Source organism: Roseateles sp. P5_E4 (assembly GCF_054049255.1).
Genome location: NZ_JBFUMS010000015.1, coordinates 114,418 through 156,629 on the forward strand (window position 1 = coordinate 114,418; position 42,212 = coordinate 156,629).

The 42,212-nt window shown below is 67.8% G+C and carries 42 protein-coding genes (1 of these 42 running past the window's edge); 29 read left to right on the top strand and 13 right to left on the bottom strand.

Annotated features, from left to right (window positions below; genetic code table 11):
- The 10 genes in view from ACXJLH_RS25130 to dut are tightly spaced (at most 9 nt apart) and all read left to right on the top strand, a layout consistent with a single transcriptional unit that may run on beyond the window.
- Nucleotides 1-706, top strand: partial view of an ABC transporter ATP-binding protein gene (locus ACXJLH_RS25130; RefSeq protein WP_457447023.1) — the end only. It extends 827 nt beyond the left edge of the window; only the last 706 of its 1,533 coding nucleotides appear in the window; the start codon falls outside the window, past its left edge; it ends in the stop codon at nt 704-706.
- Entirely contained in the window at nt 703-1,806 is a 1,104-nt protein-coding gene (locus ACXJLH_RS25135; RefSeq protein ID WP_457447025.1) for an ABC transporter permease, read from the top strand. Before ACXJLH_RS25130 ends, ACXJLH_RS25135 begins: the two co-directional genes overlap by 4 nt.
- Nucleotides 1,806-2,771, top strand: coding sequence for an ABC transporter permease (locus ACXJLH_RS25140; RefSeq protein ID WP_457447027.1), 966 nt, complete (start codon nt 1,806-1,808; stop codon nt 2,769-2,771). The genes ACXJLH_RS25135 and ACXJLH_RS25140 overlap by 1 nt, the downstream gene beginning before the upstream one ends.
- A gap of 1 nt (nt 2,772) precedes the next feature.
- Complete coding sequence (gene cdd, locus ACXJLH_RS25145; protein ID WP_157281421.1) at nt 2,773-3,189, top strand: cytidine deaminase; 417 nt, start codon at nt 2,773-2,775, stop codon at nt 3,187-3,189.
- Nucleotides 3,190-3,198: 9 nt separating this feature from the next.
- Nucleotides 3,199-4,035, top strand: coding sequence for a purine-nucleoside phosphorylase (locus ACXJLH_RS25150; RefSeq protein WP_457447029.1), 837 nt, complete (start codon nt 3,199-3,201; stop codon nt 4,033-4,035).
- Nucleotides 4,032-4,796, top strand: coding sequence for a deoxyribose-phosphate aldolase (gene deoC, locus ACXJLH_RS25155; RefSeq protein ID WP_056196095.1), 765 nt, complete (start codon nt 4,032-4,034; stop codon nt 4,794-4,796). Before ACXJLH_RS25150 ends, deoC begins: the two co-directional genes overlap by 4 nt.
- A 2-nt stretch (nt 4,797-4,798) precedes the next feature.
- Nucleotides 4,799-6,109 (top strand): thymidine phosphorylase, encoded by a 1,311-nt coding sequence (gene deoA / locus ACXJLH_RS25160; protein WP_457447031.1) that lies wholly within the window; start codon nt 4,799-4,801, stop codon nt 6,107-6,109.
- On the top strand, nt 6,109-6,795 hold the full coding sequence (gene trmB / locus ACXJLH_RS25165; RefSeq protein WP_457447033.1) for a tRNA (guanosine(46)-N7)-methyltransferase TrmB: 687 nt from the start codon (nt 6,109-6,111) through the stop codon (nt 6,793-6,795). The genes deoA and trmB overlap by 1 nt, the downstream gene beginning before the upstream one ends.
- A complete protein-coding gene (coaBC, locus tag ACXJLH_RS25170) occupies nt 6,795-7,997 on the top strand; it encodes a bifunctional phosphopantothenoylcysteine decarboxylase/phosphopantothenate--cysteine ligase CoaBC (RefSeq protein WP_457447035.1) in 1,203 nt (400 codons plus the stop codon). Before trmB ends, coaBC begins: the two co-directional genes overlap by 1 nt.
- On the top strand, nt 7,997-8,446 hold the full coding sequence (gene dut / locus ACXJLH_RS25175) for a dUTP diphosphatase (RefSeq protein ID WP_056196106.1): 450 nt from the start codon (nt 7,997-7,999) through the stop codon (nt 8,444-8,446). Before coaBC ends, dut begins: the two co-directional genes overlap by 1 nt.
- A gap of 172 nt (nt 8,447-8,618) precedes the next feature.
- Here the strand turns inward: dut and ACXJLH_RS25180 are convergent, their stop codons facing one another.
- Nucleotides 8,619-9,140 (bottom strand): FKBP-type peptidyl-prolyl cis-trans isomerase, encoded by a 522-nt coding sequence (locus ACXJLH_RS25180; RefSeq protein ID WP_457447037.1) that lies wholly within the window; start codon nt 9,138-9,140, stop codon nt 8,619-8,621.
- A gap of 39 nt (nt 9,141-9,179) precedes the next feature.
- On the opposite strand from ACXJLH_RS25180, the gene ACXJLH_RS25185 reads away from it, so the two are divergent.
- The 3 genes from ACXJLH_RS25185 (at nt 9,180) to ACXJLH_RS25195 (ending at nt 11,154) form a co-directional block, all read left to right on the top strand.
- Nucleotides 9,180-10,295, top strand: coding sequence for a JmjC domain-containing protein (locus tag ACXJLH_RS25185; RefSeq protein WP_457325208.1), 1,116 nt, complete (start codon nt 9,180-9,182; stop codon nt 10,293-10,295).
- A complete protein-coding gene (locus ACXJLH_RS25190) occupies nt 10,292-10,786 on the top strand; it encodes a hypothetical protein (protein WP_457447039.1) in 495 nt (164 codons plus the stop codon). Before ACXJLH_RS25185 ends, ACXJLH_RS25190 begins: the two co-directional genes overlap by 4 nt.
- Nucleotides 10,787-10,950: 164 nt before the next feature.
- Nucleotides 10,951-11,154: a hypothetical protein gene (locus tag ACXJLH_RS25195; RefSeq protein WP_082532587.1), complete on the top strand. Its 204-nt coding sequence runs from the start codon at nt 10,951-10,953 to the stop codon at nt 11,152-11,154.
- Between the two features lie 128 nt (nt 11,155-11,282).
- Here ACXJLH_RS25195 and ACXJLH_RS25200 read toward each other — a convergent pair whose 3' ends face one another.
- The 7 genes from ACXJLH_RS25200 to ACXJLH_RS25230 form a co-directional block, all read right to left on the bottom strand.
- On the bottom strand, nt 11,283-12,062 hold the full coding sequence (locus tag ACXJLH_RS25200; protein WP_457354916.1) for an MBL fold metallo-hydrolase: 780 nt from the start codon (nt 12,060-12,062) through the stop codon (nt 11,283-11,285).
- Nucleotides 12,063-12,210: 148 nt separating this feature from the next.
- Nucleotides 12,211-13,398 carry an outer membrane protein assembly factor BamC gene (bamC, locus tag ACXJLH_RS25205; protein WP_235531938.1) on the bottom strand — a complete coding sequence of 396 codons (1,188 nt, stop codon included), beginning with the start codon at nt 13,396-13,398 and terminating at the stop codon, nt 12,211-12,213.
- Nucleotides 13,399-13,463: 65 nt separating this feature from the next.
- Nucleotides 13,464-14,345 carry a 4-hydroxy-tetrahydrodipicolinate synthase gene (gene dapA / locus ACXJLH_RS25210; protein WP_457447041.1) on the bottom strand — a complete coding sequence of 294 codons (882 nt, stop codon included), beginning with the start codon at nt 14,343-14,345 and terminating at the stop codon, nt 13,464-13,466.
- Between the two features lie 30 nt (nt 14,346-14,375).
- Complete coding sequence (locus tag ACXJLH_RS25215) at nt 14,376-14,894, bottom strand: class I SAM-dependent methyltransferase (protein ID WP_457447043.1); 519 nt, start codon at nt 14,892-14,894, stop codon at nt 14,376-14,378.
- Complete coding sequence (locus ACXJLH_RS25220) at nt 14,891-15,016, bottom strand: hypothetical protein (protein WP_268795250.1); 126 nt, start codon at nt 15,014-15,016, stop codon at nt 14,891-14,893. Before ACXJLH_RS25220 ends, ACXJLH_RS25215 begins: the two co-directional genes overlap by 4 nt.
- Nucleotides 15,013-16,227: an MFS transporter gene (locus ACXJLH_RS25225; protein ID WP_056196125.1), complete on the bottom strand. Its 1,215-nt coding sequence runs from the start codon at nt 16,225-16,227 to the stop codon at nt 15,013-15,015. Before ACXJLH_RS25225 ends, ACXJLH_RS25220 begins: the two co-directional genes overlap by 4 nt.
- Nucleotides 16,228-16,240: 13 nt before the next feature.
- The gene (locus ACXJLH_RS25230; protein ID WP_457356595.1) at nt 16,241-17,608 is read right to left on the bottom strand and encodes an amidohydrolase family protein; all 1,368 of its coding nucleotides are present in this window, start codon (nt 17,606-17,608) and stop codon (nt 16,241-16,243) included.
- A gap of 66 nt (nt 17,609-17,674) precedes the next feature.
- Here ACXJLH_RS25230 and ACXJLH_RS25235 point away from each other — a divergent pair, with 66 nt between their 5' ends.
- The 7 genes from ACXJLH_RS25235 (at nt 17,675) to ACXJLH_RS25265 (ending at nt 26,755) form a co-directional block, all read left to right on the top strand.
- A complete protein-coding gene (locus tag ACXJLH_RS25235; RefSeq protein ID WP_457393989.1) occupies nt 17,675-19,669 on the top strand; it encodes a DNA topoisomerase IV subunit B in 1,995 nt (664 codons plus the stop codon).
- 89 nt (nt 19,670-19,758) lie between these two features.
- Nucleotides 19,759-21,309, top strand: a complete 1,551-nt coding sequence (locus ACXJLH_RS25240; RefSeq protein WP_457447045.1) for a S8 family serine peptidase — start codon at nt 19,759-19,761, stop codon at nt 21,307-21,309.
- Between the two features lie 150 nt (nt 21,310-21,459).
- Nucleotides 21,460-22,491, top strand: a complete 1,032-nt coding sequence (locus ACXJLH_RS25245) for a histone deacetylase family protein (protein WP_457447078.1) — start codon at nt 21,460-21,462, stop codon at nt 22,489-22,491.
- Between the two features lie 76 nt (nt 22,492-22,567).
- Nucleotides 22,568-23,092: a GNAT family N-acetyltransferase gene (locus ACXJLH_RS25250; RefSeq protein ID WP_457356593.1), complete on the top strand. Its 525-nt coding sequence runs from the start codon at nt 22,568-22,570 to the stop codon at nt 23,090-23,092.
- Complete coding sequence (locus ACXJLH_RS25255; RefSeq protein WP_457356592.1) at nt 23,089-23,745, top strand: lytic transglycosylase domain-containing protein; 657 nt, start codon at nt 23,089-23,091, stop codon at nt 23,743-23,745. The genes ACXJLH_RS25250 and ACXJLH_RS25255 overlap by 4 nt, the downstream gene beginning before the upstream one ends.
- Nucleotides 23,742-26,069, top strand: coding sequence for a DNA topoisomerase IV subunit A (gene parC, locus ACXJLH_RS25260; RefSeq protein ID WP_457447047.1), 2,328 nt, complete (start codon nt 23,742-23,744; stop codon nt 26,067-26,069). The genes ACXJLH_RS25255 and parC overlap by 4 nt, the downstream gene beginning before the upstream one ends.
- Nucleotides 26,070-26,272: 203 nt before the next feature.
- Complete coding sequence (locus ACXJLH_RS25265) at nt 26,273-26,755, top strand: FxDxF family PEP-CTERM protein (RefSeq protein ID WP_056196142.1); 483 nt, start codon at nt 26,273-26,275, stop codon at nt 26,753-26,755.
- Nucleotides 26,756-26,866: 111 nt separating this feature from the next.
- On the opposite strand, the gene ACXJLH_RS25270 is transcribed toward ACXJLH_RS25265, so the two are convergent.
- The 4 genes from ACXJLH_RS25270 to ACXJLH_RS25285 all read right to left on the bottom strand — a co-directional run bounded on the left by ACXJLH_RS25270 (nt 26,867) and on the right by ACXJLH_RS25285 (nt 31,456).
- Entirely contained in the window at nt 26,867-28,888 is a 2,022-nt protein-coding gene (locus ACXJLH_RS25270) for an alpha/beta hydrolase family protein (RefSeq protein WP_457447049.1), read from the bottom strand.
- Between the two features lie 65 nt (nt 28,889-28,953).
- Entirely contained in the window at nt 28,954-29,451 is a 498-nt protein-coding gene (locus ACXJLH_RS25275) for a hypothetical protein (RefSeq protein ID WP_056196146.1), read from the bottom strand.
- A gap of 8 nt (nt 29,452-29,459) precedes the next feature.
- The gene (locus tag ACXJLH_RS25280; protein WP_457447051.1) at nt 29,460-30,500 is read right to left on the bottom strand and encodes a quinone-dependent dihydroorotate dehydrogenase; all 1,041 of its coding nucleotides are present in this window, start codon (nt 30,498-30,500) and stop codon (nt 29,460-29,462) included.
- A gap of 14 nt (nt 30,501-30,514) precedes the next feature.
- Nucleotides 30,515-31,456, bottom strand: coding sequence for a LysR family transcriptional regulator (locus ACXJLH_RS25285; protein WP_457447053.1), 942 nt, complete (start codon nt 31,454-31,456; stop codon nt 30,515-30,517).
- Nucleotides 31,457-31,556: 100 nt separating this feature from the next.
- On the opposite strand from ACXJLH_RS25285, the gene ACXJLH_RS25290 reads away from it, so the two are divergent.
- From ACXJLH_RS25290 to ACXJLH_RS25330, 9 genes are all read left to right on the top strand, one after another.
- The gene (locus tag ACXJLH_RS25290; protein ID WP_457447055.1) at nt 31,557-32,483 is read left to right on the top strand and encodes a DMT family transporter; all 927 of its coding nucleotides are present in this window, start codon (nt 31,557-31,559) and stop codon (nt 32,481-32,483) included.
- Between the two features lie 28 nt (nt 32,484-32,511).
- Complete coding sequence (locus ACXJLH_RS25295; RefSeq protein ID WP_457447057.1) at nt 32,512-33,633, top strand: 3-deoxy-7-phosphoheptulonate synthase; 1,122 nt, start codon at nt 32,512-32,514, stop codon at nt 33,631-33,633.
- A 103-nt stretch (nt 33,634-33,736) separates the two neighbouring features.
- Nucleotides 33,737-34,168, top strand: coding sequence for a DUF2141 domain-containing protein (locus ACXJLH_RS25300; protein WP_457447058.1), 432 nt, complete (start codon nt 33,737-33,739; stop codon nt 34,166-34,168).
- A 12-nt stretch (nt 34,169-34,180) separates the two neighbouring features.
- Nucleotides 34,181-35,659 (top strand): carotenoid oxygenase family protein, encoded by a 1,479-nt coding sequence (locus tag ACXJLH_RS25305; RefSeq protein WP_457447060.1) that lies wholly within the window; start codon nt 34,181-34,183, stop codon nt 35,657-35,659.
- 192 nt (nt 35,660-35,851) lie between these two features.
- Nucleotides 35,852-36,523, top strand: coding sequence for a PEP-CTERM sorting domain-containing protein (locus tag ACXJLH_RS25310; protein ID WP_457447062.1), 672 nt, complete (start codon nt 35,852-35,854; stop codon nt 36,521-36,523).
- Nucleotides 36,524-36,540: 17 nt separating this feature from the next.
- Nucleotides 36,541-37,155 (top strand): PEP-CTERM sorting domain-containing protein, encoded by a 615-nt coding sequence (locus ACXJLH_RS25315; protein ID WP_457447064.1) that lies wholly within the window; start codon nt 36,541-36,543, stop codon nt 37,153-37,155.
- Nucleotides 37,156-37,160: 5 nt separating this feature from the next.
- Nucleotides 37,161-38,921 (top strand): glycoside hydrolase family 16 protein, encoded by a 1,761-nt coding sequence (locus tag ACXJLH_RS25320; RefSeq protein WP_457447066.1) that lies wholly within the window; start codon nt 37,161-37,163, stop codon nt 38,919-38,921.
- A 53-nt stretch (nt 38,922-38,974) separates the two neighbouring features.
- Entirely contained in the window at nt 38,975-39,634 is a 660-nt protein-coding gene (gene rpiA, locus ACXJLH_RS25325) for a ribose-5-phosphate isomerase RpiA (protein ID WP_457447068.1), read from the top strand.
- A gap of 4 nt (nt 39,635-39,638) precedes the next feature.
- Nucleotides 39,639-40,211, top strand: coding sequence for a hypothetical protein (locus ACXJLH_RS25330; protein WP_457394310.1), 573 nt, complete (start codon nt 39,639-39,641; stop codon nt 40,209-40,211).
- Nucleotides 40,212-40,222: 11 nt separating this feature from the next.
- Here the strand turns inward: ACXJLH_RS25330 and ACXJLH_RS25335 are convergent, their stop codons facing one another.
- Nucleotides 40,223-41,779, bottom strand: a complete 1,557-nt coding sequence (locus tag ACXJLH_RS25335) for a M4 family metallopeptidase (RefSeq protein ID WP_457447070.1) — start codon at nt 41,777-41,779, stop codon at nt 40,223-40,225.
- Nucleotides 41,780-42,212: the final 433 nt, after the last annotated feature.

Genomic DNA, 42,212 nt, shown 5'->3' on the forward strand with positions numbered 1-42,212 from the left:
CGTCAGCCTGACGCTGAAGGCCGGCGAGATCGTCGGCGTGGCTGGCGTGTCGGGCAATGGCCAGAGCGAGCTGCTGGAAGTTCTGTCCGGCCTGCGGTCGCCCGAGGGTGGTCGCCTGGAGCTCGGCGGCGCGAGCTTCACGCCCGAGGCCTGGTTGGACACGGCCCGCGCCCGTCCGCTGCGCCTGGCGCATGTGCCGGAGGATCGCCACGCCGTCGGCCTCGTCATGAGCTTCCCAGCCTGGGAGTCGGCCGTGCTGGGCTACCAGAACCTGCCCAAATACCGCAAGGGCGCGGCGATGAACCACGCTGCGATGCGCGACGCAACGCGCGTGATGCAGGAGCGCTTCGACGTGCGCCCGCGTGATGAGAACCTGGGCTCCAGCAAGTTCTCCGGCGGCAACCAGCAGAAGCTCATCCTGGCGCGTGAGATCGGCGAGCAGCCGACCGTGCTGCTCGTGGGCCAGCCCACGCGCGGAGTCGACATCGGTGCCATCGAATTCATCCACGGCCAGCTGCGCGCGCTGCGTGACGCCGGCTGCGCGGTGCTGCTGGTCAGCAGCGAGCTGGACGAGATCCTGGCGCTGGCGGACCGCGTCGTCGTCATGAACTGCGGCCGCATCACCGGTGAACTCGCCATTGAAGATTGCGACGAGAAGCGACTTGGTCTGCTGATGGCTGCACAAGAAGAACGAGTGGCTGCATGAGCCAACCCCTGACTCTCCCCCGCTGGATCGACATCGGCCTGCTGCCGCTGTGGAACCTGGCCATCGCCCTGGTCGTGGCCGGCCTCGTGGTCATGGTCATCGGCCACAGCCCCTGGCAGGCGCTGACCGTGCTGCTCAACGGCGCCCTGGGCAGCGTGCGCGGCCTGGGCTACTCGCTCTACTACGCGACGACATTCATCTTCACGGGCCTGGCGGTCGCCGTGGCCATCCATGCCGGCCTGTTCAACATCGGTGGCGAAGGCCAGGCGACGCTGGGCGGCGTGGGCGTGGCCCTGGTTGCGCTGTGGCTGGGTGCCAAGCTGCCGGCCGTCGTCATGCTGCCGCTGCTTGTCATCGCAGCGGCCTTCTTCGGCATGCTGTGGGCGGCGCTGCCGGCTTATCTGCAGGCCTGGCGCGGCAGCCATATCGTCATCACGACGATCATGTTCAACTTCCTCGCCGCGGCGCTGAACGGTTATCTGCTGGTGAACTGGTTGCGTCCGGCCGGCAGCATGTCCGTCGAGTCGGCCGAGTTCAGCGAATCCGCCCGCATGCCGGCTCTGCACCAGATGGCTGCCGCGCTGGGCTATGAGTTGCCGTCGTCGCCGCTCAACCTCAGCCTTGTCATCGCGCTGATCGCCTGCGTCTTCGTCGGCTGGTTCCTGTGGAAGAGCGCCGCCGGCTACGCGGTCCGCTCAGTCGGCAGCGCACCGCGCGCGGCCCACTACGCTGGCATCCGCCCGCGCGCCCAGGTGCTGATCGCGATGGCGATTTCCGGTGCGCTGGCCGGCATGGTTGGCATCAACGAGATTTCGGGCGTGCAAGGCAAGCTGACGCTGGACTTCGTCGCCGGCGCCGGCTTCACCGGCATCGCCGTGTCGCTGATGGGCCGCAACCATCCGGTCGGCATCGTGCTGGCCTCGCTGCTGTTCGGCGTGCTCTACCAGGGCGGCGTCGAGGTCTCGTTCGAGCTGCAAGGCTTCAGCCGCGAGATGGTGGTCACGGCCCAGGGCCTGATCGTGCTGTTCTCGGGCGCGATGGCCACGGTCAGCGCGCCGCTGTTTGCGCGCGTCTACGGCATGGTGAAGGGAGGCCACTGATGGATGAAGTCCTGATTGCCTCGGTGCTGGCGTCCACGCTACGCGTCAGCGCGCCGCTGCTGCTGTGCGCGATGGCGGGCGTGCTGTCCGAGCGCGCCGGCGTCGTCGACCTGGGCCTGGAAGGCAAGATGCTGTTCGCCGCCTTCGCGGCCGCGGCCGCCGCCTCGGTCACGCATTCGACGGCCTATGGCGTGATGGCCGCCATTGCCGTCGCCTGCGTGGCTTCGTTGCTGCATGGCTTTGCCTGCGTGACCAACCGCGGCGACCAGGTCGTCTCCGGCGTCGCGCTGAACATGATCGCCGCGGGCCTCACGGTCGTGCTCGGCATCGCCTGGTTCCAGCAGGGCGGGCAGACGCCGCCCATCGACCCCGACGTGCGCCTGACAGCCCTCGCCAAGGGCTTTGCCGAGCCGCAGCCGGGCAACTGGTTTGCCTCCGTCTTCGGCCACGGCCTGCTGAGCCACAACGTGCTGGTCTACGTCGCCTTCCTGATGGTGGCTGCCGTCTGGTTCTTCTTGGAGCGCACGCGCCCGGGCCTGCGCCTGCGCGCTGTCGGCGAGAACCCGGCCATGGTGGAGGCCGCTGGCATGTCCGTGCAGAGCCTGCGTTACCAGGCCCTGTTGATGAACGGCGTGCTCTGCGGCCTGGCGGGTTCCTACCTGACGCTGGCGCAGAACGCGTCCTTCTCGCCCAACATGACCGCCGGCCGCGGCTTCATCGCGCTGGCCGCGATGATCTTTGGCAAGTGGAAGCCGCTGCCGACCATGGCTGCCTGCCTGCTGTTCGGCTTCCTGGACGCGGTCGCCATTCGCATGCAGGGCGTGCAAATCCCTGGTGTCGGCGAGGTGCCTGTGCAGCTGATTCAGGCGCTGCCCTATATCCTGACCGTCGTGCTGCTCGCCGGCTTTATCGGCTCGGCGATCGCACCCAAGGCGCTGGGCAAGCCCTACGTGAAGGAGCGCTGAAATGGAACTGACCCAAGACCTGCTGAACCGCCTGCTCGCCGAGTCGCTGCGTGCCCGCGAGTTCTCGCATTCGCCGTATTCGAAATACAAGGTCGGCGCGGCCATCCTCGACGAGCAAGGCCGCATCCACATCGGCGCCAACATGGAGAACGCGTCCTACCCCCAGGGCTGGTGCGCGGAACCTTCGGCGCTGACGGCCATGATCATGGCCGGCGGCAAGCAGGCCCGGGCCGTCCTCGTGACCGGCCCCGGCCCCGATGTCATCACCCCCTGCGGTGGCTGCCGCCAGAAGCTGCGGGAGTTCTCCGTTCCCGAAGAGCTCATCGTCATTGCCGGCGATCCTGGCGGCATCCGCCAACGCTGGACCCTGGCCGAATTGCTGCCCCACAGCTTCGGACCCAGTCACTTGCACATCTGAGGTTTTCCCATGATCGACAACAAAACCCTCGACGTCGCCATCTCCGCGAGCGTCGAGAAGCTGCAATCCCTGTTTGGCGACGCCCCTGAAGTCGCCGTCGTGCTCGGCTCCGGCTGGGCCGGCGCGGTCAGCCATGTGCAGGATGCCAAGAACCTGCCCTATACCGAGCTGCCGGCCTTCCCGCAGCCCAAGGTCGAGGGCCATGTCAACGAGATCGTCGTCGGCAATATCGGCAAGCAGCGCGTCATCTTTTTGCGCGGTCGCGCCCATACCTACGAGAGCGGCGACTGCACCGGCATGGCGGGCGCACTGCGCACCCTCAAGCGTTGGGGCGTGAGGCTTCTCCTGCAGACGAATGCCTCCGGCTCGCTGCGCGGCCACATGCCGCCGGGCAGCCTGATGCTGATTGCCGATCACATCAACGCGCCGCAGCGCAGCCCGCTGGTGGGTGAGCAGGGCAGCCATCGCTTTGTCGACATGGTCAACGCCTACGACGCCGACCTGCGCAAGCACGCGCTGGCCCTGGCCAAGCGCGAGAACCTGATGCTGGGCGAGGGCACCTATTGCTGGGCCCTGGGCCCGCAGTTCGAGACCGCCGCCGAGATCCGCATGTTTGCGGCCTGGGGCGCCGATGCCGTCGGCATGAGCACGGTGCCCGAGACCATCCTGGCCCGCCACGCCGGCCTCAAGGTGATGGGCATCGCGCTGATGACCAACATGGCGGCTGGCCTGTCCGCTGAGGCGCTGACGCATGATCTGACGCTGAAGCAGGCGCAGCTCTCTGGCGAACGCGCCGCGAGCTTTCTGGCGGCCCTCATTGCGAGCTTTGCCGAGCTGACGCTATGACGGCCGATCTGAAGGCCGCGGCCCGTACGGCGCTGGCCTGCCTGGATCTGACCAGCCTGAACGACGCCGACACGGCTGCCGACATCGATGCGCTGTGCCGCCGTGCGCAGTCGCCGCATGGCCCCGTGGCTGCTGTCTGCGTCTGGCCGCGTTTCGTTGCCCAAGCGCGCGCCGCCTTGCCGGCATCCATCAAGGTCGCGGCGGTTGCAAACTTTCCCGACGGCGCTTTGGACCAGGCTCGCGCGCTGGCTGACGTCACGGAGATTGCGCAGGCGGGCGGAGATGAGGTCGACGTCGTGCTGCCCTGGCGCGCGCTGATTGCCGGTGACAGCACCGAGGTGAGCGAGTTTCTTTCCGAGGTCCGCTTCGCCAGCCGGCCGCTGACGCTCAAGGTCATCATCGAATCCGGCGAACTGGCCACGCCCGAGCGCATCGCCCAGGCCACGCGCCTGGCGCTGGCGGCCGGTGCCGACTTCGTCAAGACGAGCACCGGCAAGACCCCAGTCGGCGCCACGCCGGCCGCGGCGGCCGTGATGCTGAAGGAGATCGCCGCGAGCGGCCTGTCCGCCGCCGGCTTCAAGGCCTCGGGCGGCGTGCGCTCGGTGGCCGACGCCGCGGGCTATATCGCCCAGGCCGAAGCCGCCCTGGGCGCTGCCGCTCTCAACCCGCAACGCCTGCGCTTTGGCGCCAGCGGTCTGCTCACCGACATCGAAGCCGTGCTCTCCGGCGCTCAATCCGCCGCTGTCACCGCGGCCTACTGACCATGCTTGCTCAAGAAATCATCCGCGCCAAGCGCGACGGCCAGGCGCTCAACGAAGCGCAGATCAACCATTTCGTCCGCGGCCTCGTCGACAACTCCTGGAGCGAAGGCCAGGTGGCCGCCCTCGGCATGGCCGTGTTCCTCAAGGGCATGGGCCGCGACGAAGCCGTGCTGCTGACCCGCGCGATGATGAACTCCGGCCGTGTCATGCGCTGGCCCGACATGCCCGGCCCAGTGCTGGACAAGCACAGCAGCGGCGGCGTGGGCGACAAGGTCAGCCTGATGCTGGCGCCCATGGTGGCGGCCTGCGGCGGCTATGTGCCGATGATTGCTGGCCGGGGCCTGGGCCACACCGGCGGCACGGTCGACAAGCTGGAGGCCATTCCCGGCTACACGACGACGCCCGACCCGGCCAGGTTCGACCAGATCGTGCGCTCGCTGGGTTGCGCCATCATCGGCCAGACGGCCGACCTGGCCCCGGCCGACAAACGCTTCTACGCGACGCGTGATGTGACGGCCACCGTCGAGAGCGTGCCGCTCATCACTGCCAGCATCCTGTCCAAGAAGCTGGCCGCCGGCCTCGAAGGCCTGGCCATGGACATCAAGTGCGGCAACGGTGCCTTCGCGTCCACGCCCGAGTTCGCCAAGGAGCTGGCCGAGAGCATCGTCGCGGTCGCCGGCGGCGCAGGCCTGAAGACGCGCGCGCTGATCACCGACATGAACCAGATCCTGGGCAGCGATGTCGGCAATTCGCTCGAAGTGATCGAGACCATCCGCTACCTGAAGGGCGAATACCGCGAGCCGCGCCTGCACGAAGTGACGCTGGCGCTGTGCGCCGAGATGCTGGTGCTGGGCGGCCTGGCTGCCAACACCGCTGGCGCTCGCGTCAAGCTGCAGGCTGCGCTGGACTCCGGCGCCGCTGCCGAGAAGTTCGCCAAGATGGTGGTTGCCCTGGGCGGCCCGGCGGACCTGATGGAGCGGCCCGAGGCTTATCTGACCGCCGCGCCCGTCGTGAAGCCTGTCCGCGCATTGCGCGCCGGCGTCATCACGACGATGTCGACCCGCGACCTGGGCGTGGCCATCGTCGAACTCGGCGGTGGCCGCCGCAAGGCCGGTGACGCCATCGACATGCGTGTCGGCTTCTCGGAAGTGAAGCCGCTGGGCACGCGCGTCGCCGCGGGCGAGCCGCTGGCGCTTATCCACGCCGCGGACGACGCGGCGGCTGAGCGTGCCATCGCGTCCTATCTGGCCGCATGCTCGCTGGGCGACGCCGACATCGCCGCCACGCCCATGGTCATGGCCGAGGTCGGCTGATGGAAGAAAAAGAGGACCCGCCGCGTCGCGCCATCAAGAGTTTCGTCACGCGCGCCGGCCGCATGGGCACGGGTCAGATCAAGGCCCTGGCCGAACTGGGCCCGAAGTTCGTCCTGCCCTACAAGCCCGAGCGCCTGGACGCTGAAGCCACCTTCGGCCGTAAGGCACCTCTGGTGCTGGAGATCGGCTTCGGCATGGGCGGCGCCACCGCCGACATCGCCGCGACGCTGCCCGACCATGACTTCATCGGCTGCGAGGTGCATGAGCCGGGCGTCGGCGCGCTGCTCAAGCTCATTGACGAGAAGCAGCTGACCAACATCCGCATCGTCCAACATGATGCCGTGGAGGTGCTGCGCGACATGATCGGCCCCGACCTGCTGGCGGGCGTGCACATCTTCTTCCCCGACCCCTGGCACAAGAAGCGCCACAACAAGCGCCGGCTGATCCAGCCTGAGTTCATCGCCAAGCTCGTGCAGCACATCGCGCCCGGCGGCTATCTGCATTGCGCGACCGACTGGCAGCCCTATGCCGAGCAGATGCTTGAAGTGCTGACGGCCGAGCCCCATCTCCTGAACGTCGCGGCCGGCTATGCTGACAAGCCCGCCTACCGTCCCCTGACCAAGTTCGAGAACCGCGGCATCAAGCTCGGACATGGCGTGTGGGATCTGGTGTTCAGGAAGCGTTGATGACATCACCACTGCAAGGCAAGCACGTCCTGCTCGCCATGACCGGCGGCATCGCCGGCTACAAGATCGCCGAGCTGACGCGCCTGTTCGTGAGGGGCGGCGCGACGGCGCAGGTCATGATGACCGAGGCCGCCGAGCAGTTCATCACCGCGGTGACCATGCAGGCCCTGTCCGGCCGGCCGGTCTACACCAGCCAGTGGGATGCGCGTCCCGACAACAACATGGCCCATATCAACCTCAGCCGCGAGGCCGATGTGATGCTGGTGGCGCCTGCGAGTGCCGATGCCATCGCCGCGCTGGCGCAGGGCAGGGCGGACGATCTCGTCAGCCTGACGGCGCTGGCCCGCCGCATCGCTGAGTGCCCGCTGCTGGTCGTGCCGGCGATGAACCGAGAGATGTGGGCTCACCCCGCCACACAGCGCAATGTCGCGCAGCTCAAGGCCGACGGCGCGACCGTCATCGGCCCCGCCAACGGCGACCAGGCCTGCGGCGAGATCGGCGACGGCCGCATGCTGGAGGCGCAGGAGATCTTCGACGACGTCGAGGCCTTCCTCGCGCCCAAGACGCTGCTGGGCAAGAAGCTGCTGATCACGGCCGGCCCGACCTTCGAGCCCATCGACCCGGTGCGCGGCATCACCAACCACAGCAGCGGCAAGATGGGTTTCGCCATCGCCCGCGCTGCGGCCGAGGCCGGCGCCGAGGTCACGCTGGTGGCGGGCCCAGTGCACCTGGCGACACCGCGCGGCGTGCAGCGCATCGACGTACAGAGTGCGCAGCAGATGTTCGACGCCGTGCTGCCGCTAGCCACCCACCAGCATGCTTTCATCGCGACGGCAGCGGTGGCTGACTGGCGCCCCGCCCAGGCGCACGAACACAAGCTGAAGAAAGCCGAGGGCGGTGCGACCGCGCCGACCATCGCGATGGCCGAGAACCCGGACATCCTCGCCGCGGTTGCCAAGCTGCACATGCCCCCTTACTGCGTCGGCTTCGCCGCCGAAAGCGAGAAGCTCGCAGAACACGCCGACGCCAAGCGCCGCCGCAAGGGCATCCCGCTCATCGTCGCCAACCTCGGCCCCGCCACCTTCGGCCGTGACGACAACGCGCTGCTGCTCATCGACGAGCAGGGCCAGCGCGAACTGCCCCGGGCCGACAAGCTCAGCCTGGCGCGCGAGCTGATGACCGAACTTTCCAAAAGACTCTGATGACCCCGATTGATTTGCAAGTGCTCGACGCCCGCATGGCCGAGCAGATCCCCGCTTACGCCACGCCCGGCAGCGCCGGCCTCGACCTTCGCGCCTGCCTGAGTGAGCCCATCACGCTCGCTCCCGGCCAGACGACGCTGATCCCTACGGGTCTGGCCATCCATATCGCCGACCCGGGCCTGGCGGCCATCATCCTGCCGCGCTCGGGTCTGGGCCACAAACACGGCATCGTGCTGGGCAACCTGGTCGGTCTGATCGACAGCGATTACCAGGGCCAGCTCATGGTCAGCTGCTGGAATCGCGGCCAGACGGAGTTCGTCATCCAGCCCTTCGAGCGCATCGCCCAACTGGTCATCGTGCCGGTTGTGCAGGCGACCTTCCGTCGCGTCGACAGCTTCGACTCGTCCGAACGCGGAGCAGGCGGCTTCGGCTCCACCGGCAAGGCATAAGCAGGGCGCCAAGACGCGCGCACTGAACCGTATTTCGGGCCGAGCGCCGGGCCGCTCCCTAGCCGGCCCGCAAGGCGATGTGCGTGCGGCTCGATGCCGCAAGCATCGCCGTCCCCGCGGGGGACCGACCAGACTCGCCCGCGTTCAGCGGCGCGAGGCTGGTCGAGGGGCCTCAATGCAGTTGCTCGTCCGGCGGCGCGCCGGTCTGCACCATGAAGATAGGCTCGCCAACTGAACCGGCCTCGACCTCCTGCTCGGTGGCCGCGCGCACGTCCAGCAGCGTCAGGTGCATGCGCAGGCCGATGCCGGCCAGCGGGTGATTGCCGTCGAGCACGACATGCTGAGGGTAGACCTCGGTGACGGTGTAGACCACGTCCTCGGGCATGCCTTCGGTAGCGGCGCCTTCGGGCAGGCCCTCGATCTGCAGCCCGGGCTCGACGCCGTCCGGGAACAGCCCGCGGGCTTCGAAGCAGACGAGACCGGAGTCGTAGTCGCCGAAGGCCTCCTCGGGTTGCAGCGCCAGAGCGGTCTCGAAGCCGGCCTCCTGGCCCTCCAGCGCTTCCTCGACCTTGGCAAACAGGTCGTCACCCCCCAGCAGGAATTCCATGGGCTCGGCCAGCTCGTCGATGAGCTGGCCTTGGGCATCTTCGAGTCTCCAGCGCAGGGAGACAACACAGGGGCGGGTCGCTTGCATGGGAGAGATTTTCCCACACCACCCTCGGCACAATAAGGCATGCAGATTGCCCTACCCACAGCGATGCTCGCCGGCCTGAGCCCGGAGCAGTTCATGCACAAGCACTGGCAGAAGAAGCCGCTGCTCGTGCGCCAGGCCTTCAATCCCGCGCCGTCGCCGGCTTCGCTGAAGGAGCTGGCCGCACTGGCGGCGCGCGACGATGTCGAGTCCCGCCTCGTCACTGCCTTTGATGGCGAGTGGAAGCTCAAGCAAGGCCCCATCGCGCGCCTGCCGGCGATGAGCAAACCCGGTTGGACCCTGCTGGTGCAAGGCCTGGATCAGCATTTGGCGGAAGGGCGCGCGCTGCTCGACCTTTTTCGCTTTGTGCCCGAAGCGCGGCTGGACGACCTGATGCTGTCCGTGGCCAGCGACGGCGGCGGCGTCGGTCCGCATTTTGATTCCTACGACGTCTTCCTGATCCAACTCGCCGGACAGCGCCGCTGGCGCATCGCCGCCCAGCGCGATGCCGTGCTGCGTGACGACGTGCCTCTGAAGATCATTGCCAATTTCAAGGCCGAAGAGGAATTCGTGCTGCAGCCGGGCGACATGCTCTACCTGCCGCCGGGCTGGGCGCATGACGGCGTCGCGGTCGGCTCCGGCTGCATCACCGGCTCGGTTGGCTTTCGAGCGTCGAGCGTTGAGGGTCTGGCGGCTGAGCTGCTGCCGCGACTGCTGGACGACGTCGACAGCGCCAGCAAGCTCTACGCCGACCCACGCCAGGAGGCCACCGCCGAGCCTGCCCGGGTGCCGCCTGCTTTGCTGGATTTCGCCCGCCGCGCCGTCGAAGCCGCCGTGCAGCGGCCGCAGGCGCTGGAGCGGGCTCTGGGCGAGGCGCTGACCGAGCCCAAGGCAACCGTCTGGTTCGAGCCCGGCGAACCCCTGGCGCCGGGCCGCGATGCGGTGCTCGACCGCCGCAGCCGCATGCTCTACGACGCTGCCCATGTCTTCCTGAACGGCGAGAGCTTTCGGGCTGGCGGCCGCGACGCAGCGCTGATGCGCAGCCTGGCCGACAACCGGGTGCTGGGGGCCGCCGAGGTCGCGCGCCTGTCTCCCGACGCGCGCGAGCTGCTGGACCAATGGACCGAGGATGGCTGGGTTCAGCCACAGACGCCATGAACGCACAAACTTTTGCCGGCCGGGCCGATTTCCAGCGCCTGCTCACCGAAACGCTGGCCTGGGCGGGCGCACAAGCTTGTCGTGAGCTGCACGCCTGGGACGCAGACTTCGTCGACTGGCCGCTGTCCGAAGCGGCGGCCCTGGCCGCCCTGACCGTCTGGGCCCGCAACGGCCGCCAGTTACACCTGCTGGCCCTGCAGTACGACGACGTTGTGCGCCGACACCCTCGCTTCGTCCGCTGGCGCCGTGACTTCGCGCATTGCGTGACGGCCCGGGCCGTCGAGCCGGAACTCAGACTCGAAGCAGCGCCGGCGAGCTTGCTGCTGGCTGTCGGGGCCGAGTCGACCTTGAGCCTGCGGCTTTTCGACCGTCATCTATGGCGCGGCGAATTGAGCCTGGATCCGGCCGAGCGCCTGCGCGGCCTTGAATGGTTTGATGCCCTCGCACAACGCTCCAGCGACTCATTTGCGCCCACGACTTTGGGGCTCTGAGTGTTTGTGACGTGCAAACCCCTATAATCACGGGCTAGGCGAGGGAAGCGCTCGAGGTTTTCCGCGTCTTGTTCTGTCGGGGTCGGCCGTTAGTGTGCAAAAAGCACTGGCGCACGACCCCAAAATTATGGTGTGCACCGTCGTTTAAACGTTTGAGGACAAGTATGAATAAGTCGATCCTGTTGGCTTCCCTGCTGGCTGCTGCTGCTCTGACCGCTTGCAGCAAGAAGGAAGAACCCAAGGTTGAGGCCCCCGCGGTCGTGACCCCGGCTCCCGCCGCTTCTGAAGCTGCCTCGGCTGTTGCCGAAGCTGCCTCGGCTGCTGCCAGCGCTGTTGTCGACGCTGCTGCGTCCGCTGCTTCGAAGTAATCGCTTCGTCCCCACGGAAAGAGCCGTCGCTGCGCAAGCAGCGGCGGCTCTTTTCTTTTTCGCGACGCTTTGACAGGTGTTGCGAGCGCGATTACAAAACTTTGCCTGATGCGGTCGCGCCGCCCGGCTCAGTTCAGCACCACCCAGTCCAAACCCAGGGTTGGATGGGCAATGCGAATATCTGATTCCACCTCGCCGAGAATTTCGGCCAACGCGGCGCGCGCCAGTTCGGGCGTGTTGTTGTGTTCGCTGAGATGGGCTGCGGCCACAGTCTTCAAACCGGTATGCAGGCAGCGAGCCAGCAGATCGGCCGCCGCGGCATTCGACAGATGGCCGTGGCTGCCCAGAATGCGCTTTTTCAACGCCGGGTGATATGGCCCGGTGCGCAGCATGCCCTCGTCGTGGTTGCATTCCAGCAGCAGCGCCTGGCAGCCAGCCAGCGCTTCGGCCACGCTTGCTGGTGCGCAGCCCAGGTCGGTGACCAGTCCCAAGCGCAGCGCGCCGTCGTCCAGCACCAGTTGCAGCGGCTCATTGGCGTCATGGGGCACCGTGAACGGCCGCAACGCCATATCGCCCAGTTCCATGGCCTCGCCGCCCCTGGCGATGCGCAGCAAAGCGGGATCGAAGTCCGCGCTGCCAACCGCCCGCCAGGTGCCACGGCTCATGACCAGCGGGATGCGGTAGCGCATCGCGAAGGCGAGTGCGCAACCGATGTGGTCGCCGTGCTCGTGAGTGATGAAGACGGCGTCGACATCCTCGGGCGCGCTGCCGGCGCGGGCGAGGCGTTTGACGAGTTCGCGGACGCTGAAGCCGGCATCGACGAGCAACCGCGTGCTCGTGATGCCCTGGCTGGCCTCAATCAGGGTTGAGTTGCCTCCGCTGCCGCTGCCGAGGCTGCAAAAGCGCATCACGCGAACGCTCCTGTGAGCATTGCAGCGGGAAACGGGCGGTTCATCGAGGCAACCTGATCTTCACCGAGTGGCTCCAGCAGATCCGGCTTTGCCGGGCTGCTTGGAGCGCCCCTTGGAGGGGCCGGCGAAGCCGGTAGGGGTGGTCTTATTTCAGGTCGTCCATCAGCAACGACAGAATGCGCTTGGCGTTGTCGTCGGAAATGGCCTGACCGCGGTCGTCCAGCACACGCACCGTGCTCTTGACACCGTCTGCCTTGACCGAAACGCGATAGCGCATCGGCGCGGCAGCCTTGGCGCCGAACAGGCGCTGGAAGAAGTTGGGTTCGTCCTTGCCAGCCTGCTCGGGGTCGGCGTAGCGCAGATAGAAGAGGCCAGCAGCGCGGTCACGGTCTTCGATGGTGAAGCCATGACGGTCCAGCGACAGGCCGACACGGCGCCAGGCGCGGTCGAATCCATCATTGACGGCAAGGCTGTCAGGCACTTCGGACAGCGGGCGGCGGGCGCGTGGGGCGTCGCCGCCGACCTTGATCGTGCTCGGCGTCGTGGCTGCGGCGGGCGAGCCCGCTTCGGCGACGATGGCCTTGGCAGCGTCTTCCTTGCCGCCGAGCTTGAGCATCAGGCGCGACAGCATCTCGGCTTCGAGATACGGGTCGGCCGGGCGGTTCTGCCAGGCGGTCGAATCACGGCCTTGGGAGGTGTAGATCTCCTGCATGCCGCGGTGGCTGATGAAGATGTCGGTGCCGCTTGTGCCTCGTTCGACACGGGTGCGGTACATGTCGCGCTCGCCGGTGGAGTACAGGCCGTCGAAGACCTTGCCGATGGTGGAGCGGATGAAGTCCTGCGGCAGCTTGGCGCGGTTCTCGCCCCAGTTGGTCTCCATGACACCGACCTCGGGCTGCTCCTTGACGACTTCAAGGCCGCGTTCCTGCCAGAAGGTGCGGATCTGCGGCCAGAGCTGCTCGGGCGAAGCCGAGGTGTGCAGCCAGCGCTCGGCGCCACTGCGCTCGAGGCGAACATCGCCAACCGCATTGGCGGCGACGCTGCCGGAGACCAGCGACTGGGCGTTGGTCGAATTCGCCGGCTTGACCGCCGACAACGCCGAGGCGGTGATGGAGCCGCCCTGCACTTGAGCGCGGTTGTCCTTGGCCAACTGGGTCAGGTCGGGCGGGACGTCCAGACCCTGGGTCTGGCGCGAAGCGGCGCGGTAGTCGACCTTGTCCGTCGAGAACATGCTGTCGATGGTGCTGCAGCCGGCGAGGGACAGGACAAAGGCCGTGCAGGCCAGACGGGTCGCCGACGGGCGAAGCGAGCAAATCGGGGAAAGGGACGTCACGCTGGAGATCTCCGAGGGAACTGGTTGCCCGCTTGAAACGGGCAGCCGCGCATTAGACCAGAGGCTCAGAGCAGTCCGGCTTCAACCATTGCCTGGCCGACGCTGGCCTGGCCGGCAGCCGTCAGCGGCGTGATCGGCAGGCGCAGCGCACCGCCGCAGCGGCCCAGGCGCGACAGCGCCCACTTCGCCGGGCCGGGGCTGGGCTCGCAGAACAGCTGCTTGTGCAGACCGAGCAGCTTGAAATGGATCTTGCGCGCCTCGACGGCGTTGCCGTCGATGGCCAGGCGGCAAAGTTCAGCCATCAACTCCGGCGCGACATTGGCCGTCACGCTGACGTTGCCGTGGCCGCCGAGCAGCATCAGCGCGACCGCCGTGCCGTCGTCGCCCGAGTAGACGTGGAAGCCCGCCGGGGCGTGCTTGATCAGATAGGCCGCGCGCTCAATATTGCCGGAGGCTTCCTTGACGCCGAAGACGCCGGGCAGGCCGGCGCAACGCAGCGTCGTCTCAGGGGCCATATCGGCCACCGTCCGGCCAGGCACGTTGTAGAGCATCATGGGGATGTCCACGGCCTCGGCGATGGCCTTGAAGTGCTGGTAGATGCCTTCCTGCGAGGGCTTGTTGTAGTAGGGCACGACCGACAGCGTGCAGTCCGCGCCGACCTCCTTGGCATAGCGGCTCAGCTCGATGGCTTCGGCGGTGGAATTGGCGCCGGTGCCAGCCAGGATGGGGATGCGGCCCTTGGCATGCTCGACCGCGACGCGAATGATTTCGCGGTTCTCTTCCATGCTGACCGTGGGCGACTCACCGGTCGTGCCGACGACGCCGACGCAGGCGGTGCCGGACTCGACATGCCAGTCGATCAGGCGGCGCAGGGCGGGGTAGTCGATGCTGCCGTCCTCGTTCATCGGGGTGACGAGGGCGACGATGCTGCCGAGGATGGGCTTCATGGTGGGAATTTCTTAAGGAATCTGGCGATTTTAGGCTGCCGGCGACGGCCGCATGGCCGCAACGCGCTGGACGAAGCGCGGCGAGGTTTCGAGATCAGCCCCGTCCTCGAACAGGTCTTCGTAAGCCACGATGCGCCACCCCTCGCAGACGCGCAGCAACTCGCCCCGCTGCAGCAGGAAGTCGGGCCGGGAGGGCCTGCCGAGGGTCTGCTGGCCGTCGGCGAAGGTTTCCCAGATCAGCCAGCCACCGGGCCTGACCGCAGCGCGGATGTCATCGAACAGCGGCCGCCAGAGGTATTTGCAGACGACGACCAGGTCGAATTCGCGATCCGCCAGCGGCCAAGGGCCGTTCTCGATGTCGGCGTTGATGATCTCGGCCAGGTCTTGCAATGGCGCAGTGGCGGCCGCGTCACGGTCGATGCCCGTGACCTGCCAGCCGGCGTCCACCAGCCAATGCAGGTTGCGTCCAGACCCGCAGGCCACGTCCAGGGCCGCACCGGGCGGCGTCGGCGCCAGGCGCTGCAACCAGGCAGAGGGCCGGCCACTCATCCGAAGCAGGCCCAGATCTGCTCGCTGAGCTGGACCATGACGGCCGGGTGGCGGTAGGCCAGGACGGTGAGCGCCAGCACGGCGACGGCCAGCGTCGGCCAGAGCCAGCGGCCGGGCTTCATGCCGGCTGAGCCCTCAGGATGGGCGTCTCACGCACTGGCAAGTTGGCCAGCATGGCCATGACACCGAGCCCGATGGCGAGATACCAGACGACGTCGTAGCTGCCGGTCGCGTCGTAGAGCTTGCCGCCCAGCCAGACGCCCAGGAAGCTGCCAATCTGGTGGCTGAAGAACACGAAGCCGCCCAGCATGGACAGGTGCTGGGCGCCGAAGATCTGCGCGACGACGGCGTTCGTCGGTGGCACGGTCGACAGCCACAGGAAGCCGATGACCGCGGCGAAGATGTAGACGCTCAGCGGCGTCAGTGGCACCGAGATGAAGGTCACGATGGCCACGGCGCGCAGTCCGTAAATGGCTGACAGCAGATAGCGTTTGGGAAAGCGCTGGCCCAGCATGCCGGCCGCATACGTGCCGAAGATATTGAACAGGCCGATCAGCATCAGTGCGCCGGTGGACACGCCGATGCCCAGGCCGTGGTCCTTCAGGTAACTCGGCAGATGCACGCCGATGAAGACGACCTGGAAGCCGCAGACGAAGTAGCCCAGCATCAGCAGCTGGAAGCTGCGGTAGCCGAAGGCTTCGCGCAGCGCCTGGCCAATGCTCTGGTGGGCGCCGCTGAAGGCCGCCACGCTGCGCTCGCGCACGCCAAGCGCGAGCGGCACGATCAACAAGGCCGCGCCGGCCAGCAGCCACAAGGCGCCCTGCCAGCCGAGATGGCTGATCAGCCAGGTCTCGACGGGGATCATGACGAACTGGCCGAAGGAGCCTGCCGCGGCCGCGACGCCGAAGGCCCAGGAGCGCTTCTCCGGCGACACCGTGCGGCCCAGCACGCCGTAAATGACGGCGTAGGTGGAGCCCGATTGCGCGATGCCGATCAGCACGCCGGCACCGAGGGTGAAGCTCAGTGGGTGGCTGGTGACGGCCATCAGCAGCAGGCCGCAGGCATACGTCAGGCCACCGGCGATCAGTACCTTCCAGGCGCCGAAGCGGTCGGCCAGCATGCCGGCAATCGGCCCGGCTATGCCCCAGGAGAGGTTCTGCACGGCCATCGCGAAAGAGAAGGTCTCGCGCGTCCAGCCGCGCTCCGTGATGATGGGCTGCAGCCAGAAGCCGAAGCCGTGGCGGATGCCCATCGACAGCGTGACGATCATGGCACCGCACAGCAGCACCTGTTGGACGGACAAACCGGTGGAAGCGGGGCGGGGGGTGTTCATGCGGCGACTGTAATCAGCGCTGTTTGGCCTTGCTGGGCGTCTTGGCTTTGCCGCCTTTTTTCTTCGCGGCAGCCTTCTTCGGCGGGTCGGCGGTCGAGGTGCTGGCTTGGGAGCTGGCCGCCGCCACGTCGGCCAGTCGGGTTAGCAGCCTGCCTTGCTTGACGCGCAACAGCGGCATGTCAATGGTGGCCAGGTCGGTCAGCGGGTCGGCGCCCAGCACCAGGAAGCTGGCCTCGCAGCCGGGGTCGAAGCAGCCGAGCTTGCGGCCCGGGAAAAGCGCCAGCGGCGTGTCGCGCGTGGCCAGCCGCAACAGCGTCGCACGGTCCAGGCCGAGGTCGTCCAGCGCGTGCAGCTCGGCCCGGCCGGTGCCGACGAAGACGTCGGAGCCGATGAGCAACTGCACGCCGGCCGCCTGCAGTCTTGCGAGGTTGGCGCGCTGCACGTCCCTCAGCGCGGCCAGGGTTGCGGCGTCGAGCTTGAAGAGAGCGGTGGCGGCCGTCGTCGTGATGACGGCGGTGTGCTGACGCGCGGCCTGGGCGGCGGCGGCCTCGCTGATGGCGAAACGCTCGGGCGCCTCGTCCAATGTGTTGGCATAACCGGGCAGGTGGGCGATGGCGTCGACACCAGCGGCCAGTGCGGCATCAAAGTCGGCTGCAGTTTCCACATGGGCGACGACGCGGCGGCCGTCCGCGCGCGCCAGCCGGGTCAGCGCGTTGGCGGTCTCGGGCGTCAGGCCCAGGCGGCCAAACATCTCCGGTCGGCCGCGCAGCTCGGGGCGCTCGCTGTGCGCCAGCACGATGCGCAGCCAGTTGCCGCCGCGGGCCTTGATTGCGGGCCATTGGGCCAGCGCCTGCTCGGGGCTGTCGACGAGGACGATCTGCTTCTGCGCTGCGGCCGCCTCGGCGCTGGGTTCGGGCAGCACGGCCGCCAATGGGTAGCCGTCGCTGGATGTGATGCAGGCGGTCACGAAGCTGACGTCCGGTGCCGCGGGCGTGGCGGTCAGCGGTTTGACCTCGGCGACGCCGGCCGGGTCGCCGCACAGCATGGCGGCGTAGAACACTCCTTCGTCCAGATACGTCTGCGCGTACTGGCCCCAGCCCCAGGCGGTCTGCAGATTGTGGTTGTGCGCCTCGGCCAGCGGGTTGATCAGGACTTGCTGGCCGTGGATGTCCATCTTGCGGTTGACCTTGGCCGGTTTCCTGGCGACGAAGACGCCGTTTTCGACGTAAAGGCTGCCGCGCTGGATCTTCTGACCGTCGAACCAGCGCGCGTTCTTCAGTTCCCAAGACAGCGGGGCGCTGGCCTGGTAGGGCGATTGGGAGGGGCCTTGCGCCTGTGCGAGTCCACAGGCCAGCAGCAAAAAGGCAGTCAGGAATCTCAAGCTCGAACACTCGCTCTTCGGGGGCCGCGAATCCTAGCCCGAGCGCGTCCATAGAATCCCGCCCCTATGTCGAGCCGTCCGTCTTCCTCTCCCGCCGCTGCACCTGCCGCTTATGGCGAAGCTTCCATCCGCGTTCTCAAGGGCCTGGAACCCGTCAAGCAGCGGCCGGGCATGTACACCCGCACCGAAAACCCGCTGCACTGCATCCAGGAAGTCATCGACAACGCCGCCGACGAGGCGCTGGGCGGTTTTGGCAAGCGCATCGACGTGACCTTGCATGCCGATGGCTCGGTGTCAGTCGCCGACGACGGCCGGGGCATTCCCTTCGGCCTGCACCCGGAAGAAGGCGTGCCCGTCGTCGAGATCGTCTTCACGCGCCTGCATGCCGGCGGCAAGTTCGACAAGGGCTCGGGCGGCGCCTACAGCTTCTCCGGCGGCCTGCACGGCGTGGGCGTGTCGGTGACCAATGCATTGGCCAAGCGGTTGGAAGTGGCCGTGTGGCGCGACAAGCAGGTGGCTGGCATCGCCTTCGAGCACGGCGACGTGAAGCAGCAGGTCGTCACCCGCCCCGCTGCCAGCGGTGACCGCAAGCAGGGCACGACGGTGCGCGTCTGGCCCGAGGCCAAGTACTTCGAGAGCGCCGAGCTGCCCAAGCACGAATTGGTGCACTTGCTGCGCTCCAAGGCCGTGCTGATGCCCGGCGTGACCGTCACACTGAAGATCGAGAAGACCGGCGAGACGACCACCTGGCTCTACAAGGCCGGCCTGCGCGACTATCTCGCGCAGTCGCTCAACAGCGACCCGTTGATCCCGCTGTTCGAGGGCGAGGGCTTTGCCACCGCCGGCGAGAGCGAGAACTTTGCCGAAGGCGAGGGCGCCGCCTGGTGCGTGGCCTTTACCGAGGACGGCGCACCACTGCGCGAGAGCTATGTGAACCTGATCCCGACGGTCGCCGGCGGTACGCACGAGTCGGGCCTGAAGGACGGCCTGTTCGGCGCGGTCAAGGGCTTCATCGAGATGCACTCGCTGCTGCCCAAGGGCGTCAAGCTGATGCCTGACGACGTGTTCTCGCGCGCCAGCTTCGTGCTGTCCGCCAAGGTGCTGGACCCGCAGTTCCAGGGCCAGACCAAGGAGCGCCTGAACTCGCGCGACGCGCTGCGCCTGGTGTCGGCGTACGTGAAGCCGGCCCTGGAGCTGTGGCTGAACCACCATGTGGACCATGGCAAGAAGCTGGCCGACCTGGTCATCAAGCAGGCACAAACTCGGCAACGCGCCAGTCAGAAAGTTGAAAAACGAAAAGGCTCCGGCGTGGCCGTGCTGCCCGGCAAGCTGACCGACTGCGAAAGCCGCGACCTGCTGCACAACGAGGTCTTCCTCGTCGAGGGCGACTCTGCCGGCGGCAGCGCCAAGATGGGCCGCGACAAGGAGACGCAGGCCATCCTGCCGCTGCGCGGCAAGGTGCTGAACTCCTGGGAGGTCGAGCGCGACCTGCTGTTCAAGAACAACGAGATCCACGACATCTCGGTCGCGCTGGGCGTGGACCCGCACGGCCCCAACGACACGCCGGACCTCTCCGGCCTGCGCTACGGCAAGGTCTGCATCCTGTCGGACGCCGACGTCGACGGCTCCCACATCCAGGTGCTGCTGCTGACGCTGTTCTTCCGCCATTTCCCCAAGCTGGTCGAGACCGGGCACGTGTTCGTTGCCCGTCCGCCGCTGTACCGCGTCGATGCGCCGGCGCGGGGCAAGAAACCCGCTGCCAAGCTCTATGCGCTGGACGACGGTGAGCTGACCGCGACGCTGGACAAACTGCGCAAGGAGGGCGCGCGGGAAGGCTCGTGGAGCATCAGCCGCTTCAAGGGCCTGGGCGAGATGAACGCCGAGCAGCTGTGGGACACGACGTTGAACCCCGAGACACGGCGCCTGTCGCGCGTGGAATACGGGCAGCTCGACTTCGGCGCGACGGTGGACGCCTTCAACAAGCTGATGGGCAAGGGCGAGGCCGCCTCGCGCCGCGAGCTGATGGAGCTGCACGGCGACACGGTCGAGATTGACGTCTGAGCCCCCCCAAGCTAGGGGCGGGGTGACTCTCTGTTGACGCGGGTGATGGGCGGCGAAGAATGGCGCCCACCCTATTCAAAGGAGCTGCCATGCGTCAGCACAAGTTTGCGATCCGCGCCGTCGTTCTCTGCCTCGGTGCCGCCGCCATGTCGGCGGCCCTCGCCGCGCCCAAGGACGAAGTCGAGCTCATCGTTGGCCATAAGGTCAACGGCGGTGGCGCTGTGCGCGCCGAGGTCGGTCGCGGTGGCGGTCGCGTCGTCGAGGACTTGTCCGAGATCGACGCTCTCGTCGTCAGCATGCCGCGCGGCGCCGCCAAGGCACTGGCCCGCCACGCCCAGGTCGATTTCGTCGATGAACCGGTCGAGCGTCACATCCTCGGCAATCGCAGCATCCGCGTCGCCGGCTCGCAGGCCCAGGTCGCGCCCTACGGCATTGCGATGGTGCAGGCCGATCAGCTTTCCGACGCCCAGGCCGGCAACCGGCGTGTGTGCATCGTCGACTCGGGCATCAATGGCACCCACGAGGATTTGGCCGGCATCCCGATGACGGGCCAGAACTTCACCAAGTCCGGCGCCTGGAACACGGACGAAAACTCTCACGGCACCCATGTGGTCGGCACGATCGCGGCGCTGAACAACGCGGTCGGGGTCGTCGGCGTGGCGCCGTCGGGCCGCCTGAACCTGCATATCGCCAAGGTCTTCGACGCCAGCGGCAGCGCCAGCGACGCGGTGATCTCGCGTGCCATGTTGGGTTGCGGGCGCGCCGGCGCCAACGTCATCAGCATGTCGCTGGGTGGCGCCACCGGCAGCCGCACCGAGGCGCGCACCGTGGCCAAGCTGGCCAGCCAGGGCATCCTGCTGGTCGCGGCAGCCGGCAACGAAGGTGACAACACGCTGTCCTACCCGGCCGCCTTCGCCGAGGTCGTGTCGATTGCAGCCGTCGACGCCAACAAGCTCGTTGCCAGCTTCTCGCAGTTCAACGCTGACGTCGAGCTCGCCGCCCCCGGTGTGGCCGTGCTGTCGACCGTGCCGGCCTACAGCCAGACAGGCGCCTCGTTGACCGTCGCTGGCGGCAGCTTCACCGTGCAGTCCATGGACGGTTCACCCCGCAGCAGCGCCAGCGGTTCACTGGCCGACTTCGGCCTTGGCAGCGCCGCCACGCCGGGCAGCATGAACGGCAAGGTCTGCCTGATACAGCGCGGCACCATCGCCTTCGCCGACAAGGTGCTGAACTGCCAGAGCAGTGGCGGCGTCGGTGCGATCATCTACAACAACACGACGGGCGACCTGCTCGGCACATTGGGTGAGACCGTGACGACCATCCCGTCCGTCGGGGCCACCCAGGCAGACGGCGCGACCCTGCTGGGCCAGCTCGGCCAGTCGGCCAGCGTCGCCGTCTTCGGCCTGCCCGACCTGTACGCCAGCTACAGCGGCACGTCGATGGCGACGCCCCATGCATCCGCCGTTGCGGCCCTGGTGTGGAGCCTGCATGCCGGTTGCACGGCCACGCAATTGCGTGCGTCGCTGAACAAGAGCGCGCTGGACCTTGGCGCCCCCGGCCGTGACGACTACTACGGTAACGGCCTCGTGCAGGCCAAGGCAGCGCACGACCGCATCGCCGCGCTGGGCTGCGGCAACTGAGCAGGCGCCCCGGCGCCGGGGACAGAGTCAAWGCGCGGCACAATCCCGCGCCGTGATGACCGCCCCCGCCCCCGCCCCCGCCATTTGCCAATGCCCCGCGACGCTGCCCGCCGGGTGGAGCCGCGCTCAGCCGAGCGGATCGGGGGCCTGATGCAGACGGTCTTCAACGCCGGGCACGCGCTGCACGCGGCCACGCACGAGTTCTTCCGCGGCCGGCTGGTGCCGGCCTTCGAGATCCCGGCGCGCGCCGACTACATCCTGCAGGCGGTGCGGGCTGCGGGCCTGGGTGAGGTGCTCGCGCCGGTCGACCACGGCCGCGCGCCGCTGGAGCGTGTGCATTCAGCGCGCTACCTGGATTTCATCGAGGGCGCGCACGCCGAGTGGCTCTCCACCGGTGGCGAGGGCGATGCCTTCCCGGCCGTGTGGCCGGTGCGTTCGTTGCGCAGTGACCTCGAGCCGATAAGTTTCGCGGCCCGCATGGGCCTGTATTCGATGGACTGTGGCACGCCGCTGACGGCTGGCAGCTGGGCCGCGGCCTATGCCGGCGCGCAGGCGTCGCTGACCGCACTCGATTTGGTGTTGGCCGGTGAGCGCTCGGCCTATGTGCTGACGCGCCCGCCCGGCCACCATGCCGGCACAGACTTCTTCGGCGGCTACTGCTTCATCAACAACGCCGCCGTTGCCGCGCAGGCTGCACGCGACGCGGGCCTGGCGCGTGTGGCCATCCTGGACGTGGATTACCACCACGGCAACGGCACCCAGGCCATCTTCTACGACCGCGCCGACGTGTTCTTCGCCAGCCTCCACGGTGACCCGCGCACCGAGTACCCGTTCTTCCTCGGTCATGCCGACGAGACCGGCGCAGGCGAGGGCGTCGGCTTCAATGCCAACTTCCCGTTGCCGGTGGGCGTGGACAACGACGACTGGTTCGCTGCACTGGACGCGGCGCTCGCGCGGCTGACAGCCTTCAAGCCCGATCTGCTCATCGTCTCCCTCGGCGTGGACACCTATGGCGGGGACCCGATCTCGCACTTCAAGCTGGACGAGCCCGAGTTCCGCCGCATGGGCCAGCGCCTGGCTGCGTTCGGCGCGCCGACGTTGTTCATCCAGGAAGGCGGCTACGCGACCGAGGCCATCGGCCGCAACGTCGTCGCCGTGCTGGCTGGGTTCGAGACTGAATGACGACCCCCACGCTCGCTCCGCTCACTGCCCCCCGAGGGGGCTGGACCTCCCTTGGGGCGGCCCGGCGGGAGGTCCCATGAGCCTGCGCCTGCGCCCCACCATGCTGTCCGACCTCGACTGGGTCGTCTCGGTCGAGCGCGACGGTACCAACCTGCCCTTCATCACGCCCTGGGAGCGCCCGCAGCACGAAGGCGCCATCCGCTTTCCCGACTCACGCCACTTCATCCTTGAAGAAGGTGACGAACTGGAACGAATCGGCTTTGTCATCCTGCAGGGCTGCCGCAACCCGAACGGCTCGGTCGAGCTGAAGCGCCTGGTGCTGCAGGCCAAGGGCCGCGGCCTGGGGCGCTCGGCCGTACGCCAGCTCAAGGCCATGGCTTTCACGCAGCTGAAATCCCATCGCTTCTGGCTGGACGTGACGGCGCTGAACACGCGCGCCCTCGAGCTGTATCGCAGCGAAGGCTTTGTCGAGGAAGGCCGGCTGCGTGAGAGCGTGCGCGTGACAACCGACGGCGCTGACGGCTATGACTCGCTGATCGTCATGTCGCTGCTGGACCGCGAATTCCAGGCGCGCGTGGCCCTCGGGCTGGAGGCCGCATGAAGCCATGGCTGTTCCTGCTGCTGGCCGGCCTGGCACTGCCGGTGCATGCCGAGCTGTGGGGCTATGTCGACTCAGCTGGCATGGCCCACTTCGCGCCGCGCCAGCTCGACGCGCGCTATGCACCCGTGCTCGGCAGCGTCGGCATGAAGCGCGTGCCGGGCAAGACGGACGCGGGCCTGGCGCTGCTGAACTGGCTGGACATCGCTCCCGAAGTGAAGGCCGTCCAGCCTTGGGTGCGCGAGGCCGCCGCCCAGCACGGCGTGGACGCCGACCTGCTGAAGGCCATCATTGCGGTCGAGTCCGGCTACCAGCGCAACGCCGTGTCCCCGCGCGGCGCAACGGGCCTGATGCAGATCACGCCCGAAACGGCCAGCCGCTACGCCTCGCCTGCCGAGGCGGCGCGCTTGATCGAGCCCCGTATCAACATCCACACCGGCGCCCGCATGCTGGCCGATCTGATGCGCCGCTTTGGCCGCATCGACGCAGCCTTGGCGGCCTGGAATGCCGGCGAAGGCGCCGTGCGCCGGGCCGGCAACCGCGTGCCCGACATCGATGAAACCCAGGCCCACGTGCATCTCGTCCTCGAGTTGTACTGGGCCCTGCTGCAGCAGAGCCAACCGGCCCGCGCGCAGCGTTTGACCTTGCATCCATGAGTTCCCAGACCCCCATCGACTTCAACCCGCCCACCGACGACGGTGGCGACAACACGCTGACGCTGGGCGCTTACGCCCAGCAGGCCTATCTCGAATACGCGCTCAGCGTCGTCAAGGGACGCGCGCTGCCGTCCTATGCCGACGGGCAAAAGCCCGTGCAACGCCGCATCCTCTACGCGATGCAGCGCCTGGGCCTAGGCTGGAGCGGCAACTCCGGTGCCAAGCCCGTCAAGGGCGCCAAGGTCGTCGGCGACGTGCTCGGCAACTTCCACCCGCATGGCGACCAGTCGGTCTATGACGCGCTGGTGCGCATGGCGCAGGACTTTTCGCTGCGCTACCCGCTGATCGACGGCCACGGCAACTTCGGCAGCCGCGACGGCGACGGCGCTGCGGCGATGCGCTACACGGAAGCGCGCCTGGCGCCCATCGCCCGCCTTGTGCTGGACGAGATCGACGAAGGCACGGTGGACTTCCGCGCCAACTACGACGGCACCACGCAGGAACCGGTCGAGCTGCCGGCGCGCCTGCCCTTCGTGCTGCTGAACGGTGCCAGCGGCATCGCCGTGGGCCTGGCCACCGAGATTCCCAGCCACAACCTGCGTGAGGTGGCCGCTGCGGCCGTGGCGCTGCTGAAGGACGACAAGCTCTCCGACGAAGCGCTGTTCGACCTGATCCCCKGCCCGGACTTCCCTGGCGGCGGCCAGCTGATCAGCGCGCCTGAGGACATCCGCGCGGCCTACACCTCGGGCAGGGGCAGCCTGAAGGTGCGTGCCCGCTGGAAGATCGAGGATCTGGCGCGCGGCCAGTGGCAGCTCGTCGTCACCGAACTGCCGCATGGCACCAGTGCGCAGAAGGTGCTGGAAGAGATCGAGGAGCTGTCCAACCCCAAGGTCAAGGCGGGCAAGAAGACACTGTCGGCCGACCAGTTGCAGCTCAAGGCCAGTCTGCTGGCGGTGCTGGACGGCGTGCGCGACGAGTCCAGCAAGGATGCGGCCGTGCGCATCGTCTTCGAGCCCAAGAGCCGCACCGTCGAGCAGCAGGACCTGATCAACACGCTGCTGGCCCACACCAGCCTGGAGAGCAGCGCGCCCGTCAACATGACGATGATCGGCGCCGACGGCCGGCCGACACAGAAGAGCCTGCGCCAGGTGTTGGCCGAGTGGGTGGGCTTCCGCCAGACGACGGTGCGCCGCCGCACCGAGCATCGCCTGGCCCACGTCAACGACCGCATCCATGTGCTCGAAGGCCGGCAGCTGGTGCTGCTGAACATCGACGAGGTCATTCGCATCATTCGCGAGTCCGACGAGCCCAAGGCCGCGCTGATCGAGCATTTCAAGCTCAGCGACCGTCAGGCGGAAGACATCCTTGAAATCCGCCTGCGTCAATTGGCACGGCTGGAGGCCATCAAGATCGAGCAGGAGCTGTCCAAGCTGCGCGATGAGCGCACGAAGCTGGAAGACATCCTCGGCTCCACCTCGGCGCTGCGCCGCACCGTCATCAAGGAGATCGAGGCTGACGCCAAGCAGTTCGGCGACGACCGCCGCACGCTGATCCAGGCCGACAAGCGCGTCGTTGCCGAAGTGAAGATCGTCGACGAGCCGGTCACCGTCATCGTCAGCCAGAAGGGCTGGGTGAGGGCGCTCAAGGGCCACGAGGTCGACATCGCCGCCCAGACCTTCAAGGCCGGCGACACGCTGTGGGGGGCTTTCCGCTGCCGCAGCGTCGATCCCCTCATCGTGGTCGGCAGCAACGGCAGGGTCTATTCCGTCCCCATCTCGACCTTGCCCGGTGGCCGTGGCGACGGCCAGCCCATCACGACCATGATCGAGCTGGAGACGGGCAGCCAGATCGCCCATTACGTTGCCGGTGCACCGAACCAGCGCCTGGTGTTTGCCGGTTCGACCGGCTATGGCCTGATCGCCCAGATCGGCGACCTGGTCGGGCGCCAGAAGGCCGGCAAGACCTTCCTTGCGCTTGACGACGGCGAGCTGCCGCTCCTGGCCGCAGTGCCTAACGACGCAGTCGCTCTCCAGCTTGGCGTGCTGAGCGCCCAGGGGCGTCTTTTGAGCTTCCCGCTGGATGAACTCAAGCACCAGCCCAAGGGCGGCAAGGGCCTGATGCTGATGGATTTGGAGGCCAAGGACACCGTCGCCTCCATCGCCTGCTTCACGACCCAGTTGCGGGTGCTCGGCAGCGGCCGCGGCGGCAAGCCGCGCGAGGAACTGCTGAAGAACCAGTCCTTGGCCGCCCACGCCGGCAAACGCGCCCGCAAGGGCCGGGCGGTGGATGGCCTGCAGAAGGTCGCGCGCCTGACGGCCGAATAAGGTGCATGCGCTCAGAAAAGGTGACAGCCGGCCGTGACTTGGTGCACATCTGACAAAGCTTAGGGCGGCGTTTACAAGTTGCTACAAACCCGGCCCGTGATGTCCCTAGTGCAAGGGGTATGCAGGCGATTCAACAGTCTTCGCTGCACTGCACAATGGTTTCCGGCGGTTGTGCTTGACCGTCCAAAGTCAGGAGCTACGCAATGAAATTGAAAAACCTCGCCGCCGCATCCGTGGTGGCTCTAACCGCGCTCAGCAGCCAAGCTGCTTCCTTCAACTGGGGGGCGCATGATGCGTTTGAAGTCGGTGGCAACACCGTCTCTGGCGCCGTGTTCGACACCTTTTCGTTCTCGCTTGGTACCAGCAGCACGCTGACCAGCAGCGTGATCGCCAATCCCGGCAGCTTCTTGGGTTCGGCTTACACGCTGTACTCCTCAGGAGCTGACCACATGGTTGGTGGCGGTGACGATTCCTTTGTGGGCGCTTGGGGATTTAACACCGCAAACACCGTGGCGCTGGGTTCGGGCAGCTACTACTACTCCGTCCTGGGTGGCGCTACCGGCTCGTCCACATACGCCATCAGCTCTGTCGCGGCTGCGGTGCCGGAACCCGAAACCTACGCCCTTCTGGGTGCAGGCCTGGGCGTCATCGGCTTCCTCGCCTCGCGTCGCCGCCGCGATTCCTGATCGCGGTTGAACTGCCTGCGCGCTCCCAACGGCGCGCAGGCAGCTCACGACCCGTACAGCCCTGGTCATCCTGATCCAGGGCTTTTTCATGGGCGTCTCAAACTCGATCGACTAAGGGGTGGCCGCTGCGGCGCCGATGTGGCGCTCCAGGAAGCGCTCCACGCGGCCCCAGAAGTCCACGCTCGTCTCCAACGAGCGCCAGCCATGGCCCTCGTTGGGGTACACCACCCATTCCAGGCTTCGATGGCCTGCGGCTTCCAGGGCCTTTTTCATGTCGACGCCCTGCTGGACCTCAACGCGGCGGTCCTCGGCGCCATAGGCCATCAGCAGCGGCTGCTTGATCTTGGCGGCGAGCTTGACGGGCGCATTGGTGGCCAGCATCTCCGCGTCGTTCACCGGGTCGCCGACCAGCAGCTTGAGGTCGTGTTCGGCCCACATGCTCTGAATGTCGGTGTGGCTGCGGCTGAACAGCGAGGCCGGGTCGGTAACCCCCGCCCACTCGAAGCCGCAGCGGAAGAGCTCCGGGTTGCGCACCAAGCCCATGAGCGTGGCGTAGCCGCCGTAGCTGGCACCGGCGACGCAGATGCGCTTGGGGTCGGCGAGCCCTTTGTCGACGGCCCATTGGGCGGCGTCGGCGAGGTCGGCCTGCATGGCCTGGCCCCATTGCTTGCGGCCAAGGTTTTCATGGTGCTCTCCGTAACCCTCGCTGCCCCGGAATTCCGGCTCGATGACGAGGTAACCGCGGTTGGCGAGGAATTGCGCCATGTCGTTCCAGTACCAGTGATTGCCCCGCACCCAGGGGCCGCCGTGCACGAGCACGACCGCTGGACGCGAGGCGGCCGCACCGAGCGGCTTGGTCAGTTGCACGGGCATGGCCAGGCCGTCGCGGGTCTTCACGCGCAGAACCTCGCGCTCCGCCATGTCGGCGGCACGTACGGACGGACGCGACCGGAACAGCATCTTCAGCTGGCGGCTGTCGCGGTCATAGGCGTAAATGATTTCAGGCTGGCGGTCGGATGCGGCGTGGATCAGCACGCGCTTGTCCTTCAGGCAGTCGCGGCAGCTGATGGCGTTGACGGTGGCGGGTAGCAGCTTGTCGATCTCGGCCTGCAGGACCTTCATGTCCTTGTCGAACCAGGCGGTGTCAGCGGCATCGGCCTCGTAGCGCAGGCCGATCAGCCGGCCGCTGTCGCGGTCCAGCACCGGGTGGCCGGTCCAGTCGTAGCCACGGATGGAGAGCAGGGTCTGGCGGCTGTCGCCCATCGCGCTGAGGCGCTGCACGATGCGGATGTCGCCCTTGGACTCGGCCGCGTCATGGCCGGCCACGAGCAGGTCACCGCCCGGCAGGCGCGCCAGCGGCATCGGCATGGGGTCGATGTTGCGGCGGCCGGAACGCCAGAGCTTCCAGGACCGGGTCTCGGCGTCGAAGAGATGCACGCCGAAGCCCGCGCCCTCCATCGTGATGCAGGCCTGCGGCTGGCCCTTGCCGTCCACCAGCCACTCGGCCACGCGGTTGGGCACGTTGTCGGTAACCAGCGTCAGCTTGCCCGTGCGCGTGTTGAGCCGGCCCAGCACCTCGTGGCTGAACTCGCCGTTCTCGTCCCAGGTGTAGCGCTGCACCATGACGTCGTCGCTGTCGTCGTCCAGCGCGCGCAGCAACCGCCAGTTCCAGGGCAGCAGTTTGTCAACGGCTTCCTTGATGCGCGTGCCGGTCTGGGCCTGGCCGGGGTTGATGTTGAAGCGCGTGGAGATCAGCTGCGTCACCTCGCCGCTGCGCACGTCCAGCACCCAGAGGCCCGTGGAGACTGGCGTGTCGCGCAGTTCGTGGCGCTGCCAGGCCTGAAAGACCAGCCGGTTGGGATTGAGCCAGTGGACGCTGGCGACGTCGAGCCGGTCCACGGCTGCGACGACGTCGGTGGGGCTGTCGTCGTCTACCCGAGCCAGCGCGAGCTTGGTGCGCTCGCCAGGGCGGTTGACGAGGACGGCGACGCGGCTCTGGTCAGGCGACAGCACGGCGCGCTCGAAAGCCGGCGGCCTGAAGAAGGCCTCGATGGGTAGCTTGGGCGCCTGGGCGCCGGCGAGTGCAGACGACAACAGGGCCAGCGTGACGCTGGCCTGCGCGATGATTCTCATGACTTCTCCCTGAAAACGGGGCCGAAGCCTACTCGACCCGCAACGGTAATGTGCCCTTGCGGGCGTCAATCATCGAAGCCCGGGAAGAGCCGGCTCGGGAACACCATGCTCTGCGTCGTGCGAACGACGGCGCCGTCCTTGAAGTGGACGTTGAAGCGCAGGCCATAGCCCGCCTGGTCGGGCTCGATGGTCCAGTCCCAGACGTCTTCGCCGCTGAGGCGGAAGAACACGCGCGTGCGCTCGCGGCCGAGGATGCGGCTGACTTGTTCGGGCGTCATGCCCGGCACGATGCGGGCGCGGCCGGCAGGGGAAAGGCCGTCCTCGATGCGGACCAGCCGGCCATCGACGGCCAGGCGAACCATGTAGCTGTGCCGGCCCATAGGCTGGCTCGAATATTCGAGCGTCCGGCCGCCGTCAGCCTCGGGCCAGGTGCGCACCGGCTGGCCATAGAGAGCGATGACGTCCATCTCGCCGCTGACGCCGGGCTTCAGCCGCGCATCGCGATCCGGCGTCGCGCAGCCGGTGAGCAGTGCGGCGCAGAGAGCGAGGGCGGCGAGTCGCATGGCGATATTCAACGCTGGGCCAGGGCCCTCGCGCAGTCGCTGACGAGGCCCGGGCCCTTGTAGATGAGGCCGGTGTAGACCTGCACAAGGTCGGCACCGGCGGTGATTTTGGCGCGCGCGTCGGCACCGCTCATGACGCCGCCCACACCGATGATGGGATAGCCCGCCGGCAGGGCTGCGCGCAGCAGGCGAATGACGCGGTTGCTGGCCTCGAAGACCGGGGCGCCCGACAGGCCACCCATCTCGTTCGCATAGGGCAGGCCCTTGACGGCGTCGCGCGCGATCGTCGTGTTCGTGGCGATGACGCCGTCGATGCCGTTGGCCTTTAGCGTCTGGGCGATGACGGCAACCTGGTCTTCCTCCAGATCGGGCGCGATCTTGACGAACATCGGCACGCGCCGACCGCTCTGGCTGTCGAGCTGTTGCTTGCGCTGCTGCAGCGTGCCCAGCAAAGCACCCAGTGCTTCGTCGCTCTGCAGCGCGCGCAGGTTCTTGGTGTTGGGGCTGGAGATGTTGACGGTGATGTAGTCGGCATGCGGATGCACGCCCTCCAGACCGAGCAGATAGTCGTCCGCCGCGTTCTCGATGGGTGTGGCGGCGTTCTTGCCGATGTTCAGGCCGAGGATGCCGCCGGCCTTGCGGAAGCTGTGGGCGCGCTTCACGTTGGCGATGAAGCTGGCCATGCCCTCGTTGTTGAAGCCCAGGCGGTTGATCAGCGCGTTGGCTTCGGGCAGGCGGAACATGCGCGGCTTGTCGTTGCCGGGCTGGCCCTTGGGTGTCACGGTGCCGACCTCGATGAAACCGAAGCCCATGGCGCCCAGGCCATCGATGCAGCGGCCGTTCTTGTCCAGGCCGGCGGCCAGGCCGATGCGGTTCGGGAAGCGCAGGCCGGCGATGGTGACCGGATCGCTGATGCGTTCGCCGCACCAGAGCAGTTGCGCGGGCGTGTTCTGCAGCTTCGCGATGCTGTTCAGCGTCAGCTCATGGGCGTGCTCGGGGTCCAGGCCGAACAGGAAGGGGCGGGTGAGGGCGTAGGGGATCAGCGGCATAGCCCGTGATTCTCTCAGTCGCGGTCCCACGGCGGCACGTCGCCCATCTGCTCCAGCATGAAGTCGATCAGCGCCCGCACCTTGGGCGCCGGATGGCGGTTGGGCAGGTAGACGGCGTACAGGGTGTTGGCATCCGCCAGGCCGCCGACCGGCTGCCAGTCGGGCAGCACGGCCTTGAGCCGCCCCGCGCGCAGGTCTGCGCCGACGGCATAGGTGGGCAGCACGGCCAGGCCCAGGCCGGCCAGGGCGGCCACGCGCAGGGATTCGCTGCTGTTGGCCGTCAGCCCGCTTTCGAAGCGAAGCGCGCCGCGGGTCTCGACCTCGGCCTCGCCCTGCTCAGGGTGGCGAAAGCGCCAGCGGTCGGGGGACTGCAGATAGCCAAAGCGCAGGCAGCGATGGCCGGCGATGTCGGCCACGGCCTGCGGCTCACCGTGGGCCTCCAGATAGGCCGGCGCCGCACACAGCACAAAGCGGATGGCTGCCAATCGCCGCGCCACCAGGCCATCGGAAGGCTTGTGCGTCAGCCGCAGCACGACATCGAAGCCTTCCTCGGCCAGGTCGACATAGCGGTCGTTCAGCCCCAGCACGACGTCGATCTGCGGATGCCGGGCGCAGAACTCCGCCATCAGCGCCGTGAACTGCAGATTGCCGAAGGCGGTGGATACCGACAGCCGCAGCACGCCGCGCGGCTCGTCACGGCGGCCGGCCAACTCAGTCTCCAGCGCCAGCGACTCGTCCAGCAGCCGCAACGCGCGCTCGTAGACGCTGCGGCCCTCGGCCGTTGGGCTGACGCTGCGCGTGGTGCGGTGCAGCAGCCGCGTGCCGAGCTGGTCCTCCAGCCTCACCACCTGCTTGCTGACGGCCGACTTGGTCGTGCCCAGCAGGCGTGCGGCGCCCGAAAAGCCCTTGGCGTCGACGACGCGGGCGAAGGCTTGCAAGTCTTCAAGGCGGCCCATGGTAACTGTGCTCCATTTGGAAACTCTGAATCGAATATTTGATGGATTGTGTCCTGAACAATTGATTCCTAGAGTGCAGTCATCCCTTCAAGGAGTCGTCATGTCCACCACCACGCTGTCGCCCTGCATGGCCCGGTCCTTCCGGCCCAGCCTGTTCGACCGCCTGCTGAGCGCCGCTGCCGCGTCCAGCCTGCCGCTGCTTTTCATCCTGCTGTGGAGCAGCGGCTATGTCGCCGGCAAGCTGGCCCTGCCGCACACCGGGCCGCTGACCTTGCTGACCCTGCGCTTCGGCTTGGCAGCCGTTGTGCTGCTGGCCGTCGCCATGGCCACCGGCGCGCCCTGGCCGCACCGGGCGCGCGGTTGGGCGCATCTGGCCGTCGTCGGCCTGCTGATGCAGGTGCTGCACTTCTCTTGCATCTACTTCGCCTTGCAATGGGGCCTGAGCGCCGGCGTGGCCGGGCTGCTGATCGGGCTGATGCCGCTGGCGACGGCCCTGGGTGCCCACCTGTGGCTGGCCGAGCGCATTGGCCAGCGCCAGTTGCTGGCATTGCTCGGCGGCCTGGTGGGTGTGGGCCTGGTCATCGCCGACAAGCCTCTGAACGGCGCCTGGACCGCCTACGCCGTGGCCGGCCTGGGCCTGCTCGGCCTCGTCGCCGGCACGCTCTACCAGAAGCGCTTCTGCGCCCACATGGACTTGCGCAGCGGTGCCGGCGTGCAGATGGCCGTGTCGGCCCTGGCCGTTGCTGCGGTGGCAGGCCCGACCGAAGGATTTGCCATCGACTGGGCGCCCGAGCTGATCGGGTCGTGGTTGTGGCTGGGCCTCGTCAACTCCATCGGCGCCTTCAGCCTGATGTTCATCATGATCCGCCGCGGCCAGGCAGGGCAGGTGGCGCGGCTCTTCTTCCTGATCCCCGGCGTGTCGGCGCTGATGGGATTCGTGTTGCTGGGCGAGCGCCTGGAGCCGTTGGCGCTGGCCGGTTTTGGGCTCTCTGCGCTGGCCGTGTGCTTTGCCGCCGCCAAGCGGTGAAAATGCGGGGCTTCCCAGGAGCCTCGCAATGAAACCTTTGGACGATCCCCACCACGACCGCGAAGCGGGCTCCCGCGACGAAACGCGCGACACCACGCGTACCGACGACACCCGCATCGGTGCCGTCCGTGCGCTGATCAGCCCGGCGCTGCTGCTCGAAGAGCTGGCCATCCCCGACGCGACGCTGGAGCTTGTCGAGCAGGCCCGCCAGCAGATCAGCGACGTGCTGCATGGCCGCGACGACCGCCTGCTTGTCATCGTCGGCCCCTGTTCCATCCACGACCACGACCAGGCGATGGACTACGCCCGCCTGTTGAAGACGGCGCGCGAGGAACTGAGCCGCGACCTGCTGATCGTCATGCGCGTCTACTTCGAGAAGCCGCGCACGACGGTGGGCTGGAAAGGCTACATCAACGACCCGCGCCTGGACGGCAGCTTCCACATGAACGAGGGCCTTCGCCTGGCGCGCCAGCTGCTGCTCGACGTCAACGCGCTGGGCCTGCCGGCCGGCACCGAGTTCCTGGACCTGCTGTCGCCGCAGTACATCTCCGACCTGATCGCCTGGGGCGCCATCGGCGCGCGCACCACCGAGAGCCAGAGCCACCGCCAGCTCGCCTCGGGCCTGAGCTGCCCGGTCGGCTTCAAGAATGGCACCGACGGCGGCATCAAGGTCGCCAGCGACGCCGTGCTGGCCGCCAGCAGCGCCCATGCCTTCATGGGCATGACCAAGATGGGCACGGCCGCCATCTTCGAGACCCGGGGCAACGAGGACTGCCACGTCATCCTGCGTGGCGGCAAGGCGCCCAACTACGACGCGGCATCGGTCAACGCCGCCTGCGATGCGCTCAAGACATCGGGCCTGCGCGAGCAGGTCATGATCGACTTCTCGCACGCCAACTCCAGCAAGAAGTACGAGCGCCAGGTCGATGTCGGCCATGACGTCGCGGGTCAGATCGCGGGCGGCGACCAGCGCATCACCGGCGTCATGATCGAAAGCCATCTGCAGCCTGGCCGCCAGGATCTGGCCGAGGGCCAGACCAAGGCTGACCTGAAGCCCGGCGTGTCCATCACCGACGCCTGCCTGGGCTGGAGCCAGACCGAGCCGCTGCTGCGCGAGCTGGCTGCAGCCGTCCAGAAGCGCCGGGGTTAAGTCCACTCGCGCCGCCCGGCGCCCACCCGTCGCAGCGCGCTCGCGCCGCGGCGGGGCGATCTCCAACATTCAGCCATCCCACTGCTGAACCCTGGAGATCGCGATGAAACACCAAGCCCTTGCCTCCGCCCTGCTTGCCCTGCTGCCGCTGTGCAGCCAGGCGGCAGACGTCACCCTCGAAGTCGAGGGCCTGGACACGAGCCGCCTGCAGGGCGCCACCCTGATGGTGGCCGTCTTCACGGAGCCGGCCAACTGGCTGCGCCAGCCGCAGACCGGCCTGCGCTTCGTTCTCGGCCCCGAGGCCACTGGCGGCAAGTTCAGCGTCGTGCTCAAGGACCTGCCAGACGGCCCGTTGGCGATCAGCCTGTTCCAGGACGCCAATGCCAATGGTCGCCTGGACATGAACGCCATGGGCATTCCGGTCGAGCCCTACGGCTTCTCCAACAACGCTGCTGGCACCTTCGGCCCACCGAAGTTCGAGCAGGCCGTCGTGACACCGGTGACCGGTGCGTCGGTCAAGGTCAAGCTGAACTGAGCGGGGACGGCCATGAGCACGACCCGTCGTTCACTGCTGACCGCGCTGCTGGCCGGCGGCCTCAGCCCCGAACTGCTGGCCCTGGGCCTGCCGGTCGATACCTTCGCTGCCGATGCGCCGGAACTCTTGCCGCTGCGTGGCTTGAATGGCGAGAACCTGGACGCCAGCGCCGTCGTTGAAGGGCGCCTGCCCGCCGCGCTGCGCGGCCGCTACTTCCGCAATGGTCCTGGCCTGATGCAACGCGCCGGCCAGCGCTACCACCACTGGTTCGACGGCGATGGCCTGGTTCAGTCCTGGACACTGCAGGACGGCCGCGCCAGCCACCGCGCCCGCTTCGTGCAAACGACCAAGTTCCGCGCCGAGCAAGAGGCCGGCCGCTTCCTGTTGCCCGCCTTCGGCACGGCCATCAAGGCCGAACTGCCGGTGCGCGGGCCCGACAGCGTCAACGTGGCCAACACCAGCGTGCTGATGCAGGGTGACCGCCTCTACGCCTTGTGGGAGGGCGGCAGCGCCTATGAGCTGGACCCGGCGACGCTCGCGACGCGCGGCGTCAAGACCTGGGCGCCTGAGCTGCGTGGCATGCCCTTCTCGGCCCATCCCAAGGTCGAGCCCGACGGCACGGTGTGGAACTTCGGCACGGCCAACGGTCGGCTGGCCGTCTATCAGCTCGATGCCGCCGGTACCGTGCGCCGCCATGCGCTGCTGGATGTGCAGGCTCCGGCCATGCTTCATGACTTCGCCGTGTCGCAACGCCACCTCGTCTTTCTGCTGGCGCCCATCACCATGGACATGGCGGCCGTGCGCGCTGGCGCCTCCATGGTCGACGCGATGCGCTGGGCCGGCGAGCAACCGACGCGCGTGCTCGTCGTCGACAAGGCCGACTTCTCGAAGCAGCGCATCTTCGAGATGCCGGCCGTCCAGGTCTTTCACTTCGGCAATGCCTGGGACGACGGCCGCATGCTGCGCCTGGACTATGTGCAGAGCACGCCGCTGCCGGAGTTCAACGCCGGCGCCCGGCAGATCATGCGCGGCGAGCGCACGGCGCGCGACGTGTCGACGCCGCGGGTGCTGCAGATCGACCTGGCTAGCGGGCGGCTGAACATCGCTGCGCGCGACGAGGCCGTCGAGTTCCCCGTCGTCGACCCGCGAGTCGTCGCCCGGCGCCACCGCTTCGTCTGGTACCCGACGGCCATCGATATCGGCGCGCGCTGGGGCTTCAACGGCCTGATGCGGTTGGACATCGACAGCGGCGCGCGCGAGCGCTTCAGCTTCGGCAACGACACCGTCGTCGAGGAGCATGTGCTGGTGCCCAGGCCTGGCAGCACTCGGGAAGGCGAGGGCTGGCTGGTCGGCATGGGCTATGACATCCAGCGCCGGCGCAGTTTCTTCAGCGTCTTCGATGCGATGCGCCTGGCCAACGGCCCGCTGGCCCGCGCCTGGCTGCCTTACGCCGTGCCCTACGGCTTCCACGGCAAGTTCTACGCCGCTTGAACCTCAAGCCCCCCTGCTTCGAGAACGGGGCAGGGGACTCCGCATTGACAGGCTTTTGCAAGCCACCTATGGTCGTGCAGTTTGTTGAAAGCGCTTTCAGAAAGCGCTTTCACTTTCGGCGATCGGCAGCAGTTCGTCGTCGCCTCGTTTCGGGATTCTTTATTCCCCAGTCAACACCATGGAGACGACAACATGCTGAATCTGAAGACCTGCGTGGCGATGGCCACCCTCTTGCTGGCCGGTGCCGCCGGCGCAGCCACAACCAACGCCTTCGCCAATGGCGGTTTTGAGACCGCGGGCGGCCCCGGCCAGCTCGCCGCCGGCTGGCTGACGGCGGCCACCAGCAGCCCGGCCTCGCGATCCACCGACGCCCACTCCGGCAGCTTCTCGCTGCTGCTGAGCGCGCCCAACGGCTTCGATGCCTCCATCGCGCTGCAGGATGCCGTCGGCCACGGCGGCATGCCTGTACTGGGCGCTGCCAATGTGGGTGACACGCCCTGGCTGAGCTTCTGGGCCAAGGGTGACGCCAGCGTCACCGGCAACGCCTTCGTCACGCTGCGCTACATGGGGGCCAACGGCATCATCGGCACGGCCCTCAACCAGCAGTTCCAGGGCCAGTTGAGCACCAGCAGCTGGACGCAGGTCAGCTTCCAGGCGGCTGCCGTCCCGGTCGGCACAACCTCGGTCTTCATCGAGATCGGCACCGCAGTCGGCCCGATCCTGGAGAACCGCGCCAATGCCGTCCTCGTCGACGACCTGCAGTTCGCGATCCAGACCGCCGCCGTGCCCGAGCCCGGCAGCTACGCGCTGCTGCTGGCGGGCCTGGTCACCGTCGGCGCCATCGCCCGCCGCCGCCGCGCCTGAACCCGAGGAGACAAGCCATGCAAGCCAAGATTCACACCCTCTCCAGGATCGGCGCGTCGCTGCTGCTCTGCGGCCTGGCCGCCCACGCCAGCGCCGCCGGAACCGTCGTCATCAACACCTATGGCCCCGGCGATGACGTCAGCGGCTGGGCCTCACTGCTGGGCCAGGGCCAGGACCTCGCCGTCGCCTTCGATATCAGCAGCGCCACCACCATCCAGTCCATCCTCACGTCCATCGACGGCGTGGGCGGCATCACCGTCGGCATCATGGCCCGCCAGGGCGCCGTGCCCGCCGGCAACAGCTGGCTCTACAGCACGCACTTGACCGATCCCTGGGCCAACACGGCGTTGGCGCCCAGCGGCTGGAACCTGGCCGCCGGCAGCTACTGGCTGGTGACCCAGGCCGACGCCGGCTTCGCCGGCCAATGGCAGAGCGGCACCGATTCGCCCAGCGCCGCCTGGGCCTTCTCCTCGTCCGGCAGTTGGCAGGCGGTCAACACGGGCTTCACCGGCGCGCCGGCCACCCGCATCACCGTCACCAGCGCCGTGCCCGAGCCCTCGACCTACGGCTTGATGGGCCTGGGCATCCTGGTCGTCGGGGCCCGCCTGCGTCGCAACCGCCAGCAAGGATGAATGCCATGAATCGCCAAACCCTCATCGGCGGCCTGCTGCTGGCCGCCAGTGCCATCGCTTCCGCCAGCGTCACCAGCCCCGTCATCGGCAAGCTGCTCTGGTCCGAGGAATTCAACGGCGCCAGCCTCGACAGCGCGCTCTGGTCGACCTATGACGGCAACGGCTGCCAGATCGGCCTGTGCGGCTACGGCAACCAGGAGCTGGAGTACTACCGCCCCAACAACCTCTGCATCGTCAACGTGCCTTTCGAGCCCGCCACGCGGGCCCTGGCCATCACGGCCAAGCGCGAGGTGATGGGCGCCAACCAGTTCACCTCCGGCAAGCTGGACTCGGCGGGCAAGGTGCAGGTCAAGTACGGGATGATCGAAATCCGCGCGGCCACGCCGTCGGTCGGCGTCGGCCTGTGGCCGGCCCTGTGGCTGCTGGGCACCAGTCCGCAGGCCTGGCCGCGCAAGGGCGAGATCGACATCATGGAGCAGGGCGGCCGCCAGCCTGCGGGCCTGCCCGCCGTGTCGCCGGACCAGTTCGTCGGTTCCAACGTCATCACCTTCAACCAGGCCGCCTGCGTGCCCGGCAACGAAAGCTGCGCCGCGTCAACTGCCTGGCAGACCAAGAACTGGGTCACGCCCACGCGCTCGTTGGCCAACCGCTTCGTGCTGTATCGCCTGTATTGGACTGACACGCAGATCCGCTTCACGCTGGTGGACAACGGCCGTGAACTTGACATGTACAAGGCGCCCATCTCCACGGTGGGTTCGCCAGCGCTGCAGGAGCCGTTCTATCTGCTGATGAACATGGCTGTCGGCGGCAACTTCACGCCGGCCGCCACGCCTGCGCAGATCACCGCGCCGTTGCCCGCGACGATGTACGTGGACTATGTGCGTGTCTATGAGCTGGACGGCAAGGGCGAGGTCAAGCTGGGCGTCGGCATCACGCCGGAGGCCGGCAAATTCGGCGTGTTCACCGACAACACGCCGGTCAACAACAGCCAGGCGCTCGGCACGTCGGCGGACTTCTTCATCTGGAACACCGGTTCCATGGGTGGCGGCAACATCCCGGCGTTTGAGGGGTCCAACGTGCTGGCGCTGAACTACTTCGCGCCGGGGCAGTGGTTCGGCGGTGCCGTCCAGTCGCGCCAGGTGCACGACATGAGCGGCTTCCGTGGCGGCAACATCAAGCTGAAGATCAAGGCGCCGGCCAATGTCGCCTTCAAGATCGGCATCCTGGACACCTACACCAACCACAGCTGGGTGACCTTCCCCGCCAACACCACGGCCTATGGCCTGGTGCGCAACGGCGAGTGGGGCACGGCCACCATCCCTGTGGCCGAGATCGCCGGCCCCCTGGTGGCGCTGCAGTCCATGAACTCGCTGTTCGAGTTCCTCAGCGTGGACGGCTCCAATCCGGCCGCGTCCTTCCAGATGGCCTTCGACGACATCATCTGGGACTCGGGCGTGGCGGCTGTGAACGCCGTGGCCGTGACGGCGCCGGCGCTTGCCAAGACGGCCGCCGTGCCGACGGCCTCGACGCAGGCCGGTGCGACCACCCTCGAACTCGCCGCCAACGCGACGGGCTGGGTGGACGCGCACTACACGGTCAACGGCGGCGAGACCCGGACCGTGCGCATGCGCCAGGACGGCGCTGCCAGCCGGTACACGCTGGGAGGGCTGAAGAAGGGTGACGTCGTGGAATACCGATTCACGTCCTGGGACAGCAGGAGCCAACTGGCCACCGATTCGGCGGTCAGGAGCGTGGTGATGAAGTGAGCCGGACCGGGATCGGCGTTGTTCACCGCGCCGATCCCGGACAATCCGGGCCCATGAATCAAGACCAGCTCAAGCAACTCGTCGGCCGTGCGGCTCTGGACTATGTTCCCGCCGGTCAGATCCTCGGCGTCGGCACCGGCTCCACGGTGGACTGTTTCATTGATGCGCTCGCGGCCAGCGGTATCGCCATCCCCGGTGCGGTGTCGAGCTCGGAGCGCTCGACGCAGCGCCTCATCAAGCATGGAATCCCCGTGCTGAATGCGACAGAGGTGGAGCGGCTGGCCGTCTACATCGACGGCGCCGACGAGATCGATGGCCAGGGCTTCATGGTCAAGGGCGGTGGTGCCGCGCTGACGCGCGAGAAGATCGTGGCGGATCTGGCCGACCAGTTCGTCTGCATCGCCGACGAATCCAAGCTCGTGCAGACCCTGGGCAAGTTTCCGCTGCCTGTCGAGATCGTCCCGATGGCCGCCGCCCAGCTGGCGCGCCGTTTTGCCAAGCTCGGCGGCGAGGCCAGGCTGCGGGCCGGCATCGTCACCGACAACGGCGGCCACATCCTCGACGTGACGGGCCTGTCCATCACCGACCCGCTGGCTTTCGAGGCCGAGGTCAGCCAGTGGCCGGGCGTCGTCACCGTCGGCGTGTTCGCCCGCCACAAGGCCAGCGTCTGTCTGCTCGGCGGTGCCGACGGCGTGAAGACCCTGAAGTTCTGACCGCATGCCGCGCGAGCCCCTCGGCTTCGATGCGGCATCGCACGAGAGGCACCATTGGTGGCGCAGCCTGCTGTTCAAGCTGGCCGTGTGCGGCGCCGCAACGGCGCTGCTGTGGTGGGCGAGCGGCTGGGCCGGCATGCTGGTGGCGCTGATGCTGTGGGGCCGTGCCTTCGCGTCCGATCTTGTTGCCCTGGGCGAAACGGTCGGGCGGGGCCTGAAGGCACTGGCCTTCCGGCCCGTGCAGGGGCGCTACTACGCGTTCAAGGGCCACCGCATTCGTGTGCTGGACGATGACATCGAGCGCCACCGCTGGATCGCGCTGGAGGATTTGTCGATGGCCCTGGGTGCGCCGATGCCGGCCGCATCGCTGCGGCGTCGCCATCCACAGTCGGTGCGCGAGCAACGCGACGGTAGCTATGTGCTCGATGAGGTCGTCCTGACCTGGCTGCGCGAGCAGCGCGGGGATCGCGCCGGGCGGTTGGCGCACTGGGTGGAACGTGAGGTCTGGTACCCGGCACGCGGCCGCAAGGCCAGCTACGCCCAGAAAAAAGGGGCGTCCGAAGACGCCCCCGATTGAGCCCGCTCGGCTCAGTTCCTGCCGACAGCGCTCCAGGCAGAGGCCACGGCATTCGCCTCGGCGCTGCCAGTCCCGTAGAGCTCATTGGCGGCGGCGATGGTGCCACTGCGTGCGCCGGCGTAGTTGGTGGACGAAGTGAATTTCGTCGTCAGCGCCCGGTACCAGATCTTGGCGGCCTTGTCCCGGCCGATGCCCGTCAGCGAGCCCGCGCCGGTGGCGACGCGGGTGTTGCCGGTCACGCAGGTCGGGCTGTTGCCGTAGGCACTGTTGGTGCCTTCGGCGAGCAGGAAGAAGAAGTGGTTGGTCACGCCCGAGCTGTAGTGCACGTTGAGATTGCCCACGCCCGAGTACCAGCAGTCCGCCGATGCACCGTCGGCGCTGGGCTTGACCATGCTGCGCAAGGCCCCGCCGCCCACCATGATCTTCTCGCCGATCAGGTAGTCGCCCGGGTCGCTGGCATTGGCGGCGTAGAACTCGACCATGGTGCCGAAGATGTCGGAGTTGCCCTCGTTGAGGCCGCCGGACTCGCCGGAATAGGTCAGGTTGGCCGTGCGGCTGGTGACGCCGTGGCTCATCTCGTGGCCGGCCACGTCCAGGGACACCAGCGGCTTGATGCTGGTGCCGTCGCCGTCGCCGTAGGTCATGCAGAAGCAGGAGTCCGACCAGTAGGCATTGGCGTAATTGCGGCTGTAGTGAACGCGGTTGTAGGCACCCTTGCCGTCATTGGCGATGCCGTTGCGGCCATGCACGTTCTTGTAGTAGTCCCAGGTCATGGCCGTGCCGTACTGCGCATCGGCGCCAGCGCTGGCGGCGTCGCTGGTCGCGTTGTTGCCCCAGCTGTTGTCGGCGTCGGTCATGACGCTGCCACCGTTCTTGCGACCGCCCATGCTGATCGTGTAGGTGCCGCCGCGGCTCGGGTCGCGCAGCTCGTAGCCGCCGCTGATGCTGTTGGTCGTCAGCGCCACGTTGCCGCTGTACAGCGTCTTGCCCGTGCCGTTGGCGGCCGCGGTGTGGATGTCGTCCCAGGCGTCGAGCTGGCGGGCATCCAAGGCGTCGACGATCACATGCTTCTCGAACGGCGTGCCATCGGCGCTTTCTCCGGAGACGGGCACGTCCCAGGCCAGGGCGGGCGCCTGGTCGCGGGCATAGATGACGAGTTCGGGTTTGCCGGCATCGCCGTCCATCGTGCGCAGCACGGCCATGGCGGCGCGATTGGCGTTCAGGGCCGGCTTGGTGGCGATGCCGTCCAGGCGCCAGCGCAGGTTGTGGTGCATGGCGCGCAGGGTGCCGAAGCGGTCGGTCTGCACGATGAGGTCGCCGCCGATGACGCGCAGGCCCGCGACGCTGCGGTCCAGGCGCACATGGCTGCCGCCGTCGCTGTCGATGACGATGTCGCGCACGCTGTAGCTGTGCTCGCTGCCGTGCAGGCTGAGGCCGGGAAACTGGCGCACATGGCCTTCGGCGCGGCTCTTCAGTGCGTTGGCGTCGGCGCGATTGGACTGGGCCTGGGCCAACGAGGCCGTGAGTGCCACGCTCAGCAGCGCGAGGCGAAAGATCGGGCGAAACATCGGGAGCTCCTGGTTTGTTGGAAAGCGCGGCGGGTCTGCCGCAGGGTGCGCCGGTGCGGCGCTGGCATGACTTTGCTCACCCATGCCGCCGCGCGGGCTGGGAACATCCCGGGTGTGGCGCTGGGGCGCAACAAGCCGGGCGACCTTTGGCGTTTCAGGCTGTAAGGGCGGCTCCCGCCACGCTGGGCGCCGGCGGTCGCGTCCCTGAACGAGGGACGGGCGGCCCCTGATTCCCAAAAGCAAAGAGCCGGGCATTGCCCGGCTCCCGTTCAATGGCGCTGCGTGGCGCGGCTCAGAAGGTCTCCCAATCGCCGTCGTCCTTCGCCGGCGCTGGCGCCGGGGCAGGGCGCGGCGCAGCTGCGGGCGCCGGCCTGGCCATGGGCGCGGCGGTCGGCCTGGCATTGGCGGCTGGCCTGGGTGCCGGGGCCTTGGC

Coding starts and splice junctions, on each gene's coding strand:
- ACXJLH_RS25245 (WP_457447078.1), top strand. CDS start 21,460: ATGCAGACGGTCTTCAACGCCGGGCACGCGCTGCACGCGGCCACGCAC.
- deoC (WP_056196095.1), top strand. CDS start 4,032: ATGACGGCCGATCTGAAGGCCGCGGCCCGTACGGCGCTGGCCTGCCTG.
- trmB (WP_457447033.1), top strand. CDS start 6,109: ATGGAAGAAAAAGAGGACCCGCCGCGTCGCGCCATCAAGAGTTTCGTC.
- ACXJLH_RS25250 (WP_457356593.1), top strand. CDS start 22,568: ATGAGCCTGCGCCTGCGCCCCACCATGCTGTCCGACCTCGACTGGGTC.
- ACXJLH_RS25285 (WP_457447053.1), bottom strand. CDS start 31,456: ATGGGCCGCCTTGAAGACTTGCAAGCCTTCGCCCGCGTCGTCGACGCC.
- ACXJLH_RS25315 (WP_457447064.1), top strand. CDS start 36,541: ATGCAAGCCAAGATTCACACCCTCTCCAGGATCGGCGCGTCGCTGCTG.
- ACXJLH_RS25255 (WP_457356592.1), top strand. CDS start 23,089: ATGAAGCCATGGCTGTTCCTGCTGCTGGCCGGCCTGGCACTGCCGGTG.
- ACXJLH_RS25200 (WP_457354916.1), bottom strand. CDS start 12,062: ATGCGCTTTTGCAGCCTCGGCAGCGGCAGCGGAGGCAACTCAACCCTG.
- ACXJLH_RS25180 (WP_457447037.1), bottom strand. CDS start 9,140: ATGCAAGCGACCCGCCCCTGTGTTGTCTCCCTGCGCTGGAGACTCGAA.
- ACXJLH_RS25135 (WP_457447025.1), top strand. CDS start 703: ATGAGCCAACCCCTGACTCTCCCCCGCTGGATCGACATCGGCCTGCTG.
- rpiA (WP_457447068.1), top strand. CDS start 38,975: ATGAATCAAGACCAGCTCAAGCAACTCGTCGGCCGTGCGGCTCTGGAC.
- ACXJLH_RS25310 (WP_457447062.1), top strand. CDS start 35,852: ATGCTGAATCTGAAGACCTGCGTGGCGATGGCCACCCTCTTGCTGGCC.
- ACXJLH_RS25275 (WP_056196146.1), bottom strand. CDS start 29,451: ATGCGACTCGCCGCCCTCGCTCTCTGCGCCGCACTGCTCACCGGCTGC.
- ACXJLH_RS25225 (WP_056196125.1), bottom strand. CDS start 16,227: ATGAACACCCCCCGCCCCGCTTCCACCGGTTTGTCCGTCCAACAGGTG.
- ACXJLH_RS25295 (WP_457447057.1), top strand. CDS start 32,512: ATGAAACCTTTGGACGATCCCCACCACGACCGCGAAGCGGGCTCCCGC.
- deoA (WP_457447031.1), top strand. CDS start 4,799: ATGCTTGCTCAAGAAATCATCCGCGCCAAGCGCGACGGCCAGGCGCTC.
- ACXJLH_RS25290 (WP_457447055.1), top strand. CDS start 31,557: ATGTCCACCACCACGCTGTCGCCCTGCATGGCCCGGTCCTTCCGGCCC.
- dapA (WP_457447041.1), bottom strand. CDS start 14,345: ATGAAGCCCATCCTCGGCAGCATCGTCGCCCTCGTCACCCCGATGAAC.
- ACXJLH_RS25280 (WP_457447051.1), bottom strand. CDS start 30,500: ATGCCGCTGATCCCCTACGCCCTCACCCGCCCCTTCCTGTTCGGCCTG.
- ACXJLH_RS25330 (WP_457394310.1), top strand. CDS start 39,639: ATGCCGCGCGAGCCCCTCGGCTTCGATGCGGCATCGCACGAGAGGCAC.
- ACXJLH_RS25320 (WP_457447066.1), top strand. CDS start 37,161: ATGAATCGCCAAACCCTCATCGGCGGCCTGCTGCTGGCCGCCAGTGCC.
- ACXJLH_RS25235 (WP_457393989.1), top strand. CDS start 17,675: ATGTCGAGCCGTCCGTCTTCCTCTCCCGCCGCTGCACCTGCCGCTTAT.
- ACXJLH_RS25305 (WP_457447060.1), top strand. CDS start 34,181: ATGAGCACGACCCGTCGTTCACTGCTGACCGCGCTGCTGGCCGGCGGC.
- coaBC (WP_457447035.1), top strand. CDS start 6,795: ATGACATCACCACTGCAAGGCAAGCACGTCCTGCTCGCCATGACCGGC.
- ACXJLH_RS25190 (WP_457447039.1), top strand. CDS start 10,292: ATGAACGCACAAACTTTTGCCGGCCGGGCCGATTTCCAGCGCCTGCTC.
- ACXJLH_RS25140 (WP_457447027.1), top strand. CDS start 1,806: ATGGATGAAGTCCTGATTGCCTCGGTGCTGGCGTCCACGCTACGCGTC.
- ACXJLH_RS25220 (WP_268795250.1), bottom strand. CDS start 15,016: ATGAAGCCCGGCCGCTGGCTCTGGCCGACGCTGGCCGTCGCCGTGCTG.
- ACXJLH_RS25270 (WP_457447049.1), bottom strand. CDS start 28,888: ATGAGAATCATCGCGCAGGCCAGCGTCACGCTGGCCCTGTTGTCGTCT.
- ACXJLH_RS25185 (WP_457325208.1), top strand. CDS start 9,180: ATGCAGATTGCCCTACCCACAGCGATGCTCGCCGGCCTGAGCCCGGAG.
- ACXJLH_RS25240 (WP_457447045.1), top strand. CDS start 19,759: ATGCGTCAGCACAAGTTTGCGATCCGCGCCGTCGTTCTCTGCCTCGGT.
- ACXJLH_RS25300 (WP_457447058.1), top strand. CDS start 33,737: ATGAAACACCAAGCCCTTGCCTCCGCCCTGCTTGCCCTGCTGCCGCTG.
- ACXJLH_RS25265 (WP_056196142.1), top strand. CDS start 26,273: ATGAAATTGAAAAACCTCGCCGCCGCATCCGTGGTGGCTCTAACCGCG.
- dut (WP_056196106.1), top strand. CDS start 7,997: ATGACCCCGATTGATTTGCAAGTGCTCGACGCCCGCATGGCCGAGCAG.
- cdd (WP_157281421.1), top strand. CDS start 2,773: ATGGAACTGACCCAAGACCTGCTGAACCGCCTGCTCGCCGAGTCGCTG.
- ACXJLH_RS25335 (WP_457447070.1), bottom strand. CDS start 41,779: ATGTTTCGCCCGATCTTTCGCCTCGCGCTGCTGAGCGTGGCACTCACG.
- ACXJLH_RS25150 (WP_457447029.1), top strand. CDS start 3,199: ATGATCGACAACAAAACCCTCGACGTCGCCATCTCCGCGAGCGTCGAG.
- ACXJLH_RS25195 (WP_082532587.1), top strand. CDS start 10,951: ATGAATAAGTCGATCCTGTTGGCTTCCCTGCTGGCTGCTGCTGCTCTG.
- ACXJLH_RS25215 (WP_457447043.1), bottom strand. CDS start 14,894: ATGAGTGGCCGGCCCTCTGCCTGGTTGCAGCGCCTGGCGCCGACGCCG.